The following is a 57671-nucleotide window of genomic DNA, read 5'->3' as shown; positions in this document are numbered from 1 at the left end:
GGCCGTACGGAAAGCGGCCTGGACCGCCGGATCAGCGGCGCCTCCTTCTCCTTCGGTTCCATCGGCGAGCGCGGGCCGGATGCCGACCCAACTCCCACAGTCGGCGACTCTTCACCTCCCATGACCCCACCAGAGGACCGGTCGCCCACGCGATCACCGCTCGGACCACGGCGGTGATCGCCCGCCTCCGCACGACCGACGCGTCCGAGAGGCGGGCTGGAGGGGCCCCGGCTGCCGCGAGGTGACGCCGACGACCAGGCCCAGCCGGTGCCCAACCCCGACAACCCCGGTCCGGTCGAAGGCTCCTGTGCCCCGATCCAGCGCGGCGGGACGGTCAGGCCTGGACGGACACCAGGCCGCGGCCCCCAGCGACCCGGGGGCGAGTTCCACAGCCCCATGCGAGCACCGAACCGAACAACTGACCGACGGCCCGAGTCAAGTCGCAGAGCAATTCAACGCGAGGAAGAAAATGATTGGCCGCTACGTCAACGCCGCCTGCTATGCGATCACCGGAATGGTGATCCTGTTCCTCGAAGCTTCGCGGGGCTGGGATGCGAAGCTGACGCTCGCCGCGCTCGCGACACTTGCGTACGGGGGCTATGTCGGTCTGACGAGGGGGTCCTACTGGGTCAGCTCGTACACCTACGTCATTCCGGTTCTGGTGATCTGCTACGCGGTCTCGAACTTCGCCGACTAAAGGGCTGTCCCGCGACTGTGGTTTCGGGGCCGTCAGGGGTTCGGGTGCCTCCACAGATGTCGCTCCTCCAGAGTCCCGAACCGCACGTCTCCGCGTTCAAGGTCGACGAGGATGGGCCAGCAGTCCAACAGCTGCTCTCTCACATCACGCGAGGCGAGGTACTGCACAGAGTTGTAGGGCACGATCAGTAGCCCGTTGCTCTCACACACCTGCTCTGCGTCGATGGCGAGAGGCGGCTCGTCATCGCGCTGGCTGTGCGCGAGAAACGCCACCGCGAGTTGCAGGGCCTCGTTCTGCTCCATGAGTCGTCTCCAGTCCGTCGGCTCGAAGACGGCACCCTAACCTCGATCTTGCGGGACGGTCCGTCGGTTTTTCGGCGGGCCGTTTCGGTTGTTGGATCGGTAGTGGGCACGCTGACAGCCCGGGCTCTCGCGTCGGGTGGGCGCCGGGTTCCACGGGGCCGGCGGGGTGGTGCTCCTCACGGGGACGGGAACGTGCTGGTCAGCCAGGGTTCGGGAGGGCTTCGAGCCGCGCCAGGGCATCTGTTCCAGGATCAGCCGTCGACGGCCTCCTCGGACAGGTCGAATCGGAGCACCTTTCGTCGCGGCCCCTTCTCCGGAGCAGTGGCAGCGGTGTCGACCACGAGCAGGTGTCACGCAGTGCCGAGCCCGAGGCGGGCACCACGCCGGAACCGGCCGTGCCCGCGGCCGACGCACGACAGCACATGTCTGATCCGGCACCCCGGCCGCCCCACGCACCTGACCGAGGGCGGCCGGGGATGCCCCGGCACCGCACACGGCGTGCCGGGTCTGCGGCTCTCAGGTGGCGGTGGGCCAGGTCCGCAGCAGGGCGGCGATCTTCCCGGCGGTGCAGGCGGGGTCGAGCAGCAGGTCCTTGAGGGCGACGGCGTCCTCGCGAGCGGGTTTGACGGTGATCCCGGCGGCTTCGAGGTACATGACGCCGGACGCGGCGGCGACGGCCATGTTGGAGCGCTCCAGCCAGCGGCACCGGCCCAGGGTGTGCACGAGGGCGGCGGCTTTGGCGTAGGGGCCGTCGTAGACGGGCTGCTCGAACAACTCGGCCCGGTGGCGAGCGACCGCCGAGACCGGGACGCCGTAGTCGTCGGGGGCCGGATCATCGGCTCCGGCGGCCTCGGCGACCTGCAGGATCCAGGGAACGTCGATGTGCAGTTCCATCAGGCCGCGCGCGCTCCCCCAGGCTTCGGCTGGGCCTGTTCGGCCTCGTCGAAGACCGCCTGATGCTCGGCGAGGAAGCGGGCGGCAGCGTCCACCGCGCGGGCGCGCAGGCCGCTGGCGTCGTCCTGCACCAGTCGGGCGAGGTAGTCCCCGATGCTCAGTCCCAGGTCGGCGGCGCGTTTCTTCGCGAGTTCCGCCACGTCCTCGTCCACGCGTGCACCCAGCTGTGTCTTCGCCATGCCAGCATGGTAACAGTCGTTACCATCGTGTGGGGGCGGTGGCAGCAGAAGCTGCGGCCCCGCCCGCCCCGCCGGCGAGGGCGGTCGGCCGGTCTCTCATGACCGGCATCCGACGCACGGCGCGCGGGAAGCACCCGTTCCTCTGCCTGAACGGGGGGACCGGCCCTTCGACCGGCCTCACGGGGCTCGCGGAAGACGGCGGCCGAGCTGGTCACGTGGCGGACCGAGCGTCCCCGAACGCGGTCCACGGCCGACCCCGCTGCAAGGCGGGCCTCACACGCCCGATCCAGAGATCCGCCGGGTGACCTGGCCGGCGTCGGCGAGGTCACCCGCCCTGGGCACCATGCCGGTGGGCCGGACGCGCTGCAGACCAACGGCGTCGAGGGGCCGGCACCACCATGGTGCACAGGCCCTCGTCGCCCCCGGACGGCTCCGGCAGGCGGCAGATCCTCTCCCGGCTGCCACCACCCGCGAACTCCAGGAGTGAGGCCGAGTCGCGGGCGCCCGGCCGCGGTGGCGCAGCAGCCCGGCGAGCTCCACGACCTGGCCGAGGACAAATGATCGACATCCCGTGCCGTCGGAGTCCGGGTGACCTGGGCTACTCGCAGTCGCCTAGGGCGGCCACGAGCGGGACCGGCTCGACGACCGGTTCACACCGGGGAGCGGCGGGGCTCCGCCGCATTGCCGGGTGGCGAGTGCCAGGGCTCATTCCGACCGCTTCCCGAGTCGCTCGGCCAGGAAGGCGATGATCTCGTTCCGGGCCTGCACGGTGGGGTGACCGTCCTGGTCGACGAGGTGGGCCGTGACGACGCTGTGGGCGCAACCGACGACGTCACGGAAGAAGGACGGGGGGTTCGTATGCGCGGTCTCGCCTTTGAGCACGCGGCCGTCGAATGCGTCCCCGAGCAGGGCTCGGTAAGCAGCGAACCGCCGGCCCGTGCACCACCTGTCGCTGTCGAAGCGGTAGGCCAGCACCTTCAAACCGTCTCGCGCCACGCGCTCAGCCACGGCGGCGGCGTCCTCGTCGCTCATCTCCAGCCCGCCGGGGTCGTCCAGCGGAAGCGACGGATGATTGACCACCGGTGCGACGACAGCGGGTTCGAGCGCCATCGTCAAGGCGAAGTTGCCGGTGAAGCACAGGCCGACCGCGCCGACGCCGGGCCCGCCACGCTCGGCGTGTGCCAGGCGGGCGAGGCCACGCAGCCACGTGACGACCGGGCTGGTGCCTCCACCGGCGAAAGCTCGGAACTCGGCACTGACGCACGCGCGTCGAACGACGGTCTCGTGTGCCTCGGCTAGCGGATAGGCTCCGTCGACACCGAAGAGAGAAGGCAGGTACACGGAGAGTCCGGCATCGCGCACCCAACGCGCGAACCGGGCGACGTCGGGGCTGATACCCGGCATCTCGGGCATGAGGATGACTGCCGGTCCCGACCCGGCGACGTATACGGTCTTGTCGACGCCGTCGACGCTGACGACTCTCCGCCGGAAGTCGTCCAAGGGGTCGTCCTGTCCTCGCATGATGGTCATGACCGAGATGATGGTGAGCGGCCACCCTCCTGAGAATCGGCGGCATCGCCATGGTTCCGGGTGATACCGCCACCCGTCCACGACACAGGAGGGCCGCATGAGTCCACTGCGCATCGGCGTGCTGGCCTACCCCGGCTGCTTCGCCTCGGAGGTGTTCGGTGTCCCCGACCTCCTGTCGATGGCCAGGCATGTTGCCGCGGCGCAAGGGGCGGTTCAGCCGTCCTACGAGGTGTCGGTCGTCTCGCCCCGGCGGCGTGTGATCGCGTCCGGCGGCTCGGCCGTCGACGTCTCGGCGGTTCGCCCGGTGGACGTCCTGATCGTGCCGGGCTTCGAGCTTTCACCCGCGCTCGATCTCGACGCGACACTCGCAAGCCTGAGACCGGAAGTGGAGTCGATCCGATCGCAAGCGGCCTCGGGGACCGCTGTCGTATCGATCTGCGTGGGCACCTTCCTCCTGGCTGAAGCCGGTCTGCTCGGCGGGCGCGAGGCGACCACGTCCTGGTTGTTCGCGGATCGGTTCGCCCGCCGGTATGCCGACGTGCGACTCCGCTCGGAGAGTCTGGTCGTGACCGACGGAGGGGTGACGACCACGGCGGCTTTCAGCGCCATGTACGACTTCGCGCTGCAGTTCATCCGCGAGCACGACGGCCCCCGCGTCGCCCGCAGCACCGCGCGCATCGCGCTCGTCGACGACGCACGTTCCACGCAGGCTCCCTACGTCGACTCGGAGCTCGTACCCACGGCCGGCAAGGAGTTCTCGCTCAGCGTCAAGAGGTGGCTCGACCAGCACCTCGGTACTCGTTATGACCTACCTGGCCTTGCCCAGGAGTTCCACGTGAGCACGAGAACCATGCTCCGCCGCTTCGGCGACGAAACCGGCCGGACGCCACTCGCGTATCTGCAGTCGGCCCGGGTGCGTCGAGCCGGACACCTGTTGGAGACGACCGACAGAACCGTCGCGAGCATCGCCGCCGATGTCGGGTACCGCGACCCTGGGGCGTTCAGTGACATCTTCGTCAGACACACCGGCCGGCGGCCGAGGGAGTACCGCGCGACCTTTCGTCGTCGCCATGATCACGACGGGGCAGCCCGACGAACGGAGACGTGAGATCCGCCCGTGACAGCGGCATGCCGCCTCAACGCCGGTGAGCATGCACCCCCGCCGGCCTCGCACCCCCTGCAGGCCCTTGCCCGGCAGCCGGGCCGGTGCTGATCCGGTCCCGGCCTGCAGACGCCCTGCCGCGCTTCCAGACCGCGGTAGCCGCGACCGGCCCCTCGGGACCGATCCCTGTCGGCCGGGAGGGGCCTTCGTTTCCCCGCCGGCACGCACACCGTCGAGGTCGGGCGAGCGCCCGCCGCGCCATGGGACACGGCGGGCCGTGGTGCCGGCAGGGGCGGCGTCAGGTGCGCCAGGTGTCGTTGAGGGTGACCTTGCCGCTCGAGGGGACGGTTGCCGTGCGGTTGGCACCCGATTCCCAGGTGACGGTGCCGCCGCCGTCCTTGCGGATGTACTTGTACCGGAGGGAGGTGCCGGCCGGGAGGTCGACGTCGAGCTTCCAGACGGGGTAGGACGCGGAGGACATCAGCAGCGCCTTGGACGTGTCCCAACCACCGAGTGCGGCGACATCGCCCACGACGTAGAAGTTCTGGCCGTACACGGTGTCGGCGTTCACGGCGAACGATGCTCCGGTGGAGACGGGGTCGGTGGTGCCGCAGGGGTTGCCGGTGCCGACCACGCCGCCCTTGACGGTGATGTCGCCGGTGCCGAGCGCGTAGTTCCTGCTGCCGTTGTTGTCCCAGGTGCCGCTGCCGTTGTTGAACGTGGCCGCCAGGCCCGTGGCCGAACCGAGGTCGACGGCCTTCCTCACCCAGCCGGTGCAGGCGGAATCCATGCGGACGCCGGGAACGGTGGTCCAGTTGCCGCCGTTCGGGGAGTAGTGCAGGTAGTACGAGGACCAATTCTTGTCGGTGCTGTAGTAGACGGTCGCCGTGTTGTTACCGCCGGTGCCTCCCCCGCCGTCGCAGGGGGCTCCGACGTAGAGGGCCACGGCGTCGCCCGCACCGACGGTGGCGGAGAACCTGCCGTCGGACCCGACGTTGTAGGTGGTGCCGCTGTGCTGCACGTCGCAGTAGGTGCCGGCGGGCAGCGAGGTCTGGAAGGTCCGGCTGAGCGGGCCGCCCTCGTGGTTGACGGCCACATACCCCTTGGTGCCGCGGCCGAAGGCGATGGCGTTGTTGCCGTCGGACCACCAGTCGGTCACGCCGGTCCCGGAGACGGCGTTGCGGAAGCCGACCATGCTGGAGATCTGCGGCCAGGCGTGCTGGCACTTCCAGCCGTCGCTGTAGCAGGCGTTGACCTGACCGCCGTTCGGCGGGCCGGCGTCGTTGTCCGAGAACTCGTAGCCGGAGTAGACGTTGGGCGAGCCGTAGGGCCAGGCCAGCATGTAGACGTTGGCGAGGGTGTAGGTGTTGCCCCACTTGTAGCTGAGGGTGGAGCCGTTGCGCTCGGTGTCCCAGTTGTCGACGAAGGTGCGGGCCTGGGAACCGGGCAGGTAGCCCGCGCCCCACGACTCGCCCCACTGGCTGAGGTAGGAGATCTTCTCGGAGGAGAAGATCCGCTTGAGGTCGTAGGCGCCCTGGAACTCGTCGACGTCGCCGTTGCCGAGGTACTCGCTCGGCTGCACGGCCTCACCCGCACCGTAGATGGCCTCCTGAGCCCAGTAGATGTTCGGATTGCTGAGCTTGGACTTGATCGCGGCGAGGTCCGAGGCGGGGATGTGCTTGGCCGCGTCGATGCGGAAGCCGTCCACCCCCAGGGAAATGAGGTGGTTCATGTACCCGGCAATGGTGGAGCGGACATAGTCGCTGCCGGTGTCGAGGTCGGCCAGGCCGAGAAGCTCGCAGTTCTGGACGTTGGAGCGGTCGGCGTAGTTGTCGATCTGCGTACGGCAGGAGTGGAAGTCCCAGTCCTGGTAGTAGCCGGGGTAGTTGTACTTGCTGTAGCCGGTGCCGGCGGTGCCGGTGCCCGATCCGGCGGTCATGTGGTTGATCACCGCGTCGGCGACGACCTTCACGCCCGCGGTGTGGCAGGTGTGGACCATGTCGGCGAAGTCGGCTTCGTTGCCGAGACGATTCTGCAGCTTGTAGCCGACCGGCTGGTAGGCCGTCCACCACTGGCCGCCCTGGACGCTCTCCGTCGCGGGAGAGACTTCGACGTAGCCGTAACCGGCCGGGCCGAGCTGGTCGGTGCACGCCTTGGCCACGGACCTCCAATTCCACTGGAAGAGCGTTGCGGTGACATCCTTGCCGCCGGGCGGCGCGGCATGGGCCTGCTGCTGCGACGCCGCGGCGACCAGTCCTGCCGCCGCGACGACCGCGGCGACCATGCCATGGAGAACACGTGATCTCATGAGCGGCTCCTTGGTGCGCGGGGGCACTGGGGCACGGCCGTGTTTCCGGTCGGCGGCACACCAGGCCCCCGCGCGGATGTGGGGGTCGAACTCCGGATCCCGTCGGGGTTCGCGGAGGAGCCTCCCGCCAGTAGGCACGTGCGTCAACCATTTCGGCGAAATGTGTTTCCGAAACTTTCAGAGATGTTTTACAGCCGAAGTCTGCGGGGCGGATCGTCCCGACGTGCGCCGTGCGTGGTGAGCAGTCGCGGACACCATGGCGCCCAACTGAAGCTTGGCCAGGGCTGTATGGTGGCGTCGTTCGTCGCCGGCCGGCTCACGGCCGCCCTGGGGTGATCATCCCGTCGAGCACCGGCGCGGTCCCGATCGGCCTCGTCTCCTTCGGGCACATGAGCCTCCTGCGGAGCCTGTCACTGCAATTTCTTGCATCGGCCGGCGTCTACCGGATTCTCCGCGAGTGCACCCGCCCGGCCGGGCGGGCGAGCCGACGGGCGGGTGAACACCGCCTCCGAGACCGAGTCCCCGCCTGCTGGACCGATCCGCGGCGCACGACGGACCGGAGCGCTCTCCGGCACTCCGGCAGGGGCACACCAGAGCCGGACGGCCGACGGGAGACCGCCTTTGACACGGCATAGGGGCGACTTCCACAATGGCCGGCATGACCGAGCTCTGGTTCGACACGAGGGGACCGCTGCGCGTCCCGGACCGGACCGGGTGCGAGCGCTCCGGCCTGTAGCCGTCCCGCCCCGCTTCGGGTACCCGCCGCGTACCGCGCCCCGGACCTTGCCGGTACTCCCTGTCGTGTCCCGGCCGACCGGTCGGCCACCGTCCGATCGATGACGTCCGGGCCTGTCGTCTCGTCACGCGACCGCAGGGCGTCCGCCCCCTGTGCTCGGACACGTCAGCGACCTGTCCTCCCCGGAGCTCACCGGTATCCCACGCGCACATACCCCTGCCGGCCGCGTCAGCCGCCGGTGACACCCATGACGGAGAGGAACATCCATGAGCGTCATGAACGCCGGACCGCCCACCGCACTGCGCGAGGCGCGGGTACCGGAAGGAGGCATGTACGAGGGCGTACGCGTCCTGCGCCGGCTGCCCGAAGGGGCGCCGGAACAGCCGTACGACCTGTTCCGGCTGGTCCCGCTGGGGCGCACGATCGGCGCCGAGGTGCGCGGCATCGACCTGACCCGGTCGCTGCCGCCCGCCCTGCGCGCGGAGGTGAACCGCGCTCTGCTGGAGTGGAAGGTGCTGTTCTTCCGCGACCAGCACCTCACGTCGGAGCAGCAGCGCGGATTCGCCCGGCAATGGGGCGAGTTGGAGACCAACCCGCTGCTGGAGCGCGGGTCCAGCGAGGACGTCGTCCGATTCGACAAGGGCGGCGGTGCCGCACCGACCTTCGAGAACGTCTGGCACGCCGACGTCACCTTCCGCCGGCGGCCCGCCCTCGGAGCCGTCCTGCAACTGCGCCAGGTGCCTCCGGTCGGCGGTGACACGATGTGGGCCGACATGGCGGCGGCCTACGACAACCTCCCGCAGTCGGTGAAGGACCGCATCGACGGGGCCACAGCCGTGCACGACTTCATCCCGGGCTTCGCCCGCTTCTACCCGCCCGAGCGGCTCGCCCCGCTGCAGGACCGCTTCCCGCCCGTGGAGCACCCGGTGGTGCGCACCCACCCGGAGACCGGACGGCGGCTGCTGTTCGTCAACGCCTCCTTCACCACCCGGATCACCGGCATGGAGCGTGAGGAGAGCGACGCACTGCTGCGGTACCTGTTCCAGCAGGCGCACGTGCCGGAGTACCAGGTGCGCTTCCGCTGGCAGCCGGGGGACGTCGCGTTCTGGGACAACCGTGCCACCCAGCACTACGCGGTCAACGACTACGCGCCCCACGGCCGCGTGGCCGAGCGGGTCGCCATCGCGGGCGACCGTCCGTTCTGAACCGACGCCCCGTACCCACGCAGGCCCCTGAGACGGGCCGCCGGCCTCATGCCACGACGCCCCCTGGCCACGGGGACCAGGGGGGCGTGGAGAGGTCGGGCCGGTCGAAAGTCCCGGCCTCGCGGCGCTCGGGGCGCGGATTCAGCCGGCCAGCACGGCGGCGACCGCCGCCGGGTCGTCACGGAAGTAGAAGTGACCGCCGGGGAAGGCGTGTCGTCGTACCGTCGCGGCGCCGTGCCGGTCCCATGCGTCGAGTTGGTCCGGGGTGACGCCGTCGGCCTCACCGCCGAGGACGACGAGCGGCACCGGGAGCGGCCCGGACTCCCGGTGCCGGTAGCTCTCCAACAGGGCGAAGTCGGCACGGAACGCGGGCAGCAGGAAGGCCAGCAGGTCGGGGTCGGCGGCCACCTGGGATGGGATGCCGCCGTAGCGCTCGTCGAGGACCGCGACCAGTTCCTCGTCCGGCAGGCCGGACAGCCGAGCCTCGTGGCGCGGCAGGTGGGGGGCCGGGAACGCCGAGACGACGAGCCGTTCGGGCAGCGGCCTTCCGCGGGCGGCCAGTTCGCGCGTCACCTCGTAGGCGAGGAGCGCGCCGAGGCTGTGTCCGAACAGGTCGTAGGGGGCGACGAACTCCGTCTCCGCGAGCACGGCACGCACCACGGCGTCCAGGTCGGTCAGGGGCGGTTCGGCGGCCCGGCTGCCGCGTCCCGGCAGGCAGACGCCGTAGATCTGGGTGCCGGGGAGGTACTGGCCCCAACTGACGTACTCACCGGGGAGCCCGCCGGAGTGGGGAAAGCAGTACAGATGACGCTCGGGGGTCGTCGTGGGGGGACGGCCGTTCAACCAGGGGTTGCGCCGGGTGGGAGGGGACGTGGTCATGAGGCGGGGTTCTCCTTGGCCTGGGTGGGAGCGCCGGCCCGGCGCTCCTCGATGAGCGCGGCGAACGCCGACGGGGTCTGGAAGCGCAGGACGTCCGAGGCCTTGACGGTGACGCGGAAGGTGGAGCCGGCCCAGGCGGCGAGCTTGGTGGCGGTCAGCGAGTCGCCGCCGAGGTCGAACAGGCCGTCCCGCGGGTCGATGTCCGGGTAGCCGAGCGCCTGTCCGAAGGCCGTGAGCACGGCCTGCAGGACGGGCGGGCCCTCCGGTGCGGGAACACCGGGCGGTGCGGCGGCCTCCGTCGGCAGGGCGGACGCCGGCTCGGCGGTCGTGGCCGAGGCTGCCGCCGAGGGCGCGGGCGCCGCCGCGGCGGGCGTCGCCGGGACCGGTGGCGGCACGAGGTGGCGGCGGCGTTCGAACGGGTAGGTCGGCAGCGCGATCCGGCGCCGGGGTCCGTCGCCCTGGAGGGCGGCGAAGTCGGGGTGCGCCCCGCGGGCCCACATCTCGCCGACGCCCGCCAGCAGCACCGCCGTCTCCGACGCCTCCTCGGCCGGGTGCGGGGCGAGGCGTACCACGGCCTGCTTGCTGTCGTAGGCGGCGTGCTGGCGGGTCAGCGTGGCCAGGGTCCGGCCCGGGCCCACGTCGACGAGGACGCGGTCCGGGTCGCCGAACAGGGTGTCCAGCGCCTCGCCGAACCGGACGGGTTCACGCATGTGCCGCACCCAGTACCGCGAGGTGCGCACGGCCTCCTGGTCGGCCCAGGCGCCGGTGGTGTCCGAGAGCACCGGCAGGGTCGGCCGTTCGCGCGGCAGCGCCTCCACGGCCTCGGCGAAGACGCGGGTGACGGGGTCGACCAGGGGTGAGTGGCCCGCGGTGGCGATGCGCAGCACCCGTGCCTCCGACCCGCGATCGGTCAGCACCTGCACGAAGCGCGCCACGGAGGCGGCCGGTCCGGTGACGGTGCACTGTCCGGGGCCGTTGACCGCGCCGACGGTGAGGTCGGCGGGCAGCAGCCCGAGCACCTCCTCCTCGGGCAGACGCACCGCGGCCATCGCGCCGGCGGGCACGGTGCCGAGGAGGCGTCCCCGTTCGGCGACCAGCCGGGCGGCGTCCGCCGGTGCGAACACGCCGGCCGCGCAGGCCGCGGCGTACGCGCCGAGGCTGTGTCCGGTGACGGCAGTCGGCCGCAGGCCCCAGGAGTCCAGCAGGCGGGTGGTGGCGTACTGCACGGCGAACACCGCCGGCTGGCCGACCTCCATGGTCGCCAGCCGCTCGGCCGCTCCCGCTCGTTCGGCGTCCGTGCGAGGGTAGAGGACGTCGCGCAGGTCCACGCCGAGCGAACCGGTGACGGCGTCGGCCAGTTCGTCCAGAGAACGGCGGAACGCGGGCTCGCCGTCGTACAGTCCGGCCGCCATGCCGACGTGCTGACCGCCCTGGCCCGGGTACATGAAGACCAGTTCGGCGTCGGAGAGCGCTCCCGCCACGCAGGTGGTGGCGCGGCCCCGCAGCGCGGACACCGCGTCCTGCGTGCCGGACGCCACCACGAACCTGCGGTGGGCGTGGTGCGTGCGGCCGTCCTGAAGGGTCCAGGCCGCGTCGCCCAGGTGCGTCCCCGGGTGCGCGGCGAGATGGTCGGCCAGGCAGTCCGCGGCGGCCTCGGCGGCAGCCGGGGTCCTGCCGGAGACGAGCAGCAACCGGTGGCGGGTGGAGGGTGCGGACTCCTCGCGGTGCGGGGCCTGTTCGAGGACGACGTGGGCGTTGGTCCCGCCGACGCCGACCGCGTTGACGCCGGCGATCCGATGTCCGTCCGTCGGCCAGGCGCGGGTGGTGCCGCTGACCTCGAAGGAGGAGGTGGTGAAGTCGACGGCCGGGTTGGGCCGCCGGTAGTGGAGGGTCGCCGGGACGACGCCGTGCTCGACGCTGAGGACGGTCTTGATGAAGCCGGTCACGCCCGCCGCTGCGTCGGCGTGCCCGATGTTGGTCTTCACCGAGCCGATGAGGCAGGGGGCCTGCCGGCCCTCACCGGAGCCGAAGGCGCGGGTGAGCGCGGCCACCTCGATGGGGTCGCCGAGCGCGGTGCCCGTGCCGTGGGCCTCCACGTAGCCGACCTCGCGGGGGTCGATGCCGGCGACCTCGTGGGCGGTGCGGACCACTTCGGCCTGGCCCACGACGCTCGGTGCGGTGAAGCCCGCCTTGTGACGGCCGTCGTTGTTGACGGCCGAGCCGCGGATCACCGCGTGGACGTGGTCACCGTCCGCGAGGGCGTCAGCCAGGGGCCGCAGGACCACCACACCGACCGCGCTGGCGGCGACCGTGCCGTCGCTGTCGGCGTCGAAGGCGCGGCAGTGGCCGTCGGCCGCGACGATGCCGCCGGGCGTGTAGCGCATGGCGGGCACATGGGGCGCGACGGTGGCGCCGCCGGCGAGGGCCAGGTCGCACTCGCCGTTCAGCAGTGCCTGCACGGCGAGGTGGACGGCGACCAGGGAGGTGGAGCAGGCGGTCTGCACGGTCATCGCGGGACCGGTCAGGTCGAGGTGGTAGGCGATGCGGGTGGCGGCGAAGTCGGGGGCGGTGGCCTGGCGCAGGCGCCATTCGTCGAGGAACGGCATCTCGTCGCTGCGGGCGCGGACGGCTTCCGCGTAGCCGTTGCCGCCCGCTCCGACGTACACGCCGGTCACGGGGCGGTCCACGCCGCCGTGCCCGGCCCGTTCGAGGGCCTCGTGGGCGCACTCCAGCAGCAGCCGCTGCTGCGGGTCGGTGATCAGCGCGTCGTGGGCCGACAGTCCGAAGTAGGCCGCGTCGAAGTCGCCGGCGTCTTCCAGGACGCCGTAGGCGGGGACGAAGTCGGGGTGGGCGGGGTCGGCGCGGTCGGGGAGCACGGTGACCGTCTCCCGGGCTGCGAGCAGGTTCTCCCAGAAGCGCTCCACGTCCGGAGCACCGGGGAACCGGCCGGCCATGCCCACCACCGCGACGAGGTGGTCCTGGTCTTCCTGTGTGTCGTGCGTCATCGAGAGTCCTTCACCGGGTGTGCGGGGGCGGAGACGGGGGCGGCCGCGGCGCCCTGGGTGCCCAGGGCGCCGATGACGAACAGGACGGCGGCGAGGGCCTGGAGGGCGGCCACCCCCCAGAAGGCGGGGGTGATCCCGGCCTTCTGGGCGACCGTGCCGGACAGGACCCAGCCCACCGTGCCGCCCATGAGCGCCAGGGCCGTCGCGACGGTGAGCGCCTCGGGCCGCCGGTCCTCGGGGATACGCAGGACGCGGACGGTGGCGACCGGCGCGGAGGAGACGCCGTTGAGCAGGCCGGCGAGGAGCAGCAGGCATACCAGACCCGGCAGTCCGAGGTGCAGCGGGAGCGCGACGAACGCGACGCCGAGCCCCACCCGCCCGGCGAGGGCGAGGGTGCGGGCGGGCACCCGGCGCATGAGCCGTCCGGCCAGGAGGGTGCCGGTCAGGGCCCCGCCGCCGAACGCGGTCAGCAGCCCGCCGGCCACGACGGACGAACCGCCCTCGCGGGTCACGGCGATCACCGGGAACAGCGCGAACAGTGCCTGCCAGGCCATCTCCCCGAGCGCCAGGCCCGTGGACCAGCTGCTCAGCAGCCGGTCCTTCAGCAGAAGGCGCAGCGCGGCCACCGGGGAGCGGCGGGGTACCGGCCCCCGCGACGGAGTGTGCGGCAGGAGCCGGCTCAGCAGCAGCGCCGAGGCGGCGAACGACACCGCGTCCACGAGGAGCACGGTGGGGGCGCCGAACAGGGCGATGAGGAGGCCGCCGAGCGTGGGGCCCAGCAGGACGCTGAGCCGGGTCGCGCTCTGCAGGGCGGCGTTGGCCCGGCCGAGGAGTCGTTCGTCCTCGCCGACGATGCCCGGCAGGATGGCCTGCTGGCTCGCCAGGTACGGCGCGTAGAACGCGCCGATGGCGAACATGACGACCACGAAGGTGGCCGTGTTCAGGCAGTGGAGGTAGTACAGGACGGGGAGCAGCGCCACGAGCGGGCCGCGGACGGTGTCCCCGATGAGCATGATCCGCCGGGGCCCGATCCGGCCGGTCCAGGAGGCGCCGAAGAAGCCGAACACCGCGACCGCGGCGAGCTGGGCCGCCATGACCAGGCCCATGTCACCGGCGGAGCCGGTGAGCTGGAGCACCAGCCAGGGCATGGCGACGGCGCTGAGTTGGGTTCCGAGCATGGAGGTGGTCTCGGCGACGAGGAGCACGCGCAGGGTGGGGTGGCTCCAGACCCCGGGCGGGGATCCGGCCGGAGTGGTTCCGGTGGTCACGGTCACTCGCCTCCCGCCGTGCCGGGGCGGCGACGGCCGCGCCGGATCTGCCGGCCCGACCGCTTCGGACGCCTGGGCTCGGGGGTGCCCCCGGCGGGGCGGCCGGGCTCGGCTGCCGCGCCGAGCACGCGCGCCAGGGCGGACACGGTCGGGTGCTCGAACAGCGCGGTGACGGGCAGTTCCCTGCCGAAGGCGGCGACGATCCTGCTGTGCAGTTTGGCCAGCGCCAGGGAGTTGCCGCCCAGGTCGAAGAAGGTGTCGTAAACCGAGATCGAGGGCAGCCCCAGGACCTCGGACCAGAGCGCGGCGACCTTGCGCTCGGTGTCGTTGCCCGGCGCGACGTGTCCGACGCCGCCGACGAGGTCGGCGCGTTCGGGACGCGGCAGGGCGGCGTGGTCGACCTTTCCGCTGGTGGTCAGGGGCAGTGCGGCCAGGACCACGACGGTGTCCGGCACCATGAACACGGGCAGCTCCGCCCGTGCCCGGCGCAGCAGTTCGGCGGCAGTGGGGGTGCGGTCGCCGCGGGGGGTCACGTAGGCGACGAGGGCGGGTGTGCGCTGCGGGTCCCCGGTCACGGCCGCCTGGGCCACCTCGGGCTGCTGCTGGAGGAAGTGCTCGATCTCGCCGGGCTCGATGCGGTATCCGCGCAGCTTGAGCTGGCGGTCGGTCCGCCCCAGGTACTCGACGGAGCCGTCGGGCATGCGGCGGCCGAGGTCACCGGTGCGGTAGACGCGCAGCGGCCCGCCGTCCACCTCGATGGTGCGGAAGCGCTCCGCGGTCAGTTCGGGCCGGTGCAGGTATCCCTCGGCAAGGCTGTCGCCGGCGAGGTGGATCTCGCCGACGGTGCCGAGCGGCACACGCTGCGCGGCCTCGTCGAGGACGAGCATCCGCACCCCGGCGAGCGGGCGGCCGATGCAGTTCAGCGGGGCGGTGCCGGGCTGGTCCACGATGTGCTCGGAGGCGGCGACGGTGTTCTCGGTCGGGCCGTACGAGTTGAGTACCCGGTAGGGCAGCCGGGCCGGCGGGCGCTGGGCGAGCGCGGCGCCGCCGATGCCCAGCCAGCGCAGGGAGCGCGGCGTCGTGCTGCCCGTGCTCCACATGGCCTCGGCCAGCGCGGTGGCGCAGAACGCAGCGGTCACGCCCTTGGCGTCCAGCCATGCGCCGAGCGTGGAGGGGGTCACGGGCTCCTCGTGCGGGACCAGGCAGGCACCGTTGGCCAAGGCCTGCCAGACCTCCATCTGGGAGGAGTCGAAGCTGACGCTGAGCAGGTGGGAGCAGCGGTCCCCGGCGCCGAGGCCCAGGGTCGAGCCCGCGGAGCGCACCAGGTTGGCGAGGCCGCGGTGCCGGACGACGACGCCCTTGGGCTTGCCGGTGGTGCCGGAGGTGTAGATGACGTAGGCCCGGGCGTCCGCGGACCAGTCGGGCAGGCCCTCGGCGTCCTCGTCGTGCTCGGAGCCCTGATCGTCGGGAACGTCGGCGACGTCGACGACCGCGGCCGTCCCGGTCGCCGGCAGCACGGTCCCGGCCGACGTCAGCAGCACGTCGGCGCCCAGGTCGGCGAGGACGTACTCCTGCCGGGCGGCCGGCCAGGACGGGTCGAGCGGGCAGAACACGGCTTCGGCGAACCAGGTGGCCAGCATGGCGACGACGAAGTCCTCGCCGCGTTCGAGGAGCAGGGCGACCGCGGGCGCCTCGTCCGACAGGTGCGGCCGCAGGACCGCGGCGAGGGCGCGGGCGCGGCGCACGAGACCGCCGTAGCCGAGGGTTCCGCGCGTGCTCTCGACCGCCGGCGTGTCCGGGCGGGTCCGGGCCTGTTGCAGGACGAGCGCCGGGACGGTCGTGGCGGGTCCCGGCCGAGGCCCCCGTTCCCAGGCCCGGATGCGCTCCGACTCCTCGGGCGAGAGCAGGTCGAGTGCGGCGACGGGTGCGTCGAGGCTGTCGGGGAGGCGGTCCAGCAGGACGGCCAGCGTGCCGGCCAGCTGCTCGACGTCGGCGCGTCGCAGCAGGCCGCCGTGGTAGGACATGCGGCCGCGCAGTTCGCGGCCGTCCAGGACGAGCCCGACCGTCAGGCCGAGCTTACCGGTGTAGGCGGCGTCCTCGCCGTCGATCGCGACGGCGCTCAGGGTTCGCCCGCCGAGGGTGCGGGGACGGGCCGGAGCCGTGCTGAAGGACAGGGAGACGTCGCCGTAGGGGGTGCGACCGGGCCTGCGGGGCGGGTTGAGCCGGTCGACGACGTCCTCGAAGGGCACCTCGCCGTGCGCGAGCGCCTCCAGCGTCTGGTCCCGCATCGCCTCCAGCAGGTCGCGCACCGTGGCACCGGGGCGGAGCCGGGAGCGCAGTGGCACGGTGTTCAGGCAGGGCCCGAACACGTCCGCGAATCCGCTGCGTCCGCGGTTGGTCAGGGGACCGCTGATCACCACGTCGTCGGTGCCGGTACGGCGGTGCAGCAGGACAGCCAGCGCGGTGGCCGCCGTCATGAACGGCGAGATGCCGTGGCGCTCGTGCAGGGTGCGCAGGCGCTCGCCCGCGCCCTCGGGCAGCACCATGTCGACCACGCCGTGCGGGGCGGGCTCCTCGGGTGCGGGCAGCTCCACGTAGGCGGGTGCGCCCCGCAGCCGCTCCTGCCAGTGGGCGAGGGACGCCTCATGCCGACCGGAGGAGCGGGCCGTGCTCTGGGCGCGGACGAAGTCCCGGTACTGGGGCGGCGGTGCGTCCCCGGAGAGCTCGACGAGGCAGGCGGCGACAGCGTCAGCGAGACGTGCGGCGTCGGCGGCGGACACCCGGTCGCCACGGTGGGAGAGCACGGCGCTCAGCTCGCCGTCCTGTTCGGTCACGGTCAGTGTGGCGCCGAACTTGACCTCGCGGGCCCACAGCGACTCGGGGAACACCGGCCGCAGTTCGGCGTCGCCGAGCACAGCGCTCCGGCCGCCGCGGAGGTTCATGTTGAGCACGACGTCGGTGTACGGGGCGCCGCCGGCCGTCTGTTCCGGCCGCAGCCGGGCCAGCACCTCGTCGAAGGGGACCCGGGCGTGTTCGAAGGCGTCGAGCACCTCGGTGCGCATGGCGGTCAGGGCGTCGTGGGCGGTGGCGTCGGCGGCCGGTGCCGAGCGGAGCACGACGAGGTTCAGGCAGGGTCCCAGCAGGTCGGCCGACGCGGTGTCGCGGATGCTGGCGGGGACGCCGAAGGTCAGCGCCGGCATGCCGCCGCAGCGGTGCAGCGCCGTCGCCAGTGCGGCCGCCATGACCATGAACCAGCTCGCACCGTGTTCGGCCATGACCGGCCGCAGCCGGCCGAGCAGACCGTCGGGCAGGGCGATCCGGACCGCTCCGTCGGCCTCGGGCCGCTCGGGGGCGGGCAGGCCGAGCCGGGCCGGCCAGCCTTGGAGCCGCTCCTGCCAGAAGGCGAGGTCGGCGTCGCGGCGGGCGTCGCCGGGACGTTCGGCGGCGGCGGTGTGGGCACGGTACTGGAGCGCGGGCGGCGCGGAGGGCACCCCGGCGAGGCTGTCGCGGTAGCAACGCTCCAACTCGCTGACGAGGACGCGTACGGACTCGCCGTCCACGACGAGATGGTGCACGCAGAGCATGAACGCCGTGCCGCGCGGCCCGCAGTCGGCGACGGCCGGACGCAGCAGCTGTCCGGACGCGAGGTCGAAGGGGCGACCGGCGGCCTCGTCGAGCCACCGGGCGGCGGCTTCCTCGGGGCCGTCGCCCTCCTCGGCGGCGAAGGACCGCACTCGCGGCCGCCAGGGCCGCTGGACGATCTGGCGGACGGTGCCGCCCCGCACGCGGAAGGCGGTGCGCAGGATCTCGTGCCCGGCGACCAGGCGGGCCAGCGCGTCCTCCAGGACGGCGATGTCCAGGTCGCCGGTGACGGTCCAGCCGAGGGAGACGTGGGCGGGGGCGCCCTGGCTCATCTGCTCCGCCAGCCACATGCGGCGCTGGAAGGCGCTCGCGGGCGACTCGTCGCCGTCGGCCGGCGCCGGGGCGGTGCCGGACTCGACGGGGCGGGGCGCCGCGGACGCGTCCGGTAGGGGCGGCGCGGTGGCGGGGAGCGGCTCGGATCGGACCGTGGGCGCCGGGGCGGAGGTGGCAGGGCTGCGGCGGCCGGGTGCCGAGTCGATCAGGTCGGCGAGGTCGCCCAGACGGGGCGTCTCGAACAGCGTCTTGATCGGCAGGTCCGCGCCGAACCGTTCGGCGATCTCACCGATGAGGCGGACGACGAGCATGGAGTGCCCGCCGAGCCCGAAGAACGAGTCGTCCTCGCTCACGGCCGGCACGTCGAGCAGATCGCACCAGACGGCGGCGAGTTCGGCGGCGGTGCCGGCGCGGGGCTCGCGCCGCGCGGGGGCGGCCGGCGCGGCCGTCTGCGCGCGCAACTCCTTCACGTCGACCTTGCCGTTGACCGTCAGCGGAATGGTCCGCACGACGTGGAACAGCGAGGGCAGCATGTAGGAGGGCAGCCGCTGCCCCAGATGGCCGCGCAACTCTCCCGGGGTCAGCGCGCGTTCGCTCTGCACGACGCCGACGAGACGGTCGTCCTCGGCGAACACGACCGCGTCGGAGACGTCGGGGTGGTCGCACAGGACGGTCTGCACCTCGCCCGGCTCGATGCGGTATCCGCGCAGCTGCACCTGGGAGTCGGCGCGGCCGATGAACCGCAGCGAACCGTCGGGCAGGTACGCGGCCAGGTCACCGCTGCGGAACAGGGTGCCGTCGCCGAACGGCGAGGGAACGAAACGCTGGGCGGTCAGCTCGGGCCGGCCCAGATAGCCACCGGCCACGCCGTCACCGGCGACGTAGATCTCGCCCACGGCGCCGACGGGCAGCAGCCGGCGGCCGGTGTGGCGGTCGAGCAGGTACAGGCGGGTGGTGGGGATCGGGGTGCCCACCACGCTCGCGTCCGCCTCCATGTCGGAGCGGGTGACGGTGCGCACGCTGGCGTGCACGGTGGTCTCGGTGATGCCGTACATGTTGACGAGGCGGACGTGCGGGAACCGTTCCGACCACTCGGTCAGCATCGCCGGGCGCAGTGCCTCGCCGCCGAAGACGACGCAGCGCAGGGCGGACAGCCCGTCCGGGGTCGTGGGCCGCAGGCCGAGCAGGCGGCGGAACGCGCTGGGGGTCTGGTTGAGCACGGTGACGCGCTCGCGCTGGAGCAGATCGAAGAAGAGGCCGGGGTCCCGGGTCTCGTCCTCGGAGACGAGCACGACCCGGCCGCCGTGTGCCAGGCCGCCGAACAGCTCCCACACGGAGAAGTCGAAGGCGTAGGAGTGGAACATCGTCCACACGTCGGCGGTCCCGAAGGAGAACGGCAGCCGGTCGTTGTCGAGCAGACGCACGAGGTTGCGGTGGGTGAGCACGACGCCCTTGGGACGGCCGGTGGTGCCGGAGGTGTAGATGCAGTACGCGGGCGAGTCCAGCGGCACGGACGGGAGCGCGGTGTCCGCACCGGCGGGTGTGGCGAGCAGCGCGTCCAGCGCGAGCACCGTCCCGTCGACGTCACTGTCGGCGTCGGCGGAGGGCGCGAGCGCGAGGCGCACACCGGAGTCGGCCAGGATGAACTCGCGGCGGTCCGCGGGGATCGCCGGATCGATGGGCAGGTAGGCGGCACCTGCCAACAGCGTTCCGAGTATCGCGCGCACCTGGTCGGCGCCGCGCGGGAACAGCAGCGCGACCAGCTCGCCCTGGCGGACGCCGGCGTCTTGCAGGCCCCGGGCGACGGCGCGGGCGTCGGCCATCAGGTCTCCGTAGCGGACCGTGAGGTCTCCGTCGGTGAGGGCCGCGGCCTCGGGCCGGGCCTCGGCCTGACGTGCGATCAGCTCGTGGGCCGGGGTCTCGTCGTAGGACGCGTCGGTGGCGTTCCACACGTTCAGCTGGACGTGGCGCTCCCGGTCGGAGAGCGGGTCGATGTCCGCCACCTCGCACTCGGGGCGCTCGGTCAGCTGCCGTACGGCCGTGACGTAGTGCTCGGCCATGTCGGCGATCTGGTCGTGGTCGAAGTACAGCGCGTTGTAGACGAGATGGGCGCGGTGGCCGTCCTCGTCGGGTTGGAGGGAGAGGTGCAGGTCGTACTTGCCTCGGCCGCCGGCGGTGTCGACGACGTGCGCGGTGGTGCCGTCCGGGCCGGGCAGGGGCGCCGCGGCAGGCAGATAGCTGTAGAGCACGTCGAAGAGAGCCGTACGGCTCATGTCCTTCGACGGGTCGACGGCGCGCACCAGTTCGTCGAACGGGGCGCGGTCGTGGAGGCGGGCGTGCGCGGTCTCGGCGGCGGTGTCGGCGACGAGGTCGGCGAACGACTGCCGGGCGCGCGGGCGCAGGCGTACGGGCAGGAGGTTGCCCAGGGGGCCGACGACGTGCCGGTCCCGCTCGTCCCGTCCGGCGTGGGACAGGCCGAGCACCATGTCCTCGTGGCCGGAGTACCACTGGAGCAGTGCCGCGAAGGCGGCGAGGGCGACCTCCGGCACGTCGGCGCCGAGCCGGTCCGCGGCGGCACGCAGTCCGAGCCCGGCGGGGAGGGCGAACGCGACCGACCGCTCCTCGTAGACGTGCACGGCATCACGGGTACGGCGCTCGGGCAGCCGCAGCGGGTCGGCCGGTGGCCGGAGCACGGCGGCGCGGGCGGCGAGGTGGGCCCGCCGGGTGTCCTCGTCGTCGGCGCCGAGCCGGCGAGGGTGACTGCTCGGGCGGGGTGCCTCGCCCTCCGCCCCCGCGAGGATCTGCTGGGCGACGGTGAGCAGGGAGGCGCGGTCGACGACGGCCTGGTGTCCGCTGAGGGCGATCCAGCCGCCCGGGGTGTCCGTGTCGGGCTGGACGGCGACCCGCAGCAGCGGCCCGGCGCACAGGTCGAACGGCTCACGGGACCAGGCGGTGAGGGCGTGCGGGACGACTTGTGTGCGGTCCGGCCGCGGGGCGGCGGGCAGCCACTCGGGGACGACGGCAGCCTCGCGCCGCACGTGTTGGACGACCCGGCCGTCCACTTCGAGCAGTTCGGTTCGCAGGGCCTCGTGGGCGGCGACCACGGCGGCGACGGACTCGGTCAGCCGAGTCCGGACGGGGAGGGCGTCCAGCCGGAGGAACAGGGGCAGGTTGTGGTACGTCGGCGCGGCGGGGTACAGGTAGCCCGTCTCGAACCGGTCGACGAACCACATGCGTTCCTGGTGCGCGGAGGCGGGGCGGGTGTCCTCGGCGGCGGGGGCCGCCGCGTGCGGTCCGGCCGGCCTCTCGGCCGCGGTGCTGCCGCTGGACTGTGTGTAGTGGGCGTCGAGTTCCTTGAGCAGGATGTTCTCGCACTCGCCGTCCCACAGCAGGTGGTGCAGGCAGACGAAGAGTACCTGCCCGGCGTCGCCGAGCTCGATGAGCGCGGCGGTCAGCAGACGGCCCGTGGCGAGGTCGAACGGCTCGTGCGCCGCGGTGCGGATCCAGGCGTCGAGGGCCTTGTCGGGGTCGGGGCGGCCGCTGAGGTCGACCCGCTCCAGGCGCGGCGTCCACGGGGCACGCACCCTCTGTGTCAGGTCGCCGTCCACCTCGTGGAAGGCGGTGCGCAGGATCTCGTGGCGGGTGATCGTCGCGGCCAGCGCTCGGGTGAGCGCGTCCGCGTCGAGGGGCTCCTCGACCCGCCAGGCAAGGGGCACGTTGTAGGCCGCCGGGTCGCCCGCGACGCGCTGGGCGAGCCAGATCCGGCGCTGGAAGCTGGAGGCGGGGAAGGTGTCCTCGGCCGGGGCGGTGTGCCGCACCGGGGCTGGGGGCGGGGGCGTCGCGGCGGGCTCGGTGGTCCCGGCGGCGGCCAGGACGTGCGCGGTGAAGTCCGCGAGCCTGGGATGGTCGAACAGCGCGCGGATACCTGACGAGGCGCCCGGGAACCGGTCCCGGACCGCCGCCACCAGCGTCCCCGCCAGCAGCGAGTGCCCGCCCAGCTCGAAGAACGAGTCGCCGTCGCCGACCGGACCCGAACCGAGCACCGACCGCCAGACCTCGGCCATCTCCCGCACCCGCGCATCGGGTTCGGCCCCGCACGCCCCGTCCTCGCCGGAGGCGGCGTCCGTGCCGCTCCGGGCGGGCGTGGTGGAGGCCAGCACCTCGGCGAGGGGGGCGTGTAGGTCGGCGGCGATCGCACGCAGGATGGACACGTAGTCGTCGGCCATGGCGCGCACCCGGGTGGTCCCGAGGGAGCCGGCCGGATCCTTCCACAGCAGATGGGTGCCGCAGCTGTCCTCCCGCACCATGAGGGCGAGGCGGAAACCGGCGGTGCTCTCCATGTCCAGCAGGCTCAGCCGTGCCTCGCCGTCGCCGTGGCTCAGCCGTATGTCGTGGACATCGATGTCATCGCGCAGCCCTGCGTGCCAGTACTGGAACACCGCCTGATGGGTGCGGCGCTGCGCCTCGGGGCCGGTCAGTCCGGCGGTACGCATGATGGCGGGCAGCGGCAGGTCGCCGTACGAGAGGGTCTCCTTGACCCGGCCGCGCACCCTGGCGAGCAGATCGGAGTAGCGGTCGCCGGCGCGCACCGGGACGCGGACCGGCAGCGCGTTGACGAAGTAGCCGACTCGGTCGCGCACTTCGGGCAGCGCGCGGCCGTGGTACGGCAGGAACGACAGCACGTCGTCCGAGCCGCTGTGGCGCCGCAGCAGCGCGAACCAGGCGCCCAACAGCACGGTCACGAACGACATTCCGGATGCGGCGGCGCGGTCACGCAGCGCGGCGGCGAGGTCCGCCGGCAGGACCTCGCCGGCGACGGTGTAGCGGGGTTCCTCCTGCCCGGCAGGCAGGGAGAAGTCACCGCTGTCGCTGAGGGTTTCCTTCCAGTGGAGCCGGTGCTCCTCCCCTGTGGGGCCGTCGGCGAGGTCGCGCGTGTGGGCGGCGAAGGCGGCGAGCGCGGGGCCATGGTCCTCGCGCGGGAGAGCCTCGCCCCGGTAGGCGGCGCGCAGCGCGTCCAGCAGCGTCAGCACGGAGGCGCCGTCGTGGACGAGGTGGTGCACGGCGATCAGCAGGACCGTGTAGTCCGGGCCGTCGATGAGGTCGACGCGGGCGAGCGGGCCGCGTCGCAGGTCGAAGGGGGTCTGCCAGGCGGCGCGGATCGCGCTGTCGCGGTCCTGCTCCGTGCGCGTGCACCGGACGGGGATCTCCGGGGCGTCCGACCAGTCGAGGACCGGTCCGTCCGTTCCCGGGCGCACGCGGGCACGCAACTGCGGGAAGGCCTCACCGGTCTCGGCGACGGCACGGCGCAGCCGCTCGACGTCGAGTGTGCCGCTCACCTCGAAGGGGGTGGGGATGATGTGCGTCCACTGCTCGGGGTCGAGTCTCCAGGAGACCCACATGGCCTCCTGGCCGACGGTCAGCGGAGCGTGGTGCGTGGGGGTGCTCATGCGGTGCTCTCTTCGGTGCTGCCACCTCGGAGCGGGCCCGAGGTGCCGTCGGTGGTGAGGAACGCGTACGCGGTGCCGGACATCCAGGCGGAGGCGACCGCCTCGATGTCGGGTCCGGGCGGGCTCTGGAGCCGGTCGAGCAGATCGGTGACCCGCTGCCGGGCGGCGGTGCAGAAGACGTCGGCCAGTGCTTGGGCGCTGTCGTCCCCGGCCGCCGCGAGGGCGGAGGCCCGGGCGAGGGTGAGGGACACGCCGAGGATCTCCCGGGCGATCGCGGCGAGCTGGATGAGGGTCCGCTCCCGGGCGTCGAGCTCCTCCCGGTCGGGGTGGCTGCGGGCCAACTCCAGGCAGGTGCGCCCGAAGGCCCGGGTCTGCTCGGCCGCCCAGCGCAGATGGCCGAGGTTCCGGTCGGTGAGCACCGTGCCGGTGGTGTCCAGGGGGACCTCGTCCTCGCGTTGGAGCTCCGCCGCGTGGTCCGGCTCGGGGTAGTAGTACGACAGGATCGCCAGCCGACCGATCCAGTTGTCGATCTGGAAGTCGACGCCGCCGGAGATGCGCAGGTTGCGCAGGTCCCGCAGGAAGCGCTCCACGGGGACGGGGGGCGCCCCGCGCAGCCGCTTGCTGGACGCGGTCTCGTACCCCTCCCCCGCCAGCAGGGACATGGCGCGCTCGGCGACCTCCCAGGCCAGGAGCGAGGAGGCGTTCTTGACGGCGTTCTGCTCGAACCGGAGGTTGAGGCCCCGGTCCTGGTCCTCGGGAAGCAGGCACCACTGGGCCATGGTCTCGACGGCGAAGGTGTCGGCCAGGCTCTCGGCGAGGCGCCGCCGCACCTCGTCGTACTCCGCCAGGGGCCGGCCGTCGATCACGCGTCGGGCGGCGAAGTCGCGCATCCAGCCCAGACACAGCCGGGCGACGGCCAGCGACGGGGCCGCGATCAGGTGGATCCTGCCGCGGCCGACGAGCCGGGCGGTGGCGGGCGTGGTGCGGACGACGTGGCCGATGTCCCGCTCGACGAGCATGTGATCGCCGGGAACCCGTACGTTCCTGAACTCCAGCCATCCGTTGGGGAATCCCTTGATGCCCATGTAGGTGTGCCAGTCACCGCTGGTCACTCCCGGACTGTCGGTGCGCACGAAGAACATCCGCACCCGGTCGACACCGTCCTCGTGGACGGTGGCGGAGACGCTGACCACCTCGGCGACGGGCGCGTGCCCGACGAAGACCTTGCTGCCGTCGATCAGGTAGTCGTCGGTGCCCTCGATACGGGTGGCGGTGGTGAACCGGCGCTGGTTGGCGGCTCCTTGGGGCTCGCTGTCCGCGCTCGCGGAGCGGGCTCCACGGCGCACCACGTCGCTCAGCATGTCACGCAGCGGGCCTTCGGGCGCCACGGCCAGGAACGCCCCGGCACCGAGCGCGTTCTCGATGGCGAGGGACAGGGCCACCGGGGTGCTGTGCGCGGCGGCCGCCGACACCATGCGGAAGGTGTTGTAGTGCGACAGGGCGTGGCCGCCGAGGGCGGGGTCCGTCTGGAGCGCGAAGTAGCCGCGCCGGCCGAGCTCGTCGAGGAATCCGTCGGGCAGCGCGGCTCGTGCGTCGACGTCTTCGGGGTCGACCCGCTCGCGTAAGAGGGTTGTCAGCTCCTCGGTCAGTTTGTCGCCGGTCGCGGCGTCCACCGGGTCCTGCACGGGGAAGTCGCGGACGAGGTCCCAGCGGAAGCGGCCCTGGTACAGCTCCTCCAGGAAGCTGACGCGGTCCGGATCGCTGGTCGCGTTCCGTGTTGTCGTTGCCAACGGGGTTCCTTGCTTGTGGAAAGGGGGTCGCCCGGCCGGGCATGCCCGTCGCGCCCGGCACGGAGAGGGCGGGCGGCAGGAGGACCGGAAAGTGGCGCCGGGCGGCATGAGGGGAGTGCGGAATGAGGGAGAGGTGGGCGGAGCGGGTGCGGGAGGGGTGTTCCGGCGTCGGGGGCGTCGGCCTGTCAGGTTCGGTCGCCGGGCAGCGGAGCGAACGGACGCTCAACCACCGGGTCAGCGTGCCGAGCTGCCGGTCCGTCTCGTCGCCGGTGCGGCCGGAGGCGTGTTGCGGGGGGCGACGGGGAAAGCCCCCTCCGCGTCGCACCCGGCGACAGCGATGAGGCGCGAGGCGTGTCGAGGGTGAGCGCGGACCGCCGACGGTGCGTCAGGTCTGACGGGGGTTCGGCGCGGAGCGGCGATGAGCCGTGTACCGCGCTGGACGGCGACATTGCCGGAGCCGAGCGCTTTCATTTCTTGATCATAGAAGCCCGCCGGAGGCCATGTCTGTGAGGCATCTCACCGGCTGGAATCCTCAACTCCCGCTGGTGACAGGAGAGTTCAGGCCACGGCATGACGTGGCGGAAGCATGCTCATGGCGTGGTGGTGAACTGCCCGCAGCCGGCTTGCGACGCCGTCCCCGCACCGCTTCGCCCGCCCCTCACCCGACCCGAGTGGCTGCACGACAAGAACACCGCGCCGATACGGGAAATGGCCGGATCCTGGCGCGAGATGGACGAACCGGCCCGGTCCCAGACCGGGCCGGCCCGCCCGCCGCCCCTATGCGGTGGTGTAGGAGAACTGCACGGTCGGTGGGTTGTGGTCGGACAGCGGCTTGCCGTCCGGGGCGAGGAAGGTGTCGTGTTCGTTGTTGTAGTACGTCGCGTTGAGCTCGAGGCCACCCCCGCTGCGATAGAAGATCTTGTCGACGACCTCGCACGGATTGGCGGTCTTGCAGGTGGCAGCGCCGTCATCGACGCCCGGGGTCCGTCCGCCGTTGATCAGTTGCACCCAGGCGTCGGTCAGTCCGTTGTCGTCCCGGAGCTTGCGGATGATGTCGCCGGAGCGGGTGTAGCGGCTGTTGGTGTCGCCCATCACGATGATCGCGCGGCCGGCGGAGTGCTTCTGGATGTATGTCGACAGCTCCCGGGTGTCCGACCGGCGGACCCGCAGGTCCCTGGCGGTGCCGGAGCCGGCGTTCATGTGGAGGTTGTAGAGGTCGAGCGAGGCGCCGCCGGGCAGTTCCAACCGGACGTAGGTGAAGCCCTTGGGGGTGAGACAGTTCGGGCCGGTGCAGTTCTTCCACGCGACCCGGTGGAGGTGCGTGAGCTTGAAGTCGGACAGCGTGTTGAGGCCGTCGGAGAAGGGAACTCCGGGCGCCCAGTTCGGTACCGACGGCTTCGTCCGGTAGGCGTGCTCGTCGAACTTGGCGAGATCACGGTGGTAGGCGAAGTCTTCTTGGACGTTGACGATGTCGTAGCCGTTGATCCGCCTGGAGATGATCTTCGTATTGATTGCGGGCCTGCTGCCGGAGAGCAGTTCGGGGAGGCCGGCCACGTTGTAGGACAGGACGCTGAACGTGCCGCTCGCGGCTCGGGGCGAGTCGGCGTGCGCCGCGGGTACCGTCGCCGTCGCCGCGGCGGCCGTCACGAGACCGATGGCGCATATGGCTCGCCTGCTTCGTGCGCGTTGCCGGGACACATCTGGCCCTTTCGTCGAAACGGACGGTGGGCGTGCGTGCGCGCATGTAGTGCCGTACCGTCGCCGGTCGCGGCGACGAACTGCAGTATGACTGCGCCAATATGACGACTCATCGGTAACTTGTAAACGGTCTGGGACGTACGGGAGCCGGAACGAGAGCGTCACCTGCCGGTGATCACCGTCATGACACCGCTCTCTGCGACGGCCCTGCCAGGGCAGACGGCCGTGGTGCCCCGGAGGCGGGGCACGAGGTCGGCCACCCTGGCCGGGTGGGGGAGCCGCACGCCGACGCCAGTGACCCCGGCCGGGCTGCTGCCCGGCCGGGGCACCCCTTGGGAGGTACCGGGGTCAGGTGGTCGGCGCGGCGACGGCTTCGGTCGCTGCCTGACCCGCATCGGTCGGGGTGACTGCCACGGGCTCCTCGGCCTTGGCCAGCCCGTTGAAGATCAGGTTCAGCACGATGGCAGCCGTCGCACCGAGCGTGACACCGCTGTTCAGCAGGGAGGAGAGGTCGGCGTTCATATGCTTCTCGAAGAGCACCGGGACCGTGGCCGGCAGGAGTGCGAAGGCCAGGGACACGCCCACGACCAGCGCGTTCTTCTCCTCTTTGAGGTCGACCTTGGCGAGTGTCTGGATGCCGGCCAGGGCGACCATCGCGAACATCACGGTCGCCGCTCCGCCGAGCACTGCGTTCGGTATCGAGGCGACGACGGCTGCGGCCTTGGGCAGCAACCCCAGGACGATCATGAAAACGCCGGCGGCGACCACCACGAACCGGCTCTTGACCTTGGTCATCCGAACCAGCCCGACGTTCTCCGCGAACGCCACGTACGGGAAGGAGTTGAGGACGCCGCCCAGGGCTGTGGCCGCGCCGTCGGCGCGCAGGGCACGCGCCACGGTTTCGCTGTCGACCTTCTTGTCGACGATGCCGCCGACCGCGTAGGTGTCGCCGGTCGTCTCGACCATCGTGATCAGCATGACGATGAGCATGAGGAGGATCGGGAACCACTGGAACTTCGGCATACCGAAGTGGAACGGCGTCGTGACCCCGATCCAGTCCGCCCTGCCCACGTCCGCGAAGTGCACGTCCCCGAGGAGGTAGGCCGCGACGGTGCCGCCGACCAGGCCGAGCAGGATCGCGATGCTGGAGACGAACTGCCTGCCGACCCTCATCAGAACGAGGATGAAGAGCATCGTGCCACCGGCGTAGGCGAAGTTCTTCGGGTCACCGAAATCCGGACTGCCGAGCCCTCCGGCGGCGTCGTTCAGGCCCACCGGGACCAGCACGATACCGAGGACCGTGATGACCGTGCCCGTCACCACGGGCGGGAACAGCCGCATCACCGTCCCGAACGCCTTGGCGGGCAGCCAGGCGAAGGCGAAGGTCGCCAGACCTGCTGTGATGACGGCTCCGTAGACCACCAGCAGGGCTGCGGTACCGCCCCCGGCACCGAGCCCGATCGCGATCATCGGCGACACGGCGGTGAAGGTCACCCCCTGGATCAGGGGCAGCCGTGCGCCGATCCGGCCGATCCCCCATGCCTGGATGATGGACGCGATTCCGCAGGTGAACAGGTCCGCGTTGATCAGGTAGACCAGTTGCTCCGTGCTGAGCTTCAGCGCACCGCCCACGATGATCGGTACGATCACCGCTCCGGCGTAGAAGGCCAGCACGTGCTGGAATCCGTAGAGCGCGAGCCTGGAGGCCGGAAGGACCTCGTCGACCGGGTGGGTGCTCCGTTCTCCGCGACCGGAGAGTAGGGCGGCGACACGTGCCATCTCTGCCTTGCCTTTCAAGAGGTAGGTGAACGAGAAGGGCCGGGCCATCCCTGAACCGACGGTGTTGTCGGGCGACCTCAGGGCTGTCCGTCGGCGGTTCACGTCGTCGAAGCCTCACTGGTGACGGCAGCGGCATCTCGTCGTGTGGCCGAAATAAAACCCCCGTGAGCTGCGCCACGAACATTGGACACATGCACAAAATGTCGCCCCGGATTCCGCGCCGATTCGCATGTTCGTCCAAGACCCTGGGTCGGACCAGGTACGGAATCGGGTGCTGCCGACCGCTGGACACGTCCGCGGAGGCAGGAATCCGCCGGTGCGCCCGGCTCGGAACCGCGGGTGCTGCGCCTCCGGCACGGCCGGAGACCGGAGGGGCGCGTCAGCAGGCAGGTCCGGAGGTGCGACGGACGACCTGCGCCTGGGCCTCCTCACCGGTGCTGTCGGGCCGGCCCTTCCCTCCCCGGCCGGATCACCGCCCGTTCGGCCGGAAGTGAGCGGCACACGAACGAGGCTCCTTGCGGCGACACGGGGTGTTGGCCGGCAATCGTGGTACCTCCCTTTACATCACGGCTCGACGGTGCTGACATGCACACGTAAAAGAACGCACGCTCCCGGACCCGGGCCGATCTTCACCGCCCGGCCGCAACAGACTTCCGCAGCACACGCCGTGCACCCCGTGTGCTGCGCGACCCGGAACCGCGCCGCCGGACAGACGGGCGCGTTCCACGACCGACTCCGCACCGCTCCGCACACCTGCGAGGAGGATGTACATGAGACCCGCATCAGCGCTGACACGCCTTCCCGTGGCGGCCGCCGGTTGCCTGGCGCTCGTCGGACTGGCCGCTGCACCCTCGGCCGCGGCAGAGACACCCCTCACCTTCGACTGCCAGGCGAAGCCGCCGGTCGTCTCGGCGCAGACCTTCGACCTCGACGCCGGGGTCGAGGCCACGGCCCCCGACAGCGTGCCCTCCGGAGGCGCATTCAGCGTGGCTCTGGCCCCCGCTCCGCTGACCGTGCCCGGCTCGGTGAACGGCTACACGGTCAAGTCGATCAAGGACATCAAGCTCAGGGCCGTCATGCCGACCGACGCGACCCTGACCGCCGAGAGCCTGTCCGGAGGTTCCGGGATCGGTTCGGGGACCCCCAGCGTCGCCGTCAGCGGGGACGAGATCGTCATGACCGTCCCCGGCCCGATCAACGGCGGCAGCACCTTCACGCTCCCCACCCTGACGCTGGACCTTGTCGCCGGCGCCCCTGGCGGCACGGTCACCACCCGGATCGCGGGCACCTCCTACAGCAGCCCCGGTCTCACGTTCACCGCCCGCGTACCCATCCTCTTCTTCACCGCGGACGTACCCACGTCGTGCTTCTCCTCGCCCAACCCCGCGCTCAGCTCCACGGCCGTCAGCTGACAGTGGCCTGCCCGGCGACGCGGGGGATCGCGCGCGGTGGCCGGGCAGGTCGGCGAGCCTCTCCTCGCCTCCGTCGGCCTCGGGGGCGCGTCTGCGGCCCCAGCATCGAACCGGGTCGAGCCCCGGCCGCACTCCCCCGCCCACATCCCGCCGGGGCACATCGCGCGGCACGGCGAAGGCGGGCCGGTGCGGTCCGGTGGGCCAAGCGCCGGCGCGGACTCCCCGGCGGTCAGCTCACGACCACTTCCGCCCACCGGCTGGTCCCACCGAAGTGCTCCCGGACGCCGCACCGGTCCGACAGGGCCATGACGATGTCGATGCCCCGGCCGTGCTCGTCCGGGGCGGGCTCCGGCTGTCCGGCCGCAGGCGCGGGTCCCATGTCGGTCACCTCGACACGAAGTACGGTGCCGCGTGCGTGCCCCAGGAGCCGCGACAGCCGGAGCGTGGCCGGGGGCAGCGCGTGGACGACCGCGTTGGTGAGCAGTTCCGAGGCCAGCAGGAGCACGTCGTCGACGACGTCCGCGCAGAGGTGCCAGCCGGTGAGGGCCGCGCGTACGCGTCGGCGGACGGCCGGGACGGCCACGGGGGCGTGCGGCAGCGGAAAGACGTGCTCGGCCTCCTCTTCGGCTTCCCCGCAAAGCGCCACTTCCTCGCGAGGAGCCGCTTCCTCGTCGGGAAGCACAGTGCCGACCTGCGTCACTGTCATGTGCCCTCCTCCGGGTCGCGCCGCCGGCCAGCGGAAGGCCGGGCGTGATGCACGCTACGGAGCACGTCGGTACCAGTCAACGAACAGCGGTCGGCATTGTCGAACGGCGGTCCCCGAACCGGCACGCCGGTCGTACGATCGAGTCATGGTCGGCCCTGTGCAGTCCATAGAACGAGCAGCCGCGATCCTGCGCCTGCTCGCCGCCGGTCCGCGTCGCCTGGCGCTGGGCGAGGTGGCGTCGTCACTCGGGCTGGCCAAGGGCACGGCTCACGGGATCCTGCGCACGCTGCAGCACGTGGACTTCGTCGAGCAGGACGCGACGACCGGGAAGTACCAGCTGGGGGCCGCTCTGCTCCATCTCGGCACCAGTTACCTGGACGTCAACGAACTCCGGTCGCGCTCCCTCAACTGGGCCGACGCCCTGGCCGCCCGCAGCGGAGAGGCCGTCCGCCTGGGCACGCCGCTGGAAGGCAAGGTGCTCATCGTGCACCACGTCTTCCGGCCGGACGACACCTTCCAGACCCTGGACGTGGGCGCGCTGCTCCCGCTGCACGCCTCCTCGCTCGGCAAGGTCCTGCTGGCCTTCGGAGCCGCACCGGTCGAGCCGCTGCTGACGGCCGAACTGGAGGCGTACACCCGGCACACCCTGGTACTCCCGGAGGACCTCAACCGGGCCCTCGGCGAGATCCGGGAGCTCGGCTGGGGCGCCGAAACGCAGGAGATGAGCATGGGGGACGCCGGAATCGCCGCGCCGATCCGGGCCCACGGCGGGCTCGTGGTGGGCGCGATCGGCGTGTCCGGACCCATGGAACGGATCTGTGACACCAAGGGCCGGCCCCAGCCGCCCCTGATCACGTTGCTCCGGGAGGCCGCACGGGCGATCTCCAGAGACCTGGGCGCGGCCCGCTGGTAGGACCCGGCGGCTCCGCCAAGCATCGGAAGGCAGGTCCGATCATGGTTGCACGGTATGTGATGTCCATCGACCAGGGCACCACCTCCACCCGATGCATCCTGTTCGACCACCGCGGGCGGCTGGTGTCCGTCGCCCAGCGCGAGCACCGCCAGTACTTCCCCCGTCCCGGCTGGGTCGAGCACGACGCCGTCGAGATCTGGCGCAACCTTCAGCGCGTGGTGCCCGAGGCGCTGTCCGACGTCGGCATGGACGCCCGGCAGATCGCCGCCGTCGGGATCGCCAACCAGCGCGAGACGACCGTGCTCTGGGACCGGCGGACCGGCACTCCGCTGGGCAGGGCGATCGTGTGGCAGGACACCCGCACCGCTGAGCTCGTCGACGACCTCAGAAACCGGCCCGGGGACGAGTTCTTCCTCGAACGCTGCTGCCTTCCTCCCTCGACCTACTTCTCCGCGCCGCGGATCCGCTGGCTCTTCGACCACGTCGACGGGCTGGAGCAGCGTGCCCGGGACGGCGAGGTGCTGTTCGGCACGATGGAGAGCTGGCTGATCTGGAACCTCACCGGTGGAACGGACGGCGGCCTGCACATCACCGACGCGACCAACGCCAGCCGCACCATGCTGATCGACATGCGGACGCTGGCCTGGGACGCGGAGCTGATGGAGTTCTTCGGCGTCCCGCGCCAGATGCTGCCGGAGATCCGGCCCTCCGCCGAGGACTACGGCGAGGCCCGCTCACTGCTGCCCGGCGTACGGATCACGGCCGCCCTCGGCGATCAGCAGGCGGCGCTGTTCGGACAGACCTGCTTCTCGCCCGGCGCGGCGAAGTGCACCTACGGGACCGGCAGCTTCCTGCTGATGAACACCGGTACGGACGTCGTCAGGTCCCGGCACGGCCTGCTCACCACCGTCGCCTACAAGATCGCGGATCAGCCCGCCGTCTACGCTCTGGAGGGCCCGATCGCCGTCACGGGCTCGCTGGTCCAGTGGTTCCGGGACCGTCTGGGGCTGATCAACAGCGCTCCCGAGATAGAGACCCTGGCGCGCACGGTCGAGGACAACGGCGGCTGCTACATCGTCCCGGCGTTCTCCGGTCTGTTCGCACCCCACTGGCGCAGTGACGCCCGCGGTGTCATCGTCGGCCTCACCTCGTACATCACCGCGGGCCACCTGGCCCGCGCCGTCCTGGAGGCCACCGGCTGGCAGACGCGGGAGGTCGTCGACGCCATGAACGCCGATTCCGCGCTGGCCCTGACGCAGCTCAAGGTCGATGGGGGCATGACGTCCGACAACCTGCTCATGCAGTTCCTGGCCGACGTGCTCGATGTTCCCGTCGTCCGGCCCCTGGTCGCCGAGACGGTCTCTCTCGGCGCCGCCTACGCCGCCGGTCTCGCGGCGGGCTACTGGCCGGACCTGGAGGTCCTGCGCCACAACTGGCACCGGGCCGCCCAGTGGCTGCCGGCCATGGACCCGGAACGGCGGGAGCAGGAATACGACAACTGGAAGCGGGCCGTCGAGCGGTCCCTGGGGTGGATCCAGTCGCCGAGACGCTCGTGAAACCTGACCGCCGACGCATCCGGCAGCCCGGCAACCGACGCCTCACGGGCGGCCTGGCCGGCGCCGAGCCGACCGCGAGCGGGCCGTGAAGCGGGCCGGGCGGGTGGCGCGAAGCCGCCGGCGCCCGGCACCGAGCCGTCTCGACGCCTTCGCCACGGCGCGGCTCGTCATCGCCGTGGCGTGCCGCTACCGCGTGGGATGGGCTCGGGACCGGCGAGGCCCCACCAGGTGCGCCTGGTGGGGCCTCGCCGGTGGCCACGGCTCACGGGAGCCGGGGGCTACGGGGTGGGGTCGGGGCAGTCGTGGTAGATGTACTGGTCGATGTCGAGGGACGCCCGGGCGGTGCCGAGCCAGCACAGCAGGTCGGCGCCGAGGCAGATTCCCTTCTGCTGCGGGTCGTCGAGGTCGCGGATCTCCTGGACGATCTCCAGCCTGACGGCCGCCTCGCCCGAGTCGGCGAGGCGGCCGAGGGACGCCGCGAAGGCCGGGCCCCAGGAGAGGATCACCGGCTCCAGGTCCTCCGGTCTGGCGCGGCCTGCGTGCCGGATCCAGGTCGAGTGGGACCGCAACGGCGACTGGGGGCGCCTGCGGCTGCCGATCATCGTCGACTCGTCGGGGTCCCTTCCCAACCGTCGAGAGATCTCTTCCGGTTGCAGGGTTTCACTGACTACGCGCAGGTACACGCGGAACGCGCTCATGGCCGGTACCTGTAATTCGTCGGAACCAAGATCCTGCCGTCCTTGCTCACGAGAATGATCCGACTGTCACCGTCGCGCATCGCGTCGAACCTGGAGACCATGTTCGTTCCGACCCAGTCGGCCTTGAAGCCGTGCGGATCCTCGTCGAGGCTCTTGAGGGCCTTCTCCAGCTGCTTCTCCCTCAGCTTCACCAGCGAGCCGCGGTCGATGTCCGCGGCGTCGGGGATCTCACCGGGGATGAAGTCGCACGAGGCGTTGTGGACGAGCACGGGCGTCGTACCGGCCAGCACATAGTAGGTGTGCAGGTCGTTGACGGTCAGGTTGTGGGCCGGCTGGAGGGTCTTCCAGTGGGTGACCTGCCGGATCCGGGCGGTGGCGCCGTCCGGGGTGCGGAGGGTGTCCCCCGCGTTCAGGTCCGCGGCGTGGGTCCACTGCCCGCGGTTCCGCGTCCAGAAGGGGTGGTGGTCGGTGGCGGTGAGGGAGCCTCCGCCGACGGCGGCGTCGAGGGTGATGCCGGTGAAGTCCCGGTCGTCGGGCGTGCGGATCGTGTCGTCGACCCGGCGGCCGCCGGTGGTACCCGAGGCAGGGTCGGTGGCCAGGACCGCGTCGCCCACCTGTACGTCCTCGATCGGCTTGGTGGAACCGTTCGCCATCAGCACCTGCGTGCCGGCCGGGAAGCTGTCGCACTTGCTGCGTCGCTGGGCCCTGCGGATGTCGTCGGGGTCGAGCTTGCCGCCGGTCTTGAGCCAGCGCAGCACGACGACCGCGCCGAGGGCCCGGTCCACGGGGCTCAGCTTCTCGCCGGTGGCGAGGTCCTTCCCGGTGAGAGCCTCCATCACGCCCTTGCCGTCGCTGATGCCGGGCAGCAGGTCGAGCACCATGCCCATCCGGCGGTCCTGGGCAGCGAGCACCTCGGGCGGGGTCTGGTTCACTCCGGCCTTCTCGGCGACGTGCGAGAAGTCGAAGTCGAATTCGGGCACTTCGCGGATGCGATCGGCGGCCTTGTTCATGGCCTTGACGGCCTTGTTCGTCTGCCCCAGGGCGTCGTTCGCCTGGCGGACGCCCTTGTTGAGCTGGTCCATGCCGCGGTTGGCCCGCGCCAGGCCCTTGTTGATCCCGTCGATGCTGTCGTTGACCTGGACCATGGCCGCGTTCATGTCGTCGAGACCGCGGTTCATCTGGGCAAAGCCCGCGTTGATCTGGTCAAGGGCCTTGCCCATGTCCTTCAGGTCCGCCCAGATGTCCCAGGTGGGAGTGTCCGGCAACGGCTCCACCGGCTTCGGCTCCGGGAAGTAGTCCCCCAGCATCACGGCGAGGACGGTGAGGAGTTCGGCAGACTCGTTGGAGGTGCCGAGCACACGTGACGCCTTCACGAGGTTGGTGCGGAACTTGTCGATGTGCGGCTCGGCAGCCTTGTAGGTGGTGACGACCTGCTTGAATATCGCCCGCCGCCGCTCGGGGTCCGCCTCCTGGTCGGCTTGGGTCAGGAGGGGCTTGAGCTGCTTGTGGAGGACGCCGAGCTCCTTGTTCACCTCGGTGAACGAGGCGCCGCCGTCCGTCATCGCCTCCCGGAAGACGTAGAGGTACGCACCGACGGCGAGTCCGAGCTCGGCGGACTTGAGGGCGAAGTCCTTGCGGCATCGCAGCCGCTCCAGCAGCGGCAGCTGCCCACACTTCGAGTACTGCTCCACCCGCGCGATGATCTCGAGCAGGGTGGGTTCGCGCTCAGGCCGCTCGGCCGCCGCGGCCGATCCGGCGCCCGCGCCCACGACCAGACACAGGATCGTGAGCAGGGTGAGCATCTTCTGTTTGACGTGCTGATACATGCGTTCCTCACGGCGCGAGCCCGCGAGGGCCCGCTCCCCCTGGCAGCAGAACTGCCGTGTTTTGCTTGCGCTTTGCGCGCGTGGTCACGGACACCGTAAGCCGTTACCGCTGGTCATGAGGTCACGCCCGCTGCAGTGCCGTATCGACGGCCAGTCGGTGATCTCGTTCGGGGGCTGTGCGGTTCGGCGCTGACACCGAGGACGCCGTGGGTGCCGTCCGACTCGCGGTGCACGGCCCGTAGCCGGGCGGCGAGGAGGGCACCGGCCGCCTCGAGGACGACTCGCTCCGCGGCCGTCGCCCGCCAGTGGGAGCAGCTGGAAAGGGAGCGGCCCGGGACGGGTCCTCAGCCGCTTCACGCCGTACCGGCGGTGGTGGTCGGCGACTCACGGGAAACGGTGCCCCAGCGCCACCGTCCGCCGCAGGTGACCCGGTCCCGGCGGGCTCGGGTTGGTGTTCCGCCGTGTCGTCCCCTGCCTCTACTGTCATCGCATGGTGACGGACACGAACAACCTGCCCCGACTCGCGACCGACCCGAGCGGCCGGACCCTCGGCCTCGACCTCCCGGCGGGGAGGCTGCTCGATGAGACGTATCAGGGCCCCTGGCCGGATCCGCTGATGTGGCTGGCCGACACGCGCGCCGTGCCCGGGCAGTGGTCCGCGCAGGGGGCCGCGCGCCGAGCGGCGGGCCTCGTGCCGGTACTGGTGGACGTCGGCGGCCCGTCGGGCGACCCGGGGAACTGGGACCTGATGTGTGGAAACCTGTCCTGTCCGGAGGACTTGGGCACCGACGAGGTGCTGGCCCGCCTGTGGGAGCAGACCCGGGAGAAGCAGGTCGGCGGGAGGCAGGCTCCCTTCGACGCAGCATGGCCGGGGCTCGCCGGGGCGGTGCCGCCCGACGCCGATCCCGACACGCAGGCAGCCGAGATCGCCGACGCCCTGACAGGACACGGCTCCAGCCTGAAAGAGCCCCGCCTCGCCCTGGTGCCCACCGACCGCAACGCCGACATACCCGCGGCCATCGGCTGGTCCGGTTCGCTCAACCACGAGGACGACCCCGGTGCCCTCAGTGCCGTCCTGCGCAGTTGGGAGGAGCGCTTCGGTACCCGGGTCGTGGCACTCACCGCGGACCGGCTTGTCCTCTCGGTCGCCGCGCCGCCCACCACCACTGGACACGCGGAGGCGGTGGCAGCCGAGCACGCCGCCTTCTGCCCGGACGGCCTCGCCCGGCGCCGTCACGGTGCTCTGGACGACTACGCCGTCCACGAAGTCCTCGGGCGGCGCACCTGGGTCCACCACTGGGACTGAGAACCGCACACGGAAGAGTTGGGAACCGAGCGCTTCGAAACCGGCGCCGATCAGTCGAGCAGCCGGGGGATCCCGTCATATGCGGAGACGTCATGTGAAGGGACGATGCGCATGACGCCCGCGAGGGCGATCATGCGGAGCATGTCCTCGCGTACCAGCTTGGGATCGGTGTCGGCGAGCATACGCATCATCAGCGGCCGCTCGGAGCGACGGACGATGGCATCGAGTTGCCAGGTCAGATCGCCGATGAAGGCATACCGCCGGCCGCCCGGCAGAGTGACGAACGTAATCACAGACCCAGTGGTGTGACCTCCGGCGGGAACGACGACAACCGAGCCGTCGTCGTACACGTCGTAGCTCGACGAGAAGCCGAGATAGGGCCCATCCTTGAATGCGTACTGGTGAATCTTGTGATCGACGGAGATCTCGCGGAACACTCGTCCGCCTTTGTCGTGGCCCGCATACTGCAGTTCCCCTTCATTGATCCAGATCGGCAAGCGGAGATCGTCGAGACCACTCACGTGATCCCAGTGAGAGTGCGTCACCAGCACACCGCGAAGCCTGCTTCGGTCGTAGCCGCTGGCCTCGAACTGCTCGCTCACGGTGTGGCCCAACTGGTGCGGAGCACGCTCGATCCGCGGGAGAGCCTGCATATGCGCATCGACCTGAGAGCCGAAGCCGGCGTCGATCAACAGATCGCCCTTGGGGTGCTGCACCAGAACCGACGTCGCTGCGAAAGGACGCTTGTCGCGGAACGAGCCGCCTCTGAAAGCGAAGACCGCCCTGGTCTCATAGGTTCCCGTGGGCAATTGGAACAACGCCATGTCGGACGGCGGCGCGGCCTCAGGGAGAGGTCCCGCCCAGGCGGAAGGCATGGGAAGAGGTGGCATGCGGACATCGTCCGACGGCACCAATCCGAGTGTCCAATACCTGTCTGGAAGGTCCGATACCCGGAAGGTATCGAACCTTCCGCACAGGGAGTCCTTTCGTCGTACCGTGGGAGTCGCCGGGCCGCGTCATCCGAGCCGTGAGGCTCCGCTACCGTCACACCGGACCGGGGACGGACGGATATCGCGCAGGGGCGAATCAGCAGGCCGGCTCCGTCCGGTACGCTACGCGGGTTCCGGGCGACGCCGGCGTCGAGGCCCGTCTTCCCACCCTGCCGAGAGTGAAGCGAACCCATGGATGACCACATACGCGACGACGTAGCGACCCTCGCCGCGGCCGAGGGCCTCGGTCAGCTCCGTGGCACGGTCCTGCCGAAGCGACTGAGCATAGCAATGATCTGCAACCTGGTCTTCATGGTCATCGTCGGGCTGCTCATCTTCGTACTGCCCGCCGCCTGGTTCGTATGGATCGCGCTTCAGACCCCCAACTTCTCCCGTAAGGCGGCTGCCCGGCGGCTGCACTTCTTCGAGCACGGGCTGATCGAGATCGACCGCAAGGGGCGGGCGGCCGCGTTCCGCTGGGACTCGATGATGGCACTGCAAGAGGTCACGGAGACGTACGTCAACGGCTTCCACACCGCCACCATGTACCGGTACACCCTGCACAAGAAGGATGGAACGGTCCGGAAGATCACCAACTTCTATGACCAGCCCGAGAATTGGGGCCCGTTCATCCAGCAGGAGATCGCCTCGGCCCAGTTGCCGGGCATGCTCCGGATGCTGGACGAGGGTCAACAGCTCACTTTCGGCGACGTCTCCCTGAACCGGGGCGGTATCGCGACACCCAAGCGCGGTGCCGTGACCTGGGCGGAGATCGAGGACGTGCGTGTCGACAACGGCAGGGTGGCGCTGCGGAAGTCCGGCAAGTGGCTCTCCTGGTCGAGCAAGCCGGTGAAGAACATCCCCAACTTCGTCCTCTTCCTCGCCTTGGTGGACCACCTTCGCCGTTCGGCGCCCGCGGCCGTCAGCTGATCCCGTGCAGGTCCGGCTACTGGAGTTCCCGCACGGCCGGGCTCTGCCTACGGCGATGGCGGAGGGCCGCTCGGACCTCGCGGGCCGGGCCGGTACCGGCCGACCGGGACGCCCCGGTCCGTGAACTCGGCACCGAGGAGTTCGTGATCGTGCTCCCTGCGGACGAGGACCCGCCCACGGCCGTCCCAGCCCCGGCCCGGGTCGACGGGTCGACTGACATCGGCAGCCCCGAAGGGGACGGTGTACGTCGATGGATCGACCGGATCGACCGGATGCCGCTCACCGACCTGGCCCAGCGCGGTTGGGTGCACTACGCACGCGGCCACGGTCTCGCAGAGTTGCTGGACGACGTCTGCGCCGAGGCCGGGTTCCAGGCCCGTCCCGCCGTACGCACCGAACAGACGGCCGCCGCGCCGCTGCTGACGGCTGCCGGAGTGGGGCCGGCCGTGGTGCCCGCCCATCTGCTGCCGCCCGGGGTCGAGGGCCGGGTGCCGCGCCCCGACCCGCCTGTCCAGCGCACCCTGGCGGCGTACACACGGCCCCACCCGGACCCGTTCACCACGCCTTCCTCGACACCCTCCAGGCCGTGGCGCGCGTGTAGTCCCCGAGGCCGGGCCGTGTCGGAAGGCGGTGAGTGTGGTCTTGCCGATCGCACGGCCGACCTCCAGGGCGCGGTGGGCCTCGCGCAGGGAGGCTGCGTCGATCGGGCCGAGGTTCCTCGTGGCGGTGCCGCGGAGGGCGCCGGCGTCGTGGAGGACGACATCGACCGCTTCGGACAGAGCGAGGAAGGAGCCGTCCTCCAAGGCGCCTCCCGCGGCTGACCGGGGTCAGCCGCGGGCCGTTCAGTGATCCTCGCGCGGCCGAGGGTGTGGCCGGGCATCGGGAACGCGGCGACGGCAGGCGACGTGGACGGGGCCGGGCCTGCGCAGGTCGAGGGCTCGGCGCCGGCGCGAGGCGTCGGCTGCGTGTCGTCGGCGGTTGCTTCGGCGCTCGCGTGTCCCCCCGGCAGGACCCGCGGCCCGTGCCGGAGCGGCGTCACGGCGTCGCCGTCAGCGCGGGCACACGCCCGTGCTGTAGTCGTACGTCGCCGAGCGGCGGGTGTGCGTCCACTCCGGATCCAGGAGGTCCCGCTTGAGCTGCCGCGCGGCAGCTCCGTCCTCGACGATGTAGCCGAAGTCCTGGAGCCAGGACGGGTAGAGGTTCTTCGAGCCGATGTAGAAGGCCGAGTCGTCGACGGAGATCAGCTTGTGGTGCAGGGCGTAGGGCTTGCCGTCCGCCCAGGTGCCCGAGTCGGCCGCACGGAACGACGCCAGCTGCAGGTTGGCGCACATCACCCGGTCGGCGGCGGCGCTGCTGCCCGTTGCGAGGGCCAGGCGCTTGCGGAGCGTGTCGCTGATCTCGGTCAGGGACTTGATCTGGGAGTATCCTCCGCTGCCGATGAGGCCGCGGTTGGCCGGGTCGCTGACGATGATCCTGACCTTCACGCCCTTCGCGAGCTGGGCCGCCAGGGTGTCGTACAGGCGGACGTCGTAGCGGGGCAGCGGAGGACACGTGGAGTTGAGGTCCTGCTGGGAGATCTCCACGTGGTCACGGGCACTGGCGATCAGGGCGCGCAGCGCGCTCTCCTCGGGGTTGACCGTGTCGTAGTCGCGGTCGGCGTTGGTGCGGTCGCCCAGCACGCGGGGGAAGCAGGTGGCGTCCTTGGCCGAAGCGGTGGCGGGCAGCGCGAAGGACGAGGACGGGTCGCGGTCCTCGACGCCGATTCCGAGACCGCCCACGGCGATGACGGGGGTCGCTCCCTGAGCCGTGACCGGCGCCGGGTTGGCGTCGCGTTCGAGCGAGGCCATGCAGGGTGCTTGGTCGGACGTCGCCAGCCACACCTTCGCGGGGTTGCCCGCGTTGCGGCAGGTCCAGTCCCACAGGGTGTCGAGGTAGGCGCCGGCGGTGCGGGCGGCGGGGCCGCGCAGCGCGAGATCGACATCCGTGACCGGGTGGGAGGTGTCGAGGTAGTCGCCCTTCCAGTCGTTGATCCCGCCGGTGATCACCGACTCGCCGTCGACCACGACGAGTTTGGAGTGGTTCCAGGAGAAGGCGGTCTTCGACGTCGTCATGGAGGCGACGTCGAGGGTGATGTCGTCCGCCGCGGCACCGAGCCGGCTCAGAAGGTCGTTCTTGTACACGGCGGGGAGGACGTTGGCGTGGTAGAGCGGGGCCGCACCGACGAGGATGCGCACCTTGGGCCGGTGGCCGGCGGCCACCGACGCCCTGAGGCCGTCGGCGATCGCCTCGTTGAACGCCCCGTCGGGCAGCGGGGCGAGCGAGGAGATGTCCACCGTGCGCTCGGCACGTGAGATGTCACGGGTCATGGCCGACAGCAGCTTCCGGGAGCCGGTGCGGTCCGCGCAGGAGGCGTCGCCCCAGCACCCCGGGGTCTGCAGCAGCCAGCCGGCCGGATCGCCGGGCTCCGCGGCGAGCGTGTTGCCGGCGCTCCGCCCCCACACCCTGCCCTCCAGGCCGGGCGAGACCCGGCGGAGGACGTCCTCGACCCGGTCGAGATGCGGGGTGTCGGAGACGGTTTCGGAGTCGACGCTGGTGGCCTGGGCGGGCGGGGCGCCCAGCGTGGCCAGAGCTGCGGTCAGTACCGCAGCCGGGGCTATGACACGGCGGAGCTGGCGGTGCACAGTGGTCCTTCGACGGGGGCGGGTCGCGGACCTCGACGTTCGGTCCGGATCATGAGTGCGAAGAAGCTACCGTCTGGTAGCTCAGGGGTGCCGCAGCACCGGTGATGATCGGTCAGCAGCGCCCCACCTGTGCGCGCCGTCCAGGAGCGGCGGTGTCCCGGTCCCCGCTGTCCGCCTGGGCCCGCGGCGTCCAGGCCGCCGGAGATCGCTCTGGCGCAGAGTTGGCCGGAAAATGACGTTCACTCCTGCCGGCGTCACACGTGGATGCGGCAATGCCTCCAGGGTTCTCGAAGGTCGTGCCGGGTCCAGCCGTTCGGTCGTGTTCCCCGTGTCCGTGCACCGGGTCCCCGCACGACGCATGAGGCTCACTGCCCGCGCGGGCGGGGCCGCCGCGTCGGGCGGCGACGTGGACGCATCCGCCGCGGGAGCGAAGGGGCCCGGTGAAGGAAGCGCCGCAAGCCGCTCGTTCCCGCCGTGCGGGACCGCATGCCCCGGGCGCCGTTCCACGGCGCCTTCCCCGACCCGTCCGGCTCGTCCCTGTCTGATGCCCGGAGTCGGCCGACGGCGTGCCGCGCCTGCGAGGGGTGATCACTCAACTGGCCTGATCGACACCACTTTTGGCGTGATCACGCTGAACCTGTACGGGGGCTGGAGCGATCTCGCTCTGCAACAGGCGGTGGACCGAGACGGCCGTCCCGACGGCGGCCGATGGTGCGTGCGTCGCCCCGGTCCACCGATCCCCCGTGATGCAAGAGGTGAAGACAACAGATGACCCCGAATCGCTTTCGGCGGCACGTCGGACGCTTGGTACCCGTGGCCGCCGTCGGCGTGCTGGCGCTGGCGGGCGCGCCGTCCGCGGCGGCCGACGAGCAGCCGACCCGCCAGCACCTCCTGGCGGACTGCGCGTCCGGCATCGGCAAGTGCACCTTCAATTCCCCCACGGTCGGCAAGGCCTATCGCGGAGGGTTCCACAAGGTCTCCGAGAACCTCTTCAACTGCAGCAGCTCCAACGCCACCCAGTCGGTGACATGGAGCGACACCGTGGGCTCGAGCGACTCGCTGGGCGTCTCGGTCACGACGGGCGGCAAGATCGCCGGGATCGTGGATCTGAGTGTGACCGCCAGCTACAACCACAGTTGGTCCACGTCCCACTCGGAGAGCAGTTCACTCACCATGACGGTGCAGCCCGGCGAGGTCGGCTGGATCTCCCGCGCCCAGGTGATGCGTCAGGTCTCGGGCACGTGGCAGACCCACTACGACAGCCCGAAGTGGGGGCACTACTACTGGTTCGTCGGTGACACCATCACCAGCCCGGCCGCCAACGGGACGGACGGCGTGACCAACGCGCTCGTCGTCGACACCCGCAAGATGACAGCGGCCGAGAAGCGTCTGTGCAGCTCCGCCGCGCACCGCGGCAAGGCGTTCGCCCGGTAGCCGACAGCGGGAAACCGGGTGCGGCCGGCGCCCGGCAGAGCGCCGGCCGCACCCGTACCGAGGGGCCCACCGCAGATGGCCGCTCGTCCGCGGCACCGCCACTCCTCCGTGGTGCCGCCCGGCGGCCCCGCGAGGGAACCCTTGCGGAGCCGCGGCGGCCCACGCATCCCCAGCGGCACGGCCGGGACCCGTCCCTTCCCGCGGAAGCGCTCCTGGACTTGGTCCGGGGACGGGCCGCCGCCTCCTCAGGCTCGACCGCGAGCGGCTGCCCCGGCGTCGCCCGCGGTACTCACCACGGGCGAGGCAGCGCGGTCACGTGTCCCGACGGCGAGCGCCGACCGTCCGGGCCTGATCTGTCCCCTGCGCGCCGTCCACCGGGCAGGCGGAACCTCCCAGCCGCCCGTCCGGGGTCAGCGGGACAGGCGACCGGGATGCTGCCTGTGCGGGGACCGTCCGCGTTCGTCCTCAGGGGCCGGGTGCAGGCGCAGACGTGTTGCCCTGCTTCCGACCCCGAGGGCTCTCGTGTGGGTGTTCGCAGCGCCCCGCTTGCGGCCAGGGCACGAACACACCGTCGTCCCGCTCCACGAGAAGCCGCTTTCCGTGGGCGAGCACCCCACGCGGTCGCAGTCCCAGCAGACTGGCGGTGGTGTACGCGGCGCTCAGGCCGCCCAGATCGTGGACGAGACCGATCTTGAACAGTGAGCGTGTCTCCGCGATGGCCTCGTGGTCCCCCGCGCGAATGACCACGCGCAGTTCCGGCGCGACGGCCAGGGCTGTCACGGCGACCGCGATGTTGTCCAGATCGTCCGACGCCACGGCCGTCATCGCCTGGGCCTTGTGCAGGCCGAGTCTGCGCAGGACGAACCTGTCCTTCGCATCGGCCACGACGACCGGAACACCCAACGCCCTTGCCAGCCGGAGGTTCGGGGCTGCTGGATCCCGCTCGACCGCGACCACACCGATCCCCAGCGCCTGCAGGCCCGTGCACAACCGCAGGCCCACCTGCCCGAGTCCGACGACGATGACATGGCCGGCGCGAGGCAGGGTCCGCGGGCCCACCAGGCCGACGGAGCGCGGAGCCAATAGCCGGTCGACCACCCCTGCGGTGAACACGGCAGTGAACACGATGGTGACGAGCATGGCGACTCCGGAGTACACCAGATACGTGTGCGAGCCACGATCGGGCGCAGGGCCGACGGTGGCCACTGTCCGCGCTGCTTCGAAGAACGCCTCGACGGGCGGGCGATGCCGGCGGGTCGTCAACCATGCCCAGTCCGAAAGCAGCACCGCGAGCAGGCCGACCAGTCCCGTCAGCATGATCCTCGAACTGCCGTCGTGCGGCCGCAACTGCCCTCGGACCTTCCCCATCCAGGCGCGGTACCGCAGAGTTCCGGGCGGCCGATAGGCCTCGAGACGCACGGTGTCCCCGTCCCAGCGGGCACCTACGTTCCCTTCGGGCGCCCGGGTGACCGCGAGCAGGTCCGGCTGGAGGCAGGCCGCCATGAGAACCGGCGCGGCGACATCGGACGGCGACGTCACTCGACAGTTCGGGACCACCCGCACCAGCTGTTCCGCGACGGTCCGGTCGAAGATCGTCACCACGAGTGTGACATTGGGGCGGATGTGCTCCACTGCGAGCGCATAGCGCAGCGATTCGACGTCGTCGTCGAGCAGGATCGCGACCCCCGCCACCCGCCGGTCCAAAGCCTGACGCAGGTCCTCGTCCGTGGGATGCGCGAAGTGGCACACCCGGTGTCCGGCCGACTGCAGGGAACTGCAGACTCTGCGCGCAACGTCACTGCCGATCACGACGAAGTACTGCCCCGGTGGCCCCTCCCCGGCCGTCGCGGCGGCGTGAGTGGACGGGTCAGAGGCTGAAGGCGCAGTCATCGGAACGGTAGGGGTCGCAGTGGAGGCAGCGGACACTTCGGCATCCGTCGCAGAGGGACAGAAGACGGCCGCAATGGCATCTGGCGTCCGTCGCATCACGGCTCGGGCCGCCGTCGGAAGTGCCGTCGGCAGCGTCACGACGTCGACCGTCCGCGCCCGGGTCCGAACCCGAGGCATTCAGTTGCCCGGCGGCATACTGCAGCCCGCGGACGCGGTCACTCGTGTTCGGATCGGGGATCGGGCTGTCGATGCCCGGTCCGGTCCTCCCGGAAAGTCTCATGGCCTCACTCTCTGTCGACGGACTCGTGCACGCCGTTCCTGCTCGATCAGGCCTGTGCCATCCGAGGGCCGGGCGCGCGTGACACCAAGGAACACCAGGCGGAGAATTCACGAAACAAGCGAGGGCCCGTGGCCGCGGGCAGTCCTTCTCCCCGGATGGAACAGACCGAGGTCGAACCGCTGCTCACCCCTCCGGCATGTCAGCCACAGCTCCGCCCCAAGACGGTCGTCGCAGCGCCGACAAGCCCTGATCCAGGGCTCGGCCTGCTGCAGCGGTGCTCCTGAGCGGTCAAGCGCCGAAGGTCACCCGACGCGAAAGGAACCGCATGTCCGCACACGCTAGAAGCACCCTGGCCGACGGTCCATGGACAGATGCCACACGGCAGGCCCGCGGCGATCAGACACATGCTCAAAGGCCCGGCAGCCCCCAACGCCGTGAAACCTCTCCTCGCGCCGTCGCGTCTCAGGGCGAGGTGTGCGCCCGTTCGCTCATCGAGCCCGACAGCCGGTGCCTCCCGTCCAGTGGTCCGATCACTTGCCGAGCCGGCTTGCTTCGGACGGGAAACCGGCGACCTTCCCCGGTCGGATCGGTGGTGTGCCCGGCCGCGGAACCTCCTGAGAGCCGGTGCCGTGTCCGGCGGCGACGTTCGCCTGTTCCGATGGAGGAGATGCCGCCTGGCAGCGTTGCTCTCTTCGGCCGGATCGGGCTGCCGGAGTCCTGACGGGATGCACGGGTGACTTCTCCGCACGGCGATGCCCTCGCCGCGGCGGTGGCGAGGATTGCGAAGGTCTTCGGCAGTGTGACAGCCCGAGCAGGCGAACACGGCTGTGGCCGGTGCTTCGACGAGGGTGAGGTCGAGTTGCTGCGGACTCCCGGCGTTCCGCTCCCGACGGACCTCGTCCGTCGCATCGCCCAGACGGATCCCGCCCACTGGGACGACCAGCCCGCGATCATTCGGCGGATCCTGCCGCAGCTCGTCGTGGTGCTCGCCGAGGGCACAGCCGAGCCGGATCTCATGGCCCGGGGGCCGGCCGCGGCAGGCTGGTCGCGGTGGCCCGGCCGGCAGGCCGGGGCAGTGGCCGGATTCCTGGAGGCATGGTGGACGCGAACCCTGCGCACGGAGTCACCGCCCACCGCCGCTTGTGTGGTCTTCGAGAGCCGCGTGACCGCCAGTTCCTCGGTCACCCCGTGGCTGGCCCGCTGGGCGGCGGAGCGGAGCCCGGTCGCCCGCCGTCACCTCGCTGACGGCGTCCGTCGGTGGCGGGAGGGGTTGGCGTCCGACCACTCGCCCTTCACCTGGTGGTGGGGAACCCGGGCGGACGAGCAATCCGCCTGGCGCGAGGTGAGGACATGGCTGGCGGGTCAGGCCCGGACGGCTGCCGTGCTGGAAGGGCTGTACCCGGACCAGCGGTCGTGAGCACCGGCGCAGGTCCCTGCTGCGGGCGGTCGACGGGGGCGGCCGGATGCGGGGCCTCTCCCGGTGCAGACCCCCCGGGACATCAGGGGCGCCCGGCGGGCGGTTCTGCTGCCGGCTGCGGCAGAGGACCGGCACGGCGAACGATGGCCGCCGTCACCCACAGGATCCGCTTCCACGGCGCGGCCCGCCCGCGAGGCCGTGCCCTCTCCGGGGCACCGCTCCCCGACGGGCCGCGCCGTCGGGCGGAGACCCGTCAAGCTCATGGTCCGCTTCGCCCGCGAGGGACGAGTCCACGCCCCGCCGCGCGACGCAGCAGGCACAGGGGAGACGCCATGCGCCTGCGCGCCGCCTTCGACGTACCGTGCCCGTTGAACAGGCCTGATACCGGCCGGGTATCATCAACGGCGATGGACCTCCGCCTGTTGCGCTACTTCGTGGCCGTCGCCGAGGAGCGCCACTTCGGCCGGGCCGCCACTCGGCTGCACATGACCCAGCCGCCACTGACCCGTGCCATCCAACGGCTGGAGGCGGACCTGGGCGCCCCCCTGCTACGCCGCTCGGCCTTCGGTGTGACCCTGACCGCGGCCGGGAGCACCCTGTACGACGAAGCGCGAACCCTGCTTGCGCAGGCCGATCACGCCCGTGCCCGAGTCACCGCCGAAGCCGGCGTTGCCAGCCTCACCATCGGCACCCTCGGCGACAGCATCGAGCGCGTCCACGCCGGCGCCGGCAGGCCTCTCGCAACCGCCTTCCGGCGCCGTCACCCGGGTGTCGAGGCCCGTGTCCTCGAAGCCGACCTCACCGACCCGTCCAGCGGACTGCGCGCCGGCCTGGTCGACGTCGCCGTGACCCGGGCACCGTTCGACGACACCGGAATCACCACCCGCGTCATCCGCTCCGAGCCCGTCGGCGTGGTCCTGCGCACCGACGACCCACTCGCCGAGCACGGACTGCTGCATCTGGCCGACCTCGACGACCGCACATGGTTCCGGTTTCCCGACGGCACCGACCCCCTCTGGCGCGCCTACTGGAACGGCGTCAAGCCCGGCGAGCCGCTGCGCAACGGTCCCGTGGTGCGCACCGTCCACGACTGCATCCGGGCTGTGATGTGGAACGGAACACTCGGACTGGCGCCGCTCGGCCATGAGTTGGCGTCGCTGGGCCAGGACACCCCTGCCGGCCTCACCGTCGTCCCTCTGGCCGACATGCCGCCGAGCCCGGTGATCGTCGCCTGGCGCACCGGCGACGCCAACCCCCTGGTTCGCTCGTTCGTCGAACTCGCCACGCCCGCCCCTCACCGTCGGGACCTCCCTCCGAGGGGTGGACACGCTGATACGGGGTCTGCCTGATGCGGAGGGGGCGGAGGGCCACCGACGGCGATGAAGGCACCGCAGGAAGGACCGGCGCGGCGGGCTCACGCAGTCGGTGGTCGTCACGGCGACGAGACCGGTGTTCGTGGCGCCCGGCGGCCTGGGCGCCGGGGGTGCACCGCGGATGGGCCGCGATGTCGACCCGGCTCGGGCGACGCGGACGACGTGGCCCGCGTGCTGGTGCTCGGTGCGGATGGCCGAGCCGACGGCCGAGGAGTTCCTGCGGCGCTCCGGCCGGAGTGCGGGCCGCGCCGGGACACGCGCGGTCCGTGCGGACACCGGGGTTCGCTCTGCGGGTCGTCGGAAAGTGCACCGCCCGGTACGGCGGGGGCTTCACTGCGTGAGGGTTCCACTGCGGCGCCGGAGGAGCTTATGGTCCCGGTGCTTTCTGTTGTCGGCGGAGAGCCGACGGGTCTCCCTGATGGCAGGATGCGGCGAACGCGAGACGAGGCAGTCATGTACATGGGCAGCGAGGACATCGAGGACACCGAGGAGTTGGTGAGTGCGGCGCGCGCGGGCGACGGCCAGGCGCGTGAGCAGCTCATGGCGGACTATCTGCCCCTCGTCTACAACGTCGTGGGGCGGGCCTTGGACGGCCATGCCGACGTGGACGATGTGGTGCAGGACACCATGTTCCGGGCGTTCGACGGGTTGGACGGGCTGCGCGAACCCTCGCGATTCCGGTCATGGCTGGTTGCGATCGCGATGAACCAGATACGGCGGCGGTGGAAGGATCGCCAGCAGGTGTCCGCCGCCTCGACGGAATGGCTGGCGGAGCGCCCGGACCCGAAGGGCGACTTCGTGGACCTGACCATTCTGCGGTTGGGTCTCTCCGGTCAGCGGCGTGAGGTGGCCGAGGCCACCCGGTGGCTCGACGAGGACGACCGGGCGTTGCTGTCCTTGTGGTGGCAGGAGGCGTCGGGTCAGCTCACGCGTGCGGAGCTGGCCGAGGCGCTGGGGGTGTCGACCCGCCACGCGGCGGTGCGGGTGCAGCGGATGAAGGCCCAGTTGGAGACGGGCCGCGTGGTGGTCCGCGCACTGTCGGTACGGCCTCTGTGCCGCGGTCTGGCAAGCGTCGTGGGGGGTTGGGACGGCGGCCCGTCGTCGGTCTGGCGCAAGCGGATCGCCCGCCACGTCCGCGGATGCCGCAGGTGTGAGGGGCTGGCGTCCGGTCTGATACCCGCGGAGGGTCTGCTGGCCGGTCTGGCGCTGGTCGTGCCGCTGTCGGGCGGTTCGGCCGTCCCGGGTGCGCAGGCAACCACCTCTGCGGCCGGTGCCGTGTCGACGCCGGTCCAGACGCCGCCGTCGGGGGTGCAATCGGGTGACGGCTGGGGCTCCGTCCCGGGTTGGGATGCTTCGGATGCGCCCGCCGGCGGAGCGTCCGGAGCGGGCGGGCCGGAGGGTGCGGCGATCGGTGACCATGCGCGCGGGAGCGCGCACACCGGGGAGGGAGGTGTGGGGTGGAAGGTGTACGCGGGCGGCCTCGTGGCCGGCGCGGTGGTGCTGGCGGTGCTGTGGCCCTGGGCCGGGGATTCACCGGCGCAGCCCGATGGGGTGAGTCCGCCCCTGGCAGGGCAGGTGCCACCCTTCTCGTCTGCCCCGCCCCGGACGCCGACACCTTCAGTGACGCTCCCGTCGGCTCAGGCCAGCGCGAGTCCGACGCGCTCCGCCTCTCCCAGCGCCGCACGGTCGGCGCCGAGCCTGGCACAGCAGGTCGCCGATCTGGTGAACGCCCGCCGTGCTGCGGCGGGTTGCGGCCCGGTCCGGCTGGACGACAGGCTGACGGCGGCGGCGCGAGCACATGCGCGTGACATGGTGGCACGGGGCTACTTCGGGCACGAGAGTCCTGAAGGCCGGCATGCCGACGCCAGGATCGCCCAGGCCGGGTACGACGCGGGGGCGTGGGCCGAGAACTTGGACCGGGGGCCGCGGGAGGCGTCCGCGGTGGTGAACGACTGGATGGACGGTTCGATCCATCAGGAGAACATGCTCGGCTGCGGGTACCGGGACATGGGGGTGGCGGCCGTGCCGGGGCCGGAGGGCACCCTATGGGTGCAGACCCTGGCGGAACCGGCGTAACGGCTGCCGATGGTCGTCGGCCGTCCGGGACGGGTGACCCGGCAGGCGGTGCTCGCGGGGCGTGGTCCCGTGAGCCGTACGTCCGTGGGTCGGGATCGTCTCCGATGCGCCCATGAGCGGCCCGGCCCGGTGCCTCGACGATCCGGCAGGGCCGTCACCGGGCCCTGCCGGGTGGGCGGAACTTCCGGATGGCCGAGGCGGGGCCGGTGTGGGGTCAGTGTGCGTCGGAGAAGTTGTGCACTCCCCACCAGCCTGAGTCGTCGTGGTAGATGCCCACCCCGACCTCGGTGAACGATGTGCTGGTCTGGGCCTTGTAGTGGCCGGGGCTGTGGCGCCACATCGCCTGGAACTTCTCCGCGGCTTCCTGGGCGGTCATCGACTCGTCGCTCCACCAGACGATGTTCTCGCCTATCCAGGTGCGGCCGCCGGTGACCAGGTACTGCGTGTCTGAGCTGCTGGAGTGGCCGAATCCGGAGGTGCGCATGTGCCGGGCCCAGGTGCGGGCGAAGTCGCTCAGGTCCGCTCGCAGGGTCAGCGGGGGCAGACCGACCGTCGCGCGCTCGGCATTGAGCAACCGCAGTGACATCGCCTCCGCGTCACTGGTGCTCTGCGACGCCGAGCGGGGACCGGGAATGGTGGGGTCGGGACCGACCGGGCCGCCCTTGGGCGACGCCGGTTTCGACGACGTGGTCTTCGCGGGGGCAGGAGCCGCGGGAGGCGAGGAACGTATCAGGCTGTCCCGGCTGCGGGTCGGCTTGGATGCCGTGCCGGAGGACGGCGGGGCGGACGGGACCGGGGAGGCGGACGGGGACGCCGACGGGGAGGGGGAGGCTGTGAGGCTCGGTGTGGCGCGGTCCAACTCGGCGGCGGGGGTGGGCGTGGAGGCCGCGGCCACCTCGTCCGGCTCCGACGGCCCCATGAGCACGATCGTGCCGGCCACCAGACCCGCGACGGCTGCGGTGCCGGACAGGGCCGCAACCGCTCCTCCCCACCCTCGCGGGCGGCGGTGGCGGCGCTGGTCCGGGCGGTGTCCCCGCCGGGATTCCTCGTGCCGGGGCTCGTCCGCGCGGGTGGATGACTCGTTGTGCAGGGGCATTGCGTCGCTCCGTCATGGTTCGGGTCTGCCGGCCTGATGTCCGACATCTGGGAGACCGGTGGCGCCCGCCCGGACAACGCTTTTGTCGAAGAAGATTTCGCCGTCGGCCTCACGGCCGCCGTCTCACCCGCCGGTACGGGCAATCCCCGCGGCGGACCGGGGGACCGCTCGACCGGTTGGTGACCACGCGCACGCGGAGGCCTGGCAGCTTGATCGGGAGAGTGACGCGATGTTCTGGCCACCGCCCCGGCCTCGGACGGGTGTGCGTCCCGGCGAGCCGCCCCACCGGCACCGGGCATGACGGTCCCGCAGCCGGGTCCGGTCGACAAGACGGGGCATGACTGGAACAAGCGAGGCTGTTTGTCCGTACCATCTGTACGCCAAGGCATCGTGCGGCACCTGCGGCGTCCCTGCCGGGCTGCCGGTCACTCGCCCGAGAAGGGGCGTCACACCCATGCGGCGCAGCCGCGCAACAGGGTCGCATCCGAGGAAAGGTCAACACCCATGGTCCGGACGACGGCTCCCACCACCGAACTGACATCGCACTACGCCGCTCAGGTGACCGACGACCTCGAGCGCAACGTCAAGGAGCGGGAGCGCATCACGGCGGAGATCGCCTCCCTGCAACAGCAGTTGGCCGCCCTGGAGCACGACCACACCGTGCTGGTGAGCATGCGGCAGGCGCTCGGCATCTCCGAGGCGCCTGCCGATCCGGTGACGGAACCCGAGCACGCCTCGGTGCCCTCGCCGCGGCGGAAGGCCGGCGCCGGGCGTGGCGGGAAGCAGAAGGCGGGCAGGTCCGCCGCCGTGCCGCACAGGGCAGCGGCCAGGAAGCCCGTGGCGAAGGCCTCGGGCACCACGAAGGGGACGCAGCCCACCCTGGTGGAGCTCATTCGCCGCCACCTCGCCGAGTCGAAGGAACCGCGCTCCGCTGCGGAGATCTCCGCGGCGCTCGGCCAGGCCCATCCCGAGCGCCAGGTCACGACCAAGGTCGTGCGCGTCACCCTTGAGGGTCTCGTGGCCAAGAGCCAGGCCGAGCGCAACAAGCAGGGCACGTCCGTCTTCTACACCGCGTCCTCACGGCAGCAGGCGGGTACGCCTGGGACCGAGGCGCAGCCCGAGGTGGCCGACAGCGGGAAGCCTGTGCGGGGGTGACGTGGCCCGACGCGCTGTCAGCCCAGGCCCCGGGTGCGACACTCGAGGCGGACGATCCGGCCGCCCGTCGGCCTGGGCCCGCGCTCGGGAGCCAACCGCCCCCGGCGGTGCGACGGGCGTGGGCGGACGGCGGGGTCAGGGCCGGGCGGCGCCGGAGAGGCACCGCAGCGGTATGAACGCCCGCACCAGAAAGTCTCCCTGCGGTGTGGCCGTGGTCGTCACCTCACCCCCCAGGCTCTGCGCACGCTCGCGCATGCCCGTGAGACCCAGTCCCCCGCTGCCGGTCGCCGGCACGCGCGTGTCCGCCGGCTCGGCGCGGCCGTTGCGCACCGTCAGCTTCAGGGCCTCTCCCTCCAGGGTCGCCGCGACGTCGATCTCGGCGCCGGGAGCGTGGCGGCCTGCGTTGGACAGGGCCTCCTGCACGATGCGGTAGAGACCTTGACGGAGCGAGTGATCACACTGCTCGATCCGGGGATCCACGCGCCAGGACACGCGCATCCCGGCTTCCCGGGCGGTGCCCAGCAACCGGTCCAGGTCCGGTTCGAAGGGTTCCTCCCCCGCTCGGCTCAGTGCCGGGCGCGGCTGCCCCGTGGCATCGGTGCGCAGCACCTGCAGCAGGTCCCGCAGTTCCTGCATCGCGCGGCGTCCCAGTTCGCCTATGAGCTGCGCGGTCCGACCGGTGGCCGGCTCGCGGCCGGCGGTCACCTCCAGGACTCCGGCCCTCAGGATGATCAACCCGACGTAGTGGGTGACGGAGTCGTGCATCTCGCGGGCGATCCGGGACCGTTCGGTCAGTACGGCGTTCTGGGCGACGAGTTCCTGCTCGCGTTGCAGGTGTGCAGCGTGCAGACGCAGGCTGTCGATGCGCTGCCGGTGCTCCCGCACGGTGAACGCCACCAACGCGGGAACGATGACGAAGGGCACCGTCTGCCGTACCCCGATCTCCTCGAATCCGCGGACGACTGCCAGGGCCGGGCTGACATCGGGGTCATAGGAGAGCATGTCCATGAAGTCGCGGACGAAGGAGGCGCACACGGCTGCGGCGGCGACCGCGGCGAACCCGTAGCGGCGCTGCGACACGAGTGTGTAGAAGGCGATGGGGACGGTCATGACGGATCCGGTGACGAAGCGGGCCGCAGTGGTGGCCAGCGCCAGGAGGACCGGCCATCTGCGTCGTGTCAGGATCGCCGCTCCGGCCACGACGTCGGCGCTCACCCATGAGATGAAGAGCCAGTCCATGCACGGCCGCGTGCCGGGCCCGTCCGGGTCCGTGTCGACCACGAAGTAGACCACCAGGGCATAGCCGACGGCCAGGGCCGCCAGGACGGCGTCCGTGGTCGTGATCTTCTGCGGGGCGCGCCCGGTGGCGCGTCGCGGCCGCTCGGCCGCAGCGGGGAGTTTCATGTGGTCGTCCAGGAGGCCGCGTCAACGGCCCACGATCGTGTCCTGCCGTCGGGCGGGCTCATGGTGTTCGGATGGACTCCTGCGGGGACGCGTCACCGTGCCGGGCGCAGCGACGTACCCCGTCGTGTTCGGCCCGTCCCCTACTCGACGGCACGGTGCCGGGTACGGGTTGCGCCATGGGCCGTGGACGGAGCGTCGCACCGATTCTGCAGCACAGCGCACCACGTCAATCAGGCGCTCTGTCAGGCCCGCCTCCGACGGGCCCGTTGAGAGTCGGACCTGCGCAGAATTCGAAGGGTCGTCGTGATACGTACGCATGCGGTGAACTCACCGCCTCAAACCATGTGTGACCATGCAGGCGCCAACCACCGACCCTACGGCCGGAATAGCGAGGGACAGCAGGACTTCGGAGCCGTACAAGCCTCCCATCACCAATCCGGTGAATACCACCGACCCCGCAAGAGTCCATGCTCCGACGCAATATGCGGTGGCGTTCTTCTCGCCCACCTGTAGCCCCCGTATGTCGTTCACCAGCACCTTGCCCAACGGACGGTACAGCCCTGGTGACAGTCGGTGCCGGCGTGGGATTCCCTGTTCATCGGGCCGCCGCTGCGGCAGGTGGATTCCACCACGAAAGCGGGGCCGCGGGCACCGTCGGCCCACCGAAGCATCGCAACACTTCGGTTCCAGGACACCCCGGCGGACCGGGCCCGTGCCGACGGCCCCGAGGGACCCTCCATAATGGACAACCGTGTTGACAGGAAGACAGCGAGAGCTCACGGCCCTGGATGAACTCATATCCTCGCCTGCGCACGGCAATAGGATGCTGGTGCGGGGCGGCAGAGGGTTCGGAAAATCGGCGCTCCTTCGCGCTTTCGCAGAAGGAGCGGCGGCTCGCGGGGCACGGGTACTGCGTGCGGCAGGTGACTCGGGGGACCGCGAGTTCGACCTGATCCGTCGCATGTTCGCCTCCTGGGACGGCTCCTTTGTCCTCACGGAGGCGGAGTACCTGGTCCGGGCCGAGGAACGCCTGTGCTCCCCCGGCGAGGGCCCGGCCGTCCTGGTGATCGACGACCTCCACCTCGCCGACAACGCCTCGTTGCGTCTGCTGGGCCGTCTCCTGCCGCGCCCGCCGGGGTCCCGGCCCGCCGTCGTCGCCGCACTGGTCCCGCACGCCGGCGCCGCGCCGGGTCGCGAAGTGATCGGGGAACTGCTCCCCCGCTTCGACCATCAGCTGACCCTGGCCCCGTTCGGCGTGGACGAGGTGCGCGCCATGGCGGCGCGGGAACTGGGCACCGATCCGGAGCCCGGCTTCGTTCATGCCTGTTGGGAAGCCACCGCGGGAATCCCCTCCGTCGTGCAGGGCGTCCTGGACTCGGTACGGGCCTCCGGAACCGCACCCGACGGTCTCACGGCTGCCCGGATCCCGGAACACGTACCCCGGGAACTGGGGCGGGCCGTACTGGCCGACATCGCCGAGCACGGCGACGAGGTCCGCAGCACCGCTGTCGCCGTCGCGGTCCTGTCAGGCCAGCCCTCCTTTCCCCTCCTCTCCCACGCAACCGCCCTGGGCGAGGACACCGTCGCAGACGCGGTGCACATATTGGACCGCCTCGGCATCCTGGTGAACATCCCGCGCGGGCCGCGCTTCCCCGCCCCCGCGTTGGCCACCGCTGTCGCCGACGAAGTGCCGCCCGGCACGCGGCGGGAACTGCACACCCGGGCCGCCCGCTACCTGCTGGAATCCGGTGCGCCCTGGGACTCGGTCACCCCACATCTGCTGCGCGGCTGCCAGGGAGAGCAGTGGGTCGCCGAAGCTCTGCTGCGGGCCGCCGAAGAGGTCAGGGAGCACGACAGCGACAGCAGCATCGCCTGCCTGCGACGGGCCCTGCGCGAGCCGCTGCGGGACGACGTCCGCGCATCGGCCCTCATCTCGCTCGGGGAAGCCGAACTGGAGCGGTGTGCCCGCACGGCCGTCCGCAGCCTTCGCTGCAGCCTCCGGTTGAGGCTCCCACCCGCGACCCACGCACAGGCCGCCCGGTCGCTCGCCACGACCCTGTTCGCCCTCAACCGTTATCCGGAGGGCATCGACGTACTGCGCGACGCCATCGATCACCTCCGGCCGCTCGATCCCGACCATGCCCTGCGGGCCGAAGTCGACCTGGTCTACGCCCAGATCACGCACGGTTCGTTCGACGCCCCCGTGGTGGACCGCGTCCGGGAGCTCAGCGCCTCACCGGCACCGGGAAAAGCCTCCGAGCACGCCCTGGAAGCCCTGCTCGCCCTGCGGGAAGTCATGACCGGCGGCACGGCACGGCTCGCCGTGACCCACGCACAGCGGGCCCTGGCGCACGGCGTGACACCGAAGGGCGACGCGTCCTTCGTGTACACCGGCGCGGTGCTGGCGCTGGCGGTCGCCGGCCGTCCGGACGTCGCCCTCTCCCGCGTCGAAGCCAGCATGGAGCGGCAGCGAGGCAGGGGATCCGGACTCGCCCGGGGATACGTGCACACGCTCAGGGCCGGCGTGCACCATCGCCTCGGCAACGTGGACGACTGCCTCCGGGACGCCCGTGCGGCGTTGGAGGCGCTGGGCAGCGTGGGCGCGCAGACGCATGCGAACCACAGCGTGGCCATGTGGGCCGATGCCCTGGTGAGGCAGGGACATGCGGACGAAGCCGACCAGTTGCTGGCGCGCAAGGGCCTCAACGGCACCCTGGCACCGCACTGGGCGAACGACTTCACGACTCTGGTGCGCGGCAGGGTGCGACGTGCGCAGGGCAGGCTGCGTCAGGCGCTCGCCGACTTCCTGGACAGCGGCGAACGGTCCTGCGCCCGTGGTATGGGAAACCCGGCCGTCCTGCCGTGGCGCTCGGAGGCCGCGCTGACACACGCCCTGCTGGACGAGCACGAGCCCGCACGTCGGCTCGCCGACGAGGAGCTCCGGCTGGCTCGCGCCTGGGGGGTTCCCGAGACGATCGGCTCCGCCCTGCGCGCGGCGGGAGTCGTCGCCGGCGGCGACGAAGGCACACGGCTGCTGGGTGAGGCGGTAGCGCTCCTGGAGACGACGAACTGCCGGCACGCCTACGCGCAGGCCCTCCTGGACCGCGGCATGCTGCTCGTCCGGGCAGGAGCGCCGGACGCGGCCCGTACTCACCTGCAACAGGCCCTGAAGGTCGCCCAGCGGTGCGGGGCGGTGGCCGTCGTCCGGCACGCCGAGGAGGAGCTGCTCGACAGCGGCTACCGTCCCGCGTCCCAGGGCGCGCGGGGTGCACAGGGCGCGGCGGCGCTGACCCGGTCCGAGCGGCGCGTCGCCCTCCTTGCCGCGCAGGGCCGGACGAACAGGGCGATCGCCGACGAGCTGTTCGTGGAACTGCGCACCGTGGAGATGCACTTGAGCCGCACCTACCGGAAGCTGGGCATCACCGGCCGCGCGGGACTGGCCGACGCCCTCGGCACCTGAGTACTCGGCACCTGAGTACAGGGACACGCGGTGCCGGCCGGTGGTGAACGCCGTCCGGCACCGTCGTGCCTCCCGGGCATGCCGACACCACGCGGAGGGCCGTCCGCCCGAGGAAGCGGCCGGCCGACAGCCCTGGCTCAGTCCTCGTCGGGTGTGGTCGGGAGTTTGGCCTGGATGAGGTCCATGACGGTGGAGTCGGTCAGTGTGGTGACGTCTCCGAGCTGGCGGTTCTCGGCGACGTCGCGCAGGAGTCGGCGCATGATCTTTCCGGAGCG

At 71.6% G+C, this 57671-nt stretch carries 35 protein-coding genes; 15 read left to right on the top strand and 20 right to left on the bottom strand.

Translation table 11 applies throughout. The features are described from left to right. The first annotated feature begins 469 nt into the window (after positions 1-469). Positions 470-697, top strand: coding sequence for a hypothetical protein (locus JS756_RS24080; RefSeq protein ID WP_205385267.1), 228 nt, complete (start codon positions 470-472; stop codon positions 695-697). A gap of 32 nt (positions 698-729) precedes the next feature. Here JS756_RS24080 and JS756_RS24075 read toward each other — a convergent pair whose 3' ends face one another. From JS756_RS24075 to JS756_RS24060, 4 genes are all read right to left on the bottom strand, one after another. Beyond that, entirely contained in the window at positions 730-999 is a 270-nt protein-coding gene (locus JS756_RS24075) for a YrhB domain-containing protein (RefSeq protein WP_205385266.1), read from the bottom strand. A gap of 516 nt (positions 1000-1515) precedes the next feature. Continuing rightward, positions 1516-1893, bottom strand: coding sequence for a fic family toxin-antitoxin system, toxin component (locus JS756_RS24070; protein ID WP_205385265.1), 378 nt, complete (start codon positions 1891-1893; stop codon positions 1516-1518). Further along, positions 1893-2132 (bottom strand): hypothetical protein, encoded by a 240-nt coding sequence (locus tag JS756_RS24065; protein ID WP_205385264.1) that lies wholly within the window; start codon positions 2130-2132, stop codon positions 1893-1895. The genes JS756_RS24070 and JS756_RS24065 overlap by 1 nt, the downstream gene beginning before the upstream one ends. 705 nt (positions 2133-2837) lie before the next feature. Then, positions 2838-3632: a dienelactone hydrolase family protein gene (locus JS756_RS24060; RefSeq protein WP_205385263.1), complete on the bottom strand. Its 795-nt coding sequence runs from the start codon at positions 3630-3632 to the stop codon at positions 2838-2840. Positions 3633-3759: 127 nt separating this feature from the next. Between JS756_RS24060 and JS756_RS24055 the strand changes: the two genes are divergently transcribed. Further along, positions 3760-4770, top strand: coding sequence for a GlxA family transcriptional regulator (locus tag JS756_RS24055; RefSeq protein WP_205385262.1), 1011 nt, complete (start codon positions 3760-3762; stop codon positions 4768-4770). A gap of 292 nt (positions 4771-5062) precedes the next feature. On the opposite strand, the gene JS756_RS24050 is transcribed toward JS756_RS24055, so the two are convergent. Continuing rightward, positions 5063-7072: a carbohydrate binding domain-containing protein gene (locus tag JS756_RS24050; protein ID WP_205385261.1), complete on the bottom strand. Its 2010-nt coding sequence runs from the start codon at positions 7070-7072 to the stop codon at positions 5063-5065. Between the two features lie 1002 nt (positions 7073-8074). Between JS756_RS24050 and JS756_RS24045 the strand changes: the two genes are divergently transcribed. Further along, complete coding sequence (locus tag JS756_RS24045) at positions 8075-9013, top strand: TauD/TfdA dioxygenase family protein (protein ID WP_205385260.1); 939 nt, start codon at positions 8075-8077, stop codon at positions 9011-9013. A gap of 141 nt (positions 9014-9154) precedes the next feature. On the opposite strand, the gene JS756_RS24040 is transcribed toward JS756_RS24045, so the two are convergent. The 7 genes from JS756_RS24040 to JS756_RS24010 all read right to left on the bottom strand — a co-directional run bounded on the left by JS756_RS24040 (position 9155) and on the right by JS756_RS24010 (position 28794). After that, on the bottom strand, positions 9155-9892 hold the full coding sequence (locus JS756_RS24040) for a thioesterase II family protein (protein WP_205385259.1): 738 nt from the start codon (positions 9890-9892) through the stop codon (positions 9155-9157). After that, entirely contained in the window at positions 9889-12897 is a 3009-nt protein-coding gene (locus JS756_RS24035) for a type I polyketide synthase (RefSeq protein ID WP_205385258.1), read from the bottom strand. Before JS756_RS24035 ends, JS756_RS24040 begins: the two co-directional genes overlap by 4 nt. Further along, entirely contained in the window at positions 12894-14165 is a 1272-nt protein-coding gene (locus tag JS756_RS24030; RefSeq protein WP_307790986.1) for an MFS transporter, read from the bottom strand. The genes JS756_RS24035 and JS756_RS24030 overlap by 4 nt, the downstream gene beginning before the upstream one ends. A 2-nt stretch (positions 14166-14167) precedes the next feature. Continuing rightward, entirely contained in the window at positions 14168-23527 is a 9360-nt protein-coding gene (locus tag JS756_RS24025) for a non-ribosomal peptide synthetase (protein WP_205385256.1), read from the bottom strand. Then, the gene (locus tag JS756_RS24020; protein ID WP_205385255.1) at positions 23524-25317 is read right to left on the bottom strand and encodes an acyl-CoA dehydrogenase family protein; all 1794 of its coding nucleotides are present in this window, start codon (positions 25315-25317) and stop codon (positions 23524-23526) included. The genes JS756_RS24025 and JS756_RS24020 overlap by 4 nt, the downstream gene beginning before the upstream one ends. Before the next feature lie 777 nt (positions 25318-26094). Beyond that, the gene (locus tag JS756_RS24015) at positions 26095-26964 is read right to left on the bottom strand and encodes an endonuclease/exonuclease/phosphatase family protein (RefSeq protein ID WP_205385254.1); all 870 of its coding nucleotides are present in this window, start codon (positions 26962-26964) and stop codon (positions 26095-26097) included. A 399-nt stretch (positions 26965-27363) separates the two neighbouring features. Continuing rightward, positions 27364-28794 (bottom strand): nucleobase:cation symporter-2 family protein, encoded by a 1431-nt coding sequence (locus JS756_RS24010; RefSeq protein ID WP_240204272.1) that lies wholly within the window; start codon positions 28792-28794, stop codon positions 27364-27366. A gap of 770 nt (positions 28795-29564) precedes the next feature. Here JS756_RS24010 and JS756_RS24005 point away from each other — a divergent pair. Continuing rightward, positions 29565-30206, top strand: coding sequence for a cyclase (locus JS756_RS24005; protein ID WP_205385252.1), 642 nt, complete (start codon positions 29565-29567; stop codon positions 30204-30206). Positions 30207-30435: 229 nt separating this feature from the next. Here JS756_RS24005 and JS756_RS24000 read toward each other — a convergent pair whose 3' ends face one another. Next, on the bottom strand, positions 30436-30912 hold the full coding sequence (locus JS756_RS24000) for an ATP-binding protein (protein WP_205385251.1): 477 nt from the start codon (positions 30910-30912) through the stop codon (positions 30436-30438). Positions 30913-31057: 145 nt separating this feature from the next. Between JS756_RS24000 and JS756_RS23995 the strand changes: the two genes are divergently transcribed. Then, complete coding sequence (locus JS756_RS23995) at positions 31058-31825, top strand: IclR family transcriptional regulator (protein ID WP_205385250.1); 768 nt, start codon at positions 31058-31060, stop codon at positions 31823-31825. Positions 31826-31866: 41 nt separating this feature from the next. Next, positions 31867-33381, top strand: coding sequence for a glycerol kinase GlpK (gene glpK, locus JS756_RS23990; protein ID WP_205385249.1), 1515 nt, complete (start codon positions 31867-31869; stop codon positions 33379-33381). A gap of 278 nt (positions 33382-33659) precedes the next feature. Here the strand turns inward: glpK and JS756_RS23985 are convergent, their stop codons facing one another. Both JS756_RS23985 and JS756_RS36945 read right to left on the bottom strand, forming a co-directional pair. Next, the gene (locus JS756_RS23985; RefSeq protein WP_205385248.1) at positions 33660-34079 is read right to left on the bottom strand and encodes a DUF4279 domain-containing protein; all 420 of its coding nucleotides are present in this window, start codon (positions 34077-34079) and stop codon (positions 33660-33662) included. Continuing rightward, on the bottom strand, positions 34076-35905 hold the full coding sequence (locus JS756_RS36945; protein ID WP_240204271.1) for a polymorphic toxin-type HINT domain-containing protein: 1830 nt from the start codon (positions 35903-35905) through the stop codon (positions 34076-34078). The genes JS756_RS23985 and JS756_RS36945 overlap by 4 nt, the downstream gene beginning before the upstream one ends. A gap of 490 nt (positions 35906-36395) precedes the next feature. Between JS756_RS36945 and JS756_RS23975 the strand changes: the two genes are divergently transcribed. Then, a complete protein-coding gene (locus JS756_RS23975; RefSeq protein ID WP_205385247.1) occupies positions 36396-37211 on the top strand; it encodes a DUF4253 domain-containing protein in 816 nt (271 codons plus the stop codon). Between the two features lie 50 nt (positions 37212-37261). On the opposite strand, the gene JS756_RS23970 is transcribed toward JS756_RS23975, so the two are convergent. After that, the gene (locus tag JS756_RS23970) at positions 37262-38101 is read right to left on the bottom strand and encodes an MBL fold metallo-hydrolase (protein WP_205385246.1); all 840 of its coding nucleotides are present in this window, start codon (positions 38099-38101) and stop codon (positions 37262-37264) included. 291 nt (positions 38102-38392) lie between these two features. Here JS756_RS23970 and JS756_RS23965 point away from each other — a divergent pair, with 291 nt between their 5' ends. Continuing rightward, a complete protein-coding gene (locus tag JS756_RS23965; RefSeq protein ID WP_205385245.1) occupies positions 38393-39130 on the top strand; it encodes a DUF6585 family protein in 738 nt (245 codons plus the stop codon). A gap of 143 nt (positions 39131-39273) precedes the next feature. Then, positions 39274-39951, top strand: a complete 678-nt coding sequence (locus JS756_RS36940) for a LysR family transcriptional regulator substrate-binding protein (RefSeq protein WP_307790980.1) — start codon at positions 39274-39276, stop codon at positions 39949-39951. 228 nt (positions 39952-40179) lie between these two features. Here JS756_RS36940 and JS756_RS23955 read toward each other — a convergent pair whose 3' ends face one another. Next, a complete protein-coding gene (locus tag JS756_RS23955) occupies positions 40180-41811 on the bottom strand; it encodes a phospholipase D-like domain-containing protein (protein ID WP_307790978.1) in 1632 nt (543 codons plus the stop codon). Between the two features lie 813 nt (positions 41812-42624). Between JS756_RS23955 and JS756_RS23950 the strand changes: the two genes are divergently transcribed. Beyond that, a complete protein-coding gene (locus JS756_RS23950) occupies positions 42625-43245 on the top strand; it encodes a hypothetical protein (RefSeq protein ID WP_307790977.1) in 621 nt (206 codons plus the stop codon). 465 nt (positions 43246-43710) lie between these two features. Here JS756_RS23950 and JS756_RS23945 read toward each other — a convergent pair whose 3' ends face one another. Then, complete coding sequence (locus JS756_RS23945; protein WP_307790975.1) at positions 43711-44994, bottom strand: NAD-binding protein; 1284 nt, start codon at positions 44992-44994, stop codon at positions 43711-43713. A gap of 1154 nt (positions 44995-46148) precedes the next feature. On the opposite strand from JS756_RS23945, the gene JS756_RS23940 reads away from it, so the two are divergent. From JS756_RS23940 to JS756_RS23930, 3 genes are all read left to right on the top strand, one after another. Next, positions 46149-46832: a hypothetical protein gene (locus JS756_RS23940; protein ID WP_205385243.1), complete on the top strand. Its 684-nt coding sequence runs from the start codon at positions 46149-46151 to the stop codon at positions 46830-46832. Positions 46833-47239: 407 nt separating this feature from the next. Beyond that, the gene (locus tag JS756_RS23935; protein ID WP_205385242.1) at positions 47240-48181 is read left to right on the top strand and encodes a LysR family transcriptional regulator; all 942 of its coding nucleotides are present in this window, start codon (positions 47240-47242) and stop codon (positions 48179-48181) included. A gap of 450 nt (positions 48182-48631) precedes the next feature. Beyond that, the gene (locus JS756_RS23930; RefSeq protein ID WP_307790973.1) at positions 48632-50281 is read left to right on the top strand and encodes a sigma-70 family RNA polymerase sigma factor; all 1650 of its coding nucleotides are present in this window, start codon (positions 48632-48634) and stop codon (positions 50279-50281) included. 214 nt (positions 50282-50495) lie between these two features. On the opposite strand, the gene JS756_RS23925 is transcribed toward JS756_RS23930, so the two are convergent. Further along, positions 50496-51377 (bottom strand): CAP domain-containing protein, encoded by an 882-nt coding sequence (locus JS756_RS23925; RefSeq protein ID WP_205385241.1) that lies wholly within the window; start codon positions 51375-51377, stop codon positions 50496-50498. 504 nt (positions 51378-51881) lie between these two features. Between JS756_RS23925 and JS756_RS23920 the strand changes: the two genes are divergently transcribed. Further along, complete coding sequence (locus tag JS756_RS23920; protein WP_205385240.1) at positions 51882-52532, top strand: hypothetical protein; 651 nt, start codon at positions 51882-51884, stop codon at positions 52530-52532. A 135-nt stretch (positions 52533-52667) separates the two neighbouring features. Here the strand turns inward: JS756_RS23920 and JS756_RS23915 are convergent, their stop codons facing one another. Further along, positions 52668-53936 carry a sensor histidine kinase gene (locus tag JS756_RS23915; protein ID WP_205385239.1) on the bottom strand — a complete coding sequence of 423 codons (1269 nt, stop codon included), beginning with the start codon at positions 53934-53936 and terminating at the stop codon, positions 52668-52670. A gap of 751 nt (positions 53937-54687) precedes the next feature. Between JS756_RS23915 and JS756_RS23910 the strand changes: the two genes are divergently transcribed. Further along, complete coding sequence (locus tag JS756_RS23910; RefSeq protein WP_368861112.1) at positions 54688-57396, top strand: AAA family ATPase; 2709 nt, start codon at positions 54688-54690, stop codon at positions 57394-57396. Positions 57397-57671: the final 275 nt, after the last annotated feature.

This window comes from Streptomyces actuosus (genome assembly GCF_016921115.1).
GTDB lineage: Bacteria > Actinomycetota > Actinomycetes > Streptomycetales > Streptomycetaceae > Streptomyces > Streptomyces actuosus_A.
This window is presented reverse-complemented; position numbering and strand designations above follow the sequence as displayed.

Coding starts and splice junctions, on each gene's coding strand:
- JS756_RS24080 (WP_205385267.1), top strand. CDS start 470: ATGATTGGCCGCTACGTCAACGCCGCCTGCTATGCGATCACCGGAATG.
- JS756_RS24075 (WP_205385266.1), bottom strand. CDS start 999: ATGGAGCAGAACGAGGCCCTGCAACTCGCGGTGGCGTTTCTCGCGCAC.
- JS756_RS24070 (WP_205385265.1), bottom strand. CDS start 1,893: ATGGAACTGCACATCGACGTTCCCTGGATCCTGCAGGTCGCCGAGGCC.
- JS756_RS24065 (WP_205385264.1), bottom strand. CDS start 2,132: ATGGCGAAGACACAGCTGGGTGCACGCGTGGACGAGGACGTGGCGGAA.
- JS756_RS24055 (WP_205385262.1), top strand. CDS start 3,760: ATGAGTCCACTGCGCATCGGCGTGCTGGCCTACCCCGGCTGCTTCGCC.
- JS756_RS24050 (WP_205385261.1), bottom strand. CDS start 7,072: ATGAGATCACGTGTTCTCCATGGCATGGTCGCCGCGGTCGTCGCGGCG.
- JS756_RS24045 (WP_205385260.1), top strand. CDS start 8,075: ATGAGCGTCATGAACGCCGGACCGCCCACCGCACTGCGCGAGGCGCGG.
- JS756_RS24040 (WP_205385259.1), bottom strand. CDS start 9,892: ATGACCACGTCCCCTCCCACCCGGCGCAACCCCTGGTTGAACGGCCGT.
- JS756_RS24035 (WP_205385258.1), bottom strand. CDS start 12,897: ATGACGCACGACACACAGGAAGACCAGGACCACCTCGTCGCGGTGGTG.
- JS756_RS24025 (WP_205385256.1), bottom strand. CDS start 23,527: ATGAGCACCCCCACGCACCACGCTCCGCTGACCGTCGGCCAGGAGGCC.
- JS756_RS24010 (WP_240204272.1), bottom strand. CDS start 28,794: ATGGCACGTGTCGCCGCCCTACTCTCCGGTCGCGGAGAACGGAGCACC.
- JS756_RS24005 (WP_205385252.1), top strand. CDS start 29,565: ATGAGACCCGCATCAGCGCTGACACGCCTTCCCGTGGCGGCCGCCGGT.
- JS756_RS24000 (WP_205385251.1), bottom strand. CDS start 30,912: ATGACAGTGACGCAGGTCGGCACTGTGCTTCCCGACGAGGAAGCGGCT.
- JS756_RS23995 (WP_205385250.1), top strand. CDS start 31,058: ATGGTCGGCCCTGTGCAGTCCATAGAACGAGCAGCCGCGATCCTGCGC.
- glpK (WP_205385249.1), top strand. CDS start 31,867: ATGGTTGCACGGTATGTGATGTCCATCGACCAGGGCACCACCTCCACC.
- JS756_RS23985 (WP_205385248.1), bottom strand. CDS start 34,079: ATGAGCGCGTTCCGCGTGTACCTGCGCGTAGTCAGTGAAACCCTGCAA.
- JS756_RS36945 (WP_240204271.1), bottom strand. CDS start 35,905: ATGTATCAGCACGTCAAACAGAAGATGCTCACCCTGCTCACGATCCTG.
- JS756_RS23975 (WP_205385247.1), top strand. CDS start 36,396: ATGGTGACGGACACGAACAACCTGCCCCGACTCGCGACCGACCCGAGC.
- JS756_RS23970 (WP_205385246.1), bottom strand. CDS start 38,101: ATGCCACCTCTTCCCATGCCTTCCGCCTGGGCGGGACCTCTCCCTGAG.
- JS756_RS23965 (WP_205385245.1), top strand. CDS start 38,393: ATGGATGACCACATACGCGACGACGTAGCGACCCTCGCCGCGGCCGAG.
- JS756_RS23935 (WP_205385242.1), top strand. CDS start 47,240: ATGGACCTCCGCCTGTTGCGCTACTTCGTGGCCGTCGCCGAGGAGCGC.
- JS756_RS23930 (WP_307790973.1), top strand. CDS start 48,632: ATGCGGCGAACGCGAGACGAGGCAGTCATGTACATGGGCAGCGAGGAC.
- JS756_RS23925 (WP_205385241.1), bottom strand. CDS start 51,377: ATGCCCCTGCACAACGAGTCATCCACCCGCGCGGACGAGCCCCGGCAC.
- JS756_RS23920 (WP_205385240.1), top strand. CDS start 51,882: ATGGTCCGGACGACGGCTCCCACCACCGAACTGACATCGCACTACGCC.
- JS756_RS23915 (WP_205385239.1), bottom strand. CDS start 53,936: ATGAAACTCCCCGCTGCGGCCGAGCGGCCGCGACGCGCCACCGGGCGC.